The sequence below is a fragment of the Rhodoferax sp. GW821-FHT02C08 genome (assembly GCF_059421805.1).
Map to the genome: position 1 here is coordinate 56,698 of NZ_JBWKVR010000006.1, position 56,892 is coordinate 113,589.

Annotated in this window: 52 protein-coding genes and 1 riboswitch (2 of these 53 cut by a window edge); of the genes, 31 read left to right on the forward strand and 21 right to left on the reverse strand. The window is 62.3% G+C overall.

Annotated elements, in window-relative coordinates:
* From AC07VY_RS09240 to AC07VY_RS09250, 3 genes are all read right to left on the reverse strand, one after another.
* A protein-coding gene (locus AC07VY_RS09240) for an alpha-E domain-containing protein (RefSeq protein WP_495076570.1) crosses the window boundary here: on the reverse strand, window positions 1-337 show its 5' end (the start). 623 nt of this gene lie to the left of the window's left edge; only the first 337 of its 960 coding nucleotides appear in the window; its start codon is at window positions 335-337; the stop codon falls past the left edge of the window.
* A gap of 32 nt (window positions 338-369) precedes the next feature.
* Window positions 370-1,875, reverse strand: a complete 1,506-nt coding sequence (locus AC07VY_RS09245) for a circularly permuted type 2 ATP-grasp protein (protein WP_495076571.1) — start codon at window positions 1,873-1,875, stop codon at window positions 370-372.
* 127 nt (window positions 1,876-2,002) lie between these two features.
* Window positions 2,003-4,477 carry a DNA internalization-related competence protein ComEC/Rec2 gene (locus AC07VY_RS09250; protein WP_495097183.1) on the reverse strand — a complete coding sequence of 825 codons (2,475 nt, stop codon included), beginning with the start codon at window positions 4,475-4,477 and terminating at the stop codon, window positions 2,003-2,005.
* A gap of 117 nt (window positions 4,478-4,594) precedes the next feature.
* On the opposite strand from AC07VY_RS09250, the gene AC07VY_RS09255 reads away from it, so the two are divergent.
* From AC07VY_RS09255 to AC07VY_RS09270, 4 genes are all read left to right on the forward strand, one after another.
* Window positions 4,595-8,170, forward strand: coding sequence for a transglutaminase family protein (locus AC07VY_RS09255; RefSeq protein ID WP_495097184.1), 3,576 nt, complete (start codon window positions 4,595-4,597; stop codon window positions 8,168-8,170).
* Between the two features lie 132 nt (window positions 8,171-8,302).
* Complete coding sequence (locus AC07VY_RS09260) at window positions 8,303-10,888, forward strand: circularly permuted type 2 ATP-grasp protein (RefSeq protein WP_495076574.1); 2,586 nt, start codon at window positions 8,303-8,305, stop codon at window positions 10,886-10,888.
* Window positions 10,889-10,947: 59 nt separating this feature from the next.
* Window positions 10,948-11,961, forward strand: a complete 1,014-nt coding sequence (locus AC07VY_RS09265; RefSeq protein ID WP_495097185.1) for a transglutaminase family protein — start codon at window positions 10,948-10,950, stop codon at window positions 11,959-11,961.
* A gap of 90 nt (window positions 11,962-12,051) precedes the next feature.
* A complete protein-coding gene (locus AC07VY_RS09270; RefSeq protein ID WP_495076575.1) occupies window positions 12,052-12,510 on the forward strand; it encodes a RidA family protein in 459 nt (152 codons plus the stop codon).
* Between the two features lie 20 nt (window positions 12,511-12,530).
* Here the strand turns inward: AC07VY_RS09270 and AC07VY_RS09275 are convergent, their stop codons facing one another.
* The 4 genes from AC07VY_RS09275 to AC07VY_RS09290 form a co-directional block, all read right to left on the reverse strand.
* Window positions 12,531-14,309 (reverse strand): methyl-accepting chemotaxis protein, encoded by a 1,779-nt coding sequence (locus AC07VY_RS09275; protein WP_495097186.1) that lies wholly within the window; start codon window positions 14,307-14,309, stop codon window positions 12,531-12,533.
* Between the two features lie 94 nt (window positions 14,310-14,403).
* Entirely contained in the window at window positions 14,404-16,737 is a 2,334-nt protein-coding gene (parC, locus tag AC07VY_RS09280) for a DNA topoisomerase IV subunit A (protein ID WP_495097374.1), read from the reverse strand.
* A 173-nt stretch (window positions 16,738-16,910) separates the two neighbouring features.
* Window positions 16,911-17,675 (reverse strand): lytic transglycosylase domain-containing protein, encoded by a 765-nt coding sequence (locus AC07VY_RS09285; RefSeq protein ID WP_495076577.1) that lies wholly within the window; start codon window positions 17,673-17,675, stop codon window positions 16,911-16,913.
* Window positions 17,676-17,724: 49 nt separating this feature from the next.
* Window positions 17,725-19,701, reverse strand: a complete 1,977-nt coding sequence (locus tag AC07VY_RS09290; RefSeq protein WP_495097187.1) for a DNA topoisomerase IV subunit B — start codon at window positions 19,699-19,701, stop codon at window positions 17,725-17,727.
* Between the two features lie 89 nt (window positions 19,702-19,790).
* Here AC07VY_RS09290 and AC07VY_RS09295 point away from each other — a divergent pair, with 89 nt between their 5' ends.
* The 8 genes from AC07VY_RS09295 (at window position 19,791) to AC07VY_RS09330 (ending at window position 26,268) form a co-directional block, all read left to right on the forward strand.
* The gene (locus AC07VY_RS09295; RefSeq protein WP_495097188.1) at window positions 19,791-21,014 is read left to right on the forward strand and encodes an MFS transporter; all 1,224 of its coding nucleotides are present in this window, start codon (window positions 19,791-19,793) and stop codon (window positions 21,012-21,014) included.
* 3 nt (window positions 21,015-21,017) lie between these two features.
* Complete coding sequence (locus AC07VY_RS09300; RefSeq protein WP_495076580.1) at window positions 21,018-21,143, forward strand: hypothetical protein; 126 nt, start codon at window positions 21,018-21,020, stop codon at window positions 21,141-21,143.
* 145 nt (window positions 21,144-21,288) lie between these two features.
* Window positions 21,289-22,170, forward strand: a complete 882-nt coding sequence (gene dapA, locus AC07VY_RS09305) for a 4-hydroxy-tetrahydrodipicolinate synthase (protein ID WP_495097189.1) — start codon at window positions 21,289-21,291, stop codon at window positions 22,168-22,170.
* A gap of 91 nt (window positions 22,171-22,261) precedes the next feature.
* Entirely contained in the window at window positions 22,262-23,341 is a 1,080-nt protein-coding gene (bamC, locus tag AC07VY_RS09310; protein WP_495076582.1) for an NlpB/DapX family lipoprotein, read from the forward strand.
* Between the two features lie 20 nt (window positions 23,342-23,361).
* Window positions 23,362-24,138, forward strand: a complete 777-nt coding sequence (locus AC07VY_RS09315) for an MBL fold metallo-hydrolase (protein WP_495076583.1) — start codon at window positions 23,362-23,364, stop codon at window positions 24,136-24,138.
* Between the two features lie 29 nt (window positions 24,139-24,167).
* Window positions 24,168-24,342: riboswitch (yybP-ykoY riboswitch) on the forward strand.
* 5 nt (window positions 24,343-24,347) lie between these two features.
* Entirely contained in the window at window positions 24,348-24,923 is a 576-nt protein-coding gene (locus AC07VY_RS09320; RefSeq protein ID WP_495076584.1) for a TMEM165/GDT1 family protein, read from the forward strand.
* Between the two features lie 24 nt (window positions 24,924-24,947).
* Window positions 24,948-25,895, forward strand: coding sequence for a cation diffusion facilitator family transporter (locus AC07VY_RS09325; protein WP_495097190.1), 948 nt, complete (start codon window positions 24,948-24,950; stop codon window positions 25,893-25,895).
* Window positions 25,896-26,028: 133 nt separating this feature from the next.
* Window positions 26,029-26,268 (forward strand): hypothetical protein, encoded by a 240-nt coding sequence (locus tag AC07VY_RS09330; RefSeq protein ID WP_495097191.1) that lies wholly within the window; start codon window positions 26,029-26,031, stop codon window positions 26,266-26,268.
* A gap of 92 nt (window positions 26,269-26,360) precedes the next feature.
* Here the strand turns inward: AC07VY_RS09330 and AC07VY_RS09335 are convergent, their stop codons facing one another.
* Together AC07VY_RS09335 and AC07VY_RS09340 are read right to left on the reverse strand one after the other, a co-directional pair.
* Window positions 26,361-26,870 carry a hypothetical protein gene (locus AC07VY_RS09335; protein WP_495097192.1) on the reverse strand — a complete coding sequence of 170 codons (510 nt, stop codon included), beginning with the start codon at window positions 26,868-26,870 and terminating at the stop codon, window positions 26,361-26,363.
* A gap of 6 nt (window positions 26,871-26,876) precedes the next feature.
* The gene (locus tag AC07VY_RS09340; protein ID WP_495097193.1) at window positions 26,877-27,995 is read right to left on the reverse strand and encodes a JmjC domain-containing protein; all 1,119 of its coding nucleotides are present in this window, start codon (window positions 27,993-27,995) and stop codon (window positions 26,877-26,879) included.
* 54 nt (window positions 27,996-28,049) lie between these two features.
* Here AC07VY_RS09340 and AC07VY_RS09345 point away from each other — a divergent pair, with 54 nt between their 5' ends.
* From AC07VY_RS09345 to AC07VY_RS09355, 3 genes are all read left to right on the forward strand, one after another.
* A complete protein-coding gene (locus AC07VY_RS09345) occupies window positions 28,050-28,574 on the forward strand; it encodes an FKBP-type peptidyl-prolyl cis-trans isomerase (protein ID WP_495076589.1) in 525 nt (174 codons plus the stop codon).
* Window positions 28,575-28,667: 93 nt separating this feature from the next.
* Window positions 28,668-29,867, forward strand: coding sequence for an MFS transporter (locus AC07VY_RS09350; protein WP_495097194.1), 1,200 nt, complete (start codon window positions 28,668-28,670; stop codon window positions 29,865-29,867).
* A gap of 308 nt (window positions 29,868-30,175) precedes the next feature.
* The gene (locus AC07VY_RS09355; RefSeq protein WP_495097195.1) at window positions 30,176-30,718 is read left to right on the forward strand and encodes a PEP-CTERM sorting domain-containing protein; all 543 of its coding nucleotides are present in this window, start codon (window positions 30,176-30,178) and stop codon (window positions 30,716-30,718) included.
* On the opposite strand, the gene AC07VY_RS09360 is transcribed toward AC07VY_RS09355, so the two are convergent.
* On the reverse strand, window positions 30,671-31,153 hold the full coding sequence (locus tag AC07VY_RS09360) for a hypothetical protein (protein ID WP_495111352.1): 483 nt from the start codon (window positions 31,151-31,153) through the stop codon (window positions 30,671-30,673). The genes AC07VY_RS09355 and AC07VY_RS09360 overlap by 48 nt on opposite strands.
* On the opposite strand from AC07VY_RS09360, the gene AC07VY_RS09365 reads away from it, so the two are divergent.
* Together AC07VY_RS09365 and AC07VY_RS09370 are read left to right on the forward strand one after the other, a co-directional pair.
* Window positions 31,125-32,228 (forward strand): NAD(P)/FAD-dependent oxidoreductase, encoded by a 1,104-nt coding sequence (locus AC07VY_RS09365; protein ID WP_495097196.1) that lies wholly within the window; start codon window positions 31,125-31,127, stop codon window positions 32,226-32,228. The genes AC07VY_RS09360 and AC07VY_RS09365 overlap by 29 nt on opposite strands.
* Window positions 32,229-32,243: 15 nt before the next feature.
* Window positions 32,244-32,627: a RidA family protein gene (locus AC07VY_RS09370; RefSeq protein WP_495097197.1), complete on the forward strand. Its 384-nt coding sequence runs from the start codon at window positions 32,244-32,246 to the stop codon at window positions 32,625-32,627.
* 41 nt (window positions 32,628-32,668) lie between these two features.
* Here the strand turns inward: AC07VY_RS09370 and AC07VY_RS09375 are convergent, their stop codons facing one another.
* The 5 genes from AC07VY_RS09375 to AC07VY_RS09395 all read right to left on the reverse strand — a co-directional run bounded on the left by AC07VY_RS09375 (window position 32,669) and on the right by AC07VY_RS09395 (window position 37,780).
* Entirely contained in the window at window positions 32,669-33,589 is a 921-nt protein-coding gene (locus AC07VY_RS09375) for a sugar kinase (protein ID WP_495097198.1), read from the reverse strand.
* Between the two features lie 40 nt (window positions 33,590-33,629).
* Window positions 33,630-35,069 carry an aldehyde dehydrogenase family protein gene (locus AC07VY_RS09380; RefSeq protein ID WP_495097199.1) on the reverse strand — a complete coding sequence of 480 codons (1,440 nt, stop codon included), beginning with the start codon at window positions 35,067-35,069 and terminating at the stop codon, window positions 33,630-33,632.
* Window positions 35,070-35,075: 6 nt separating this feature from the next.
* Window positions 35,076-35,987 (reverse strand): 5-dehydro-4-deoxyglucarate dehydratase, encoded by a 912-nt coding sequence (kdgD, locus tag AC07VY_RS09385; protein ID WP_495076596.1) that lies wholly within the window; start codon window positions 35,985-35,987, stop codon window positions 35,076-35,078.
* A 108-nt stretch (window positions 35,988-36,095) separates the two neighbouring features.
* On the reverse strand, window positions 36,096-36,974 hold the full coding sequence (locus AC07VY_RS09390) for an SMP-30/gluconolactonase/LRE family protein (RefSeq protein ID WP_495076597.1): 879 nt from the start codon (window positions 36,972-36,974) through the stop codon (window positions 36,096-36,098).
* Window positions 36,971-37,780 carry an NAD-dependent epimerase/dehydratase family protein gene (locus tag AC07VY_RS09395; RefSeq protein ID WP_495097200.1) on the reverse strand — a complete coding sequence of 270 codons (810 nt, stop codon included), beginning with the start codon at window positions 37,778-37,780 and terminating at the stop codon, window positions 36,971-36,973. Before AC07VY_RS09395 ends, AC07VY_RS09390 begins: the two co-directional genes overlap by 4 nt.
* Window positions 37,781-37,949: 169 nt before the next feature.
* On the opposite strand from AC07VY_RS09395, the gene AC07VY_RS09400 reads away from it, so the two are divergent.
* From AC07VY_RS09400 to AC07VY_RS09420, 5 genes are all read left to right on the forward strand, one after another.
* Window positions 37,950-38,732, forward strand: a complete 783-nt coding sequence (locus AC07VY_RS09400; protein WP_495076599.1) for a FadR/GntR family transcriptional regulator — start codon at window positions 37,950-37,952, stop codon at window positions 38,730-38,732.
* 99 nt (window positions 38,733-38,831) lie between these two features.
* Window positions 38,832-39,818, forward strand: a complete 987-nt coding sequence (locus AC07VY_RS09405) for a TRAP transporter substrate-binding protein (protein WP_495076600.1) — start codon at window positions 38,832-38,834, stop codon at window positions 39,816-39,818.
* A 57-nt stretch (window positions 39,819-39,875) separates the two neighbouring features.
* Window positions 39,876-40,358, forward strand: coding sequence for a TRAP transporter small permease (locus AC07VY_RS09410; RefSeq protein ID WP_495076601.1), 483 nt, complete (start codon window positions 39,876-39,878; stop codon window positions 40,356-40,358).
* Between the two features lie 2 nt (window positions 40,359-40,360).
* Entirely contained in the window at window positions 40,361-41,713 is a 1,353-nt protein-coding gene (locus tag AC07VY_RS09415) for a TRAP transporter large permease (protein ID WP_495076602.1), read from the forward strand.
* Window positions 41,714-41,815: 102 nt separating this feature from the next.
* Window positions 41,816-43,453 carry a methyl-accepting chemotaxis protein gene (locus tag AC07VY_RS09420; protein ID WP_495097201.1) on the forward strand — a complete coding sequence of 546 codons (1,638 nt, stop codon included), beginning with the start codon at window positions 41,816-41,818 and terminating at the stop codon, window positions 43,451-43,453.
* Between the two features lie 133 nt (window positions 43,454-43,586).
* On the opposite strand, the gene AC07VY_RS09425 is transcribed toward AC07VY_RS09420, so the two are convergent.
* The 6 genes from AC07VY_RS09425 to AC07VY_RS09450 form a co-directional block, all read right to left on the reverse strand.
* Window positions 43,587-44,060: a DUF2269 family protein gene (locus AC07VY_RS09425; RefSeq protein ID WP_495097202.1), complete on the reverse strand. Its 474-nt coding sequence runs from the start codon at window positions 44,058-44,060 to the stop codon at window positions 43,587-43,589.
* Complete coding sequence (locus AC07VY_RS09430; RefSeq protein ID WP_495097203.1) at window positions 44,057-44,428, reverse strand: DoxX-like family protein; 372 nt, start codon at window positions 44,426-44,428, stop codon at window positions 44,057-44,059. Before AC07VY_RS09430 ends, AC07VY_RS09425 begins: the two co-directional genes overlap by 4 nt.
* On the reverse strand, window positions 44,425-44,925 hold the full coding sequence (locus AC07VY_RS09435; RefSeq protein ID WP_495111351.1) for an SRPBCC family protein: 501 nt from the start codon (window positions 44,923-44,925) through the stop codon (window positions 44,425-44,427). Before AC07VY_RS09435 ends, AC07VY_RS09430 begins: the two co-directional genes overlap by 4 nt.
* A 16-nt stretch (window positions 44,926-44,941) precedes the next feature.
* The gene (locus AC07VY_RS09440; RefSeq protein WP_495097205.1) at window positions 44,942-45,847 is read right to left on the reverse strand and encodes a saccharopine dehydrogenase family protein; all 906 of its coding nucleotides are present in this window, start codon (window positions 45,845-45,847) and stop codon (window positions 44,942-44,944) included.
* Window positions 45,844-46,062: a KR domain-containing protein gene (locus AC07VY_RS09445; RefSeq protein WP_495097206.1), complete on the reverse strand. Its 219-nt coding sequence runs from the start codon at window positions 46,060-46,062 to the stop codon at window positions 45,844-45,846. The genes AC07VY_RS09440 and AC07VY_RS09445 overlap by 4 nt, the downstream gene beginning before the upstream one ends.
* A 123-nt stretch (window positions 46,063-46,185) precedes the next feature.
* Entirely contained in the window at window positions 46,186-46,509 is a 324-nt protein-coding gene (locus tag AC07VY_RS09450) for a nucleotide pyrophosphohydrolase (protein ID WP_495097207.1), read from the reverse strand.
* Window positions 46,510-46,764: 255 nt separating this feature from the next.
* Between AC07VY_RS09450 and AC07VY_RS09455 the strand changes: the two genes are divergently transcribed.
* The 9 genes from AC07VY_RS09455 to AC07VY_RS09495 form a co-directional block, all read left to right on the forward strand.
* The gene (locus AC07VY_RS09455; RefSeq protein ID WP_495097375.1) at window positions 46,765-47,856 is read left to right on the forward strand and encodes an ABC transporter substrate-binding protein; all 1,092 of its coding nucleotides are present in this window, start codon (window positions 46,765-46,767) and stop codon (window positions 47,854-47,856) included.
* 39 nt (window positions 47,857-47,895) lie between these two features.
* Entirely contained in the window at window positions 47,896-48,936 is a 1,041-nt protein-coding gene (locus AC07VY_RS09460) for a branched-chain amino acid ABC transporter permease (RefSeq protein WP_495097208.1), read from the forward strand.
* Window positions 48,937-48,953: 17 nt separating this feature from the next.
* Window positions 48,954-50,771, forward strand: coding sequence for a branched-chain amino acid ABC transporter ATP-binding protein/permease (locus tag AC07VY_RS09465; RefSeq protein ID WP_495097209.1), 1,818 nt, complete (start codon window positions 48,954-48,956; stop codon window positions 50,769-50,771).
* Entirely contained in the window at window positions 50,768-51,505 is a 738-nt protein-coding gene (locus AC07VY_RS09470; RefSeq protein ID WP_495097210.1) for an ABC transporter ATP-binding protein, read from the forward strand. The genes AC07VY_RS09465 and AC07VY_RS09470 overlap by 4 nt, the downstream gene beginning before the upstream one ends.
* A gap of 97 nt (window positions 51,506-51,602) precedes the next feature.
* Window positions 51,603-52,718, forward strand: a complete 1,116-nt coding sequence (locus tag AC07VY_RS09475; RefSeq protein WP_495097211.1) for a porin — start codon at window positions 51,603-51,605, stop codon at window positions 52,716-52,718.
* 203 nt (window positions 52,719-52,921) lie between these two features.
* Window positions 52,922-54,625, forward strand: coding sequence for a tannase/feruloyl esterase family alpha/beta hydrolase (locus tag AC07VY_RS09480; RefSeq protein ID WP_495097212.1), 1,704 nt, complete (start codon window positions 52,922-52,924; stop codon window positions 54,623-54,625).
* 49 nt (window positions 54,626-54,674) lie between these two features.
* Complete coding sequence (locus tag AC07VY_RS09485; protein WP_495097213.1) at window positions 54,675-55,142, forward strand: MarR family winged helix-turn-helix transcriptional regulator; 468 nt, start codon at window positions 54,675-54,677, stop codon at window positions 55,140-55,142.
* Window positions 55,143-55,306: 164 nt separating this feature from the next.
* Window positions 55,307-55,618, forward strand: a complete 312-nt coding sequence (locus AC07VY_RS09490; protein WP_490590074.1) for a winged helix-turn-helix transcriptional regulator — start codon at window positions 55,307-55,309, stop codon at window positions 55,616-55,618.
* Between the two features lie 252 nt (window positions 55,619-55,870).
* Window positions 55,871-56,892: part of a beta strand repeat-containing protein coding region (locus AC07VY_RS09495; RefSeq protein WP_495097214.1), annotated on the forward strand (this coding region is incomplete at its 3' end). The annotated region continues 2,579 nt past the right edge of the window; the window shows 1,022 of its 3,601 annotated nt.

Genomic DNA, 56,892 nt, shown 5'->3' on the forward strand with positions numbered 1-56,892 from the left:
TGTTCAGCGTCTCCCAGACCTCGGTGGTCAGGGTGCCGCGCACCGCACGGGCATTCTCACGCGCCGCGCGCAGGCAGGAAATGATGGAGGATGGGTTTTCTTCGTCCTTCACCATGAACTCCATCACCGACTGGGAGGTGATGGCGCCATGCTTTTCGGTGTAGGGGTGCAGCAGTTCGCTGATGGACAACAGGCCTTGCAGCCCCACCTGGGCCACTGCGTTGGACTGGGGCAGCAGCGCTGTTTGGTAGTTGATATCCAACATGCGCGCTGTGTTCTCCGCGCGCTCGGTGTAACGGGACATCCAGAATAAATGGTCAGCGGTGCGTGACAGCATGAGGTTGTTCCTTGTTCTGTGTGTCTACGTGTCTAGGATTGGGATTGGCTGTGCACGGCAGGCACGGTCGCGGGTACGGAGTCGTCCTCCAGAATCCAGGTGTCTTTGGTACCACCGCCCTGGGACGAGTTCACCACCAGCGAGCCATCTTTCAGGGCCACGCGGGTCAAACCGCCGGGCACCATCTGCACTTCCTTGGCAGACAGCACAAACGGCCGCAAATCGATGTGTCGCGGCGCAATGCCAGACTCCACAAAGGTCGGGCAGCTCGACAGGCTGAGCGTGGGCTGGGCGATATAGCCGCTAGGGTTGGCCAACAGCGCGGCGCGGAACTCCTCGATCTCGGCCTTGGTCGATGCCGGCCCGACCAGCATGCCGTAGCCGCCGGCGCCATGCACCTCCTTGACCACCAGGTCTTTCAGGTTGGCCAGGGTGTAGGCCAGGTCGTCCTTGTTGCGGCACATGAAGGTGGGCACGTTGTTCAGGATGGGCTTTTCACCCAGGTAGAACTCGATCATCTTGGGCACATAGGGGTAGATGGACTTGTCGTCCGCCACGCCGGTACCCACGCCGTTGCAGATGGTCACGTTGCCGGCACGGTAGGCGGCCATCAGGCCGTCACAACCCAGGGTGGAGGTGGGGCGGAAGACCTGCGGGTCCAGGAAGTCGTCGTCCACGCGGCGGTAGATCACGTCCACCCGCTTCGGGCCACGCGTGGTGCGCATGTAGCAGAAGTTGTCCTTGACGAACAGGTCCTGGCCTTCGACCAGCTCGATACCCATTTGTTGCGCCAGGAAAGCATGCTCGAAGTAGGCGCTGTTGTACATGCCGGGGGTCAACACCACCACCGTCGGGTCGGCCGTGGCAGCGGGTGCAGAAGCACGCAAGGTCTCTAGCAGCAGGTCGGGGTAGTGGGCCACCGGTGCCACGCGGTGGCTGCTGAAGAGGTCGGGGAAGAGGCGCATCATCATCTTGCGGTCTTCCAGCATGTAGCTCACACCGCTGGGCACGCGCAGATTGTCTTCCAGCACGTAGTACTCACCGTTGCCCTGGGCATCGGGGGCGCGCACGATATCCACGCCGGAGATGTGCGAGTAGATGTTGTTCGGCACGTCCACGCCCATCATCTCGGGGCGGAACTGGGCGTTGTTCACCACCTGCTCGCGCGGGATGATGCCGGCCTTCAGAATTTCCTGGTCGTGGTAGACGTCGTGGATGAAGCGGTTCAGCGCAGTGACGCGTTGCACCAGGCCTTTTTCCATGCTGCCCCACTCGTGGGCAGGGATGATGCGGGGGATGAGGTCAAACGGGATCAGGCGCTCGGTGCCCGAGCCGTCCTCGTCCTTGGCACCGTACACGGCAAAGGTGATGCCGACGCGGCGGAAGATCATCTCGGCCTCTTCGCGCCGCTTGGCCATCATGTCGCCCGGCTGCTTGGCCAGCCATGCGTCATAGATCTTGTAGTGATCCCGGATCTGCTTTCCCTTAGAGAAAAACTCATACGGTAGCGCTGTATACATTTCGTCAAATTTCTGCATAAGTTTTCATCTCCTGAAACCAAAGAATAGCAAGTAACGAGCCATGTTGATGTGTAAATGCGCAACTCGCACAAATTAAGCGCACAACGCTGGGACCTATGTTCGCCGCATCCATCGTAACGACATTTCAGAGCGCTCCATCCGCCAACTGGTGCTGCCAATAGTGCGGCGCTTGCTGCCGATCGCAGACCACGCGCTGCGGCGCCACCGACTGCCAGGTGGCCGCCCCACAGTGGCTGCTGTCCACCACCTGGATGCCGCGCTCCTGATAGCGCGCCAGTACTGGCGGTGCGGGGTGGCCAAAGCGGTTGCGGTAACCCGCTTGCACCAGCGCAAAACGGGGTCGCACCGCGTCCAGAAACGCCGGGCTGCTGGAAGTCTTGCTGCCGTGGTGGGGCACCAGCAGCACATCGGCCCGCAGGGTGTCCGCCCCACCCACCAAACGCGCCTCCTGGGGTTGCTCGATATCGGCCACCAGCAGGGCGGTATGTGCGCCGTTCGATACGCGTAGCACGCAGCTCAGCGCATTCGGTTTTGCGGGGCCGGCGTAGTCGCCCGCCAGGGGATGCAGTACGTCAAACCGCACGCCATCCCAGTCCCAACCCTGCCCGGCGGCACAGCGCGTGACCGAGCGCAGCGTTTGCAAAGGGTGGCCGGATTCAATGGAGCTCAGCAACTCCGCCTGCGGCTGCAGCCCCAGCACCGAGGCCGCGCCGCCACTGTGGTCGCTGTCGCGATGGCTGACCACCACCGTGTCCAGCGTCTCGGCCATGGCGCGCAGCAAAGGCAGCAGCACCCGCTGACCGGCATCGCTGTCCTGGCCCCAGCGCGGGCCCGTGTCGTATAGCAGGCTGTGGTGGGCCGTGCGCACCAGCACGGCATTGCCCTGGCCGATATCGGCCGCCAGCAATTCAAATTGACCTTCAGGCGGACGCGGCGACTGCCACAACAGCACCGGCAACAACATGGGCAAACCCAGCGCACGCACACTCCAGGGTACCGGCAACACCAGCACCACACCACCCAAAACGCCTGCAGCGCCCATCCACAGTGCGGGAGAAGCTACCGAAACCGTAGCAAATGGTAGCTGCACCAGATACTGCAAAACCCAGCCCAGGCCATCGATGCTGCCGGCTGCCAGCTGCCACACCGGCGGCAGCAGCACCCCCAGCATGCACAAGGGCGTGACCACCAGCGTCACCCAGGGAATGGCCAGCAGATTGGCCAGCAAGCCCACCACCGAGACCTGCTGGAACAGCAGCAGCGTCAAGGGTGTGAGCGCCAGCGTAATCGTCCACTGCTCACGCAACATGGAGCGGAATCGGCCTCCAGCGCTGGTATCACCTGCGCCAGCAGCTCCCAAATCTGTAGCAAACAGCACGGCCACCGCGACGAAACTCAGCCAGAACCCCGCCTGCAGCAAGGCCCAGGGATCAATCGCCACCACCACCGCACAAGCCAGCAGCCACACGGAGGGCCAGGGCCAGCTGCGGCCGCTCAAGCGCAATACGCCCACCGTCGCCAGCATCCATACCGTGCGCTGCGAGGGCACGCCCCAGCCACTGAATACCGCGTAAACCAGCGCCAACATCAACCCACCCACCAAAGCCACCTGCGGCACCGGCAGCCACAGGCCGGCGCGCCAGCCCAGCACATCGCTACGCCGCCACAGCCAACCCACCAAGCCCGCAGCCAGCCAGGCAAACATGGTCACGTGAAGCCCGGAGATGGACATCAAATGGGCTACGCCAGCGGCTCTGAACATATCCCAATCGGTTCGTTCGATGGCACCCTGGTCGCCCACCACCAGGGCCGCAATCACGCCGGCCAAATGGCGGTCTGCCACATGCAAATAAATGGCGTCACGCACTGCCTGGCGCGCCCGCTCCACCGGGTGCCACCAGGTGCTGTCCAGCAGTTGGGGTGCTACATCATTGGGGCCGGCACGCACATAGCCGGTGGCCTGCACGCCCTGCTCCCACAGCCACAGCTCGAAGTCGAATCCATGGGGGTTGCGCCCGCCGTGCGGCGCCTTCAAGCGCAGTGTCATCTGCCAGCGTTGGGCGGCGCGCAGGTCTGGCAGCTGGCGCTGCAGCTCCCATTGCGTAGAACTGCCACCCGCGCCAAAAGCCAGCACGCCGTCATACCAAGACAGATCGATACGCGGCGGCACGGCAACCGGCGCATTGCCCATGCGGGCGGACTCCACTTCCAGCCGAAAACGCAGGCCCGACTCGGTACGCTGTGGCATCTGCGCCACCATCCCGACCACCGTGATGTCTCGCCCCTCCAGCGCGGGGTCCAGTGCGGTTTGGACAAAGGCCGAGCAGCGCAGGCCACACGACCCAAAGGCCAGCAGCAAGGCACCCAGAAAAGCCAAGGCCCATCGGGCCATCCCATGCATCCAAGGCGCTGCAAAAGCTATTCTTTTGATAGCTACACACGCAATCAAAACAAGCGCTAGCAGCACGATCAACACATAAACCTGCCAAGACCACAGCTGCGCCTGCCCGAGCTGCAACGCCGTACCCGCCACCCAGCCTGCCAAGCCAGGAGCCACCAGCACCACGCGTTTAATCTCAGACGGCCATGGGTTTTGCATAGAGTTATGTTGAACTGCCACAGTATCTACACATTCTCGTGGCTCAGGACTTGCTAGTATGCGGGCAGGCCAAGACGTTGTCTGGCCAGAACTTTCCAGCTACCAAGAGACACATACATGTCGATCCACGCCGCACTGAACCACGTTACGCACTATAAGTACGACCGCCCGGTCAACCTCGGCCCCCAAGTCATCCGTCTGCGCCCTGCCCCCCATTGCCGCAGCAATGTCATCTCTTACTCGCTGAAAATCGAACCCGCCAACCATTTCGTGAACTGGCAGCAGGACCCGTTCGCCAACTACCAGGCCCGCCTGGTGTTCCCCGAGAAAACCACCGAATTCAAGGTCACCGTGGACCTGGTGGTCGAAATGGCGGTGTACAACCCCTTCGACTACTTCCTGGAGCCCGAGGCCCAGCACTTCCCCTTCAAGTACAAGGACGGCCTGAAGGAAGAACTCTCTCCCTATCTGGCAACCGAGCCTGTCACGCCGCTGGTGCAGGCCTATCTGGACAAGCTGAATCTGGAGAAGCAGCCGACCAATGACTTTCTGGTCTCCATCAACCAACAGGTCCAGCACGACATCAAATACCTGATCCGCATGGAGCCCGGTGTGCAAACGCCAGAAGAAACCCTGGAGAAAGCCAGCGGCTCCTGCCGCGACTCCGGCTGGCTGCTGGTGCAGTTGCTGCGCCATTGCGGTCTGGCGGCACGCTTCGTATCCGGCTACCTGATCCAGCTGACCCCCGACGTGAAAGCCCTGGACGGCCCCAGCGGCACGACCGTGGATTTCACCGACCTGCACGCCTGGTGCGAAGTCTTCCTGCCCGGTGCCGGCTGGGTCGGCCTGGACGCCACCTCAGGCCTGTTTGCAGGCGAAGGCCACATCCCCCTGGCCTGCACGCCCCAGCCCTCCAGCGCCGCGCCGATTGAAGGCGGCGTGGACAAGGCCGAGGTCGAGTTCGAACACCACATGCAGGTCACCCGCCTGTACGAATCGCCACGCGTCACCAAGCCCTATACCGACGAGCAATGGGCCGAGGTGCTGGCCCTGGGTGAAAAAGTGGACCAGGACCTGGTCGCCGGCGATGTGCGCCTGACCATGGGCGGCGAGCCCACCTTTGTCGCCGTGAACGACCGCGATGCCGCTGAATGGAATACCGATGCCCTGGGCCCCACGAAGCGCGGCTTCGCCACCGAGCTGGTGCAAAAGCTGCGCGACGAATACGGCCAGGGCGGCTTTCTGCACTTTGGCCAGGGCAAGTGGTACCCCGGCGAGCAACTGCCACGCTGGGCGTTGAATATCTTCTGGCGCGCCGACGGCCAGCCCGTGTGGCGCAACCCCGCCCTGTTTGCCGATGAGCGCCAAGCCTCCAACTACACCAGCGAAGACGCACAGCGGTTCACCCAACGCCTGGCCGAAAACCTGGGCATCACCACCAAATTCATCCTGCCCGCCTACGAAGACGTGTGGTACTACCTGTGGCGCGAGCGCCGCCTGCCTGTCAACGTAGACCCGTTCAACTCCAAGCTCAGCGACGAGATGGAACGCGCCCGCCTGCGCCGTGTTTTCGAGCAAAAGCTGGACTCGGTGATCGGCTATGTGCTGCCCGTGCGCCCCGCCGACGGCCCACGCCTGGCCGGCCCGGTGTGGACCACCGGCCCCTGGTTCCTGCGCGACGAGCGCATGTACCTGATGCCCGGCGATTCGCCCATGGGCTTCCGCCTGCCGCTGGACTCCTTGCCATGGGTCAGCGAGGCCGAGTTCCCCTACATGATCGAGCAGGACCCGTCGATTCCACGCCCCGGTCTGCCTGAATCCAGCAGCATTTACGCCCGCTACGCCAACCGGGCTGCGGCGCGCGCAGCAGGCTTCACCAGCAGCGCCACCGCTGTAGGCGGCCCGCTGCGTCCGACCCAGGTGCCCACCCTGACCGAACGTGCCAGCATGCCCTACCAGGCCGGTGGTACGCCGCAGCCCGAAGCCGCGCGGCAACGCCAGGACGGCTCGGCCAGCGCACTCGGCGCAGTGCCCCCGTTGGCGAACGCGTCCCGCCCCGGGCAAACCGAGCCCGCCGACTTCAACCGCGTGCCGGCACGCAACGAGTCTGCATACTGGGTAGGACGTACCGCGCTGTGCGTGGAAGTACGCGACCCGCGCCGCGCCAGCGGCCCCAAGGCCGAAGCCGTGGGTACCAAGTCCGGCGTGATCTACGTCTTCATGCCGCCACTGGAGCTACTGGAGGACTACATCGAACTGCTGTCCGCCGTGGAAAACACGGCCGAGCAACTCGGCGTCAAGCTGGTACTCGAAGGCTACCCACCACCACGCGACCCGCGCCTGAAGCTACTGGCCGTGACACCCGACCCCGGCGTCATCGAGGTCAACGTACACCCTGTCACCTCCTGGGGCGAGTTGGTCTACAACACCGAGTTTTTGTACAACGCCGCGTTCGAATCGCGTCTGAGCGCCGAGAAGTTCATGACCGATGGCCGCCACGTGGGCACCGGCGGCGGCAACCACTTCGTCATGGGTGGCGCCACCCCGGCGGAAAGCCCGTTCCTGCGCCGGCCCGAGCTGCTCACCAGCCTGCTGGTCTACTGGCACAACCATCCGTCCCTGAGCTATCTGTTCAGCGGCATGTTCGTCGGCCCGACCAGCCAGTCACCGCGTGTGGACGAAGCCCGCAACGACCAGCTCTACGAGCTGGAAATCGCGGTCGAGCAAGTCGCCAAGAACCGTGAAAAATACGGCCAGGACATGCCGCCATGGATCGTGGACCGCACGCTGCGCAACATCCTGATCGACGCCACCGGCAACACCCACCGCAGCGAGTTCTCCATCGACAAGATGTACTCGCCCGACAGCGCTACGGGCCGCCTAGGCCTGCTGGAGTTCCGCGCGTTCGAGATGCCGCCGCATGCCCGCATGAGCATTGCCCAGCAGCTGCTGCTGCGCGCTCTGGTGGCCCGGTTCTGGAACGAACCGTACAAGGCGCCCGCCACGCGCTGGGGTACCGAGTTGCACGACCGTTTCATGCTACCGGCCTTCATCGAAATGGATTTCAACGACGTGATCGACGAAATGGTGGCCGCAGGCTATGCCTTCGACCGCAGCTGGTTTGCACCGCACCTGGAATTCCGCTTCCCTCTGGTAGGCGACATCCAGACCCATGGCATGACGCTGACCCTGCGCAATGCGCTGGAGCCCTGGCATGTACTGGGCGAAGAAAGCACGTCCAGCGGCACCGCCCGCTATGTGGATTCGTCCCTGGAGCGCATGGAAGTGCGCGTGACCGGCTTCAACCCAAGCCGCTACGTGGTCACCTGCAATGGCCATGCCGTGCCGCTGCAACCCACCGGCACAGTGGGCGAATATGTATCGGGCGTGCGCTACCGAGCCTGGAACCCGCCATCGGCCCTGCATCCGACCATCGGCATCCACGCGCCGCTGACCTTCGACATCGTGGACACCTGGATGAAGCACTCGGTAGGTGGCTGCCAGTACTTCGTGACCCATCCAGGCGGTGTGAACTACGAGAACTTCCCGGTCAATGCGAATACCGCAGAGAGCCGCCGTTTATCGCGCTTCACACGCATGGGTCATACCCCTGGCGAAATGCGCGTCCCCCCGGCCACAATCAACGTGCCCGGCAGCCGCGAGTTCCCATTCACCCTGGATCTGCGTCGCTGATCCACCCGCCGCCCGTAACGGGTGGCATATGTTTATGCACGGGGGCATCCGCCTGCGGCGTTTGCCCCCTCATCTGGTGTGACAATTGGGTGAATTGTGGAAAATCAGAACACCCCCCTATTTCAAATGCCCATGTCGCAGGACCCACGAGCCCTGGCGTCTGTGCTTGCGCGCAGCGCAGCCCTAGGGCATTTTGATGAGTTACGCGGCCAAGCCAGGGCATCCGACGCCAGTCCGCACAAGTCCGCCGCCGAGCGCGCGCCCCTGGTACCCGAGTGGAACCATTTCTTTGAACACCTGGGCTCCAGCGGCTTTGCCGACCTGAACCGGCGCACCGAGCAATTGCGGCGCCAGATCCACGACAACGGCGTCACCTACAACGTTTATGCCGACCCGGAAAACCCACAGCGGCCCTGGTCGCTGGACCTGTTCCCGCTGATCGTCACCCCGGAAAGCTGGCAGCAAATCGAAACCGGCGTGCTGCAACGCGTGCGCGTACTGGACCGTGTGTTGGCCGATATCTACGGCCCCCAGCAACTGCTGGCGCAAGGCTTGTTACCGCCCGACTTGGTGCAAGGCCACCCTGGCTATCTGCGCTCCATGCATGGGGTGCAGCCCCTGGGCAGCACCCATCTGCACGTGGCAGCCTTTGACCTGGCGCGCGGCCCCGACGGCAACTGGTGGGTGGTATCGCAGCGCACGCAAGCCCCTTCGGGACTGGGCTATCTACTGGAAAACCGGCTGTCCATCTCGCGCCTGTTCCCGCAAGCCTTCGAGTCCATGCACATCCAGCGGCTGGCCGCGACCTACCAGGCCTTGGTGGATGGTCTCAAGCGCATGAGCCCGGCAGGCAAGGACGCCCATATCGCCCTGCTCACCCCCGGCCCCTACAACGAAACCTATTTCGAGCACGCCTACCTGGCACGCTACCTGGGTTTGACGTTGGTAGAAGGCAGCGACCTCACGGTGCGCGACCAGCGCCTGTACCTCAAGACCCTCAAGGGCCTGGAGCCAGTGCACGGACTGCTGAAACGCCTGGACGACCAGTTTCTGGACCCGCTGGAGCTGCGGCCTGACTCCCGCCTGGGCGTCCCCGGGCTGCTGCAAGTCATACGCGCGGGCAATGTGCTGATGGCCAACCCGCCCGGTTCGGCCTTCCTTGAATCCCCCGCTTTGCTGGGTTTTCTGCCGGCCCTGTCGCGCCACTTGCTGGGCGAAGACCTGCAACTGCCGGCCCTGCCGACCTGGTGGTGTGGCGAGCGCGCCGCCATGGAAGCCGCCCTGCCCGAACTCGGCAACTGCGTGATCAAGCCAACCTACCAGGGTGCTGCCAGCCGCCGCTCGTTTGACGCCGTGCTGGGCAAATCTCTGTCGCGCCGCGAACTGGACGAATGGGCCGGCCGCATCCTGCGCCAGGGTGACGAATACACAGTGCAAGGCTATATGCCGCTGTCGCAAATGCCCACCTGGAGTACCCAGCCCGGCCAACCGGCACGCATTGCGCCGCGCTCCACGATGCTGCGCGTATTTGCTGTGTCGGATGGTCCGCAGTCCTGGCGCGTACTGCCTGGCGGCCTGGCGCGCATGGTGAATGCTGGCGACAGTGTGGCCTCCATGCAGCGCGGTGGCAGCAGCGCCGACGTATGGGTCAAGGCCCAGGGCGAAGTGGACCGTACCACGCTGCTGCATACCAGCCTGTCACCCGAGGCCGTGACCCGGCGCAGCCACCGCGTCACCAGCCGAGCCGCTGAAAACCTGTTCTGGCTGGGACGCTATGCCGAGCGTACCGAAAACACCTTACGCCTGGCACGCGTCACGTTGGAAGGCCTGGGGGGCGAGGACCAAACGGCCACACCCTTCCTGTCCTGGCTGCATGAGATGTCGGTACAGCATGGCCTGGTGCTGGCCGCTGTACCCTCTCCGCTGCAGGCTCGGCGGGTGTTTGAACGCTCACTGATCGCCGCACTGGCCGACCCCAATGCCGCGCACAGCGTGGGCTACAACCTGCGGGCCATCAAGAACACGGCCGCCACGCTGCGTGAACGACTGTCACAAGAGCACTGGAACGTCATCCTGCGCGCCGAGGAGAAGTTCTTCAGCCGCTGCGCCCGCAATGGCCGTGGCGGCGACTTTTCTCCAATCGAAGCCTTGCAGGTACTTGAAGCCACCAGCACCCATCTGGCCGCCATGACCGGCGCCCAGACCGATCGCATGACGCGCGATGATGGCTGGCGCCTGCTCAGCATTGGCCGCCATATCGAACGTCTGGGCTTTTTGTCCAGCGCTTTGGCACGTGGCTTCAAAACCGGATCCGTGGCCAACACCGGCGGCTTTGAAGCCATGGTGTCGCTGTTTGACAGCAGCATCACCTTCCATTCGCAGTACCAGCAAAGCCGCGAAGTCGTGGCCCTGCTGGACCTGCTGGTGCTGGACCGCGATAACCCCCGCTCGCTGGCCTGGGTCGCCCAGACCCTGCGTGGTCGCCTGGCCAAGCTGGCTGGCAGCGCGCCGAATGAGCTCAGCCCCATGGCCCAAAAGGTGGTGGCACCGGCCGACTGGGATCTGGCCAAGCTGTGCAGCGTGGACGCCCAGGGGCACTACAGCCACCTGATACGGCTGCTGACGCAATGTGCACAATGTGCCTATGACACCTCGGATGAAATCAGCGCCACCTACTTCACCCACTCGCGGGACGCCAAGCGAAGCCTGGGAGCCTGAGTTGCACCCGCATGCCCGCCAGGCCGCGCACAGCGCAACCCATTGAAAAGGCCACCAAGATGCGCTTGGAAATCACCCACGAAACCAGCTACACCTACCATCCGGCAGTTGAAACGGCCCAGCATGTAGCGCATTTGCGCCCGCCCAGCAGTGCCCACCAGCAGCTACTGAGCCATACGCTGGAAATCAGCCCCACGCCCAGCCAGCTGACCCAGTCTTTGGATGTGTACGGCAATCTGTGCTCGTTCTTCTCGCTGCAGGCCGCCCATGAAAAACTGTGCGTGATCGCCCGCAGCGTGGTCAACACCCGCGAACCCGCCTGGGCTCAGAGCGGCGTGCCCTGGGAACAGGTGCGCGAGCGCTTTCGCTACCAAGCCGGCAGCCGCTTCAATCCGGCAGCAGAATTCGTGTTTGCGTCCCCCTATGTGCCGCGCCATGACGATTTCGCGGCCTATGCACGCCCCAGCTTCGCTCCTGGAGTACCCCTGCTGGTAGCGGCACAGGACCTGATGGAGCGCATCTATACCGACTTCACGTATTCATCCGAAAGCACCGAGGTCAATACACCCGCAGTAGAGGCACTAGCGCTACGCCAAGGCGTATGCCAGGACTTTGCCCACATCATGGTGGCCTGCTGCCGTGCCATGGGCTTACCGGCTCGCTATGTGAGCGGCTACCTACTGACGCACCCGGCACCAGGCCAACCCCGGCTGATTGGCAGTGACGCCTCCCACGCCTGGGCATCCGTCTATGTGCCCGACATTGTGGGTGACCAGGGCTGGTGTGACTTCGACCCCACCAACAACCGCATGCCGGGTGAAGACTATGTGACCCTGGCCACAGGCCGTGACTATTCCGACGTGTCACCGATGCGCGGCGTCATCCATGGCGGCGCCAGCCACACCTTGCGCGTCGCCGTCACCGTGATGCCACTGGAAGCCGCGCCGGTATCCTATGCCCACCTGACCCAACGCCAGGGGCAGACCGGGTCAGGCCAAGCAGACGGCGGCGCATCGCAAAGCCAATCCCAAAGCAGCAGCTGGTTGCCCTCGCCCACGCAATGGCAATCCTGAACCGAATCTGCGCCCACTTACTATCAAATAGATAGCTGCCTGCGCAGATAAAACCTGCGCTACAACCATTTTTCATCATAAGGAAGCACCATGGACATTTACGCCAAGCTCAAAGAACTCAACATCACCCTGCCCCCCGTTTCTACACCGGCAGCAGCCTATGTACCCTTTGTACAAACCGGCAATCTGGTGTTCCTGAGCGGCCATCTGGCCAAACAGGATGGCAAGGTCTGGGTGGGACAGCTCGGCAAGAACATCAGCACTGCCGAAGGCCAAGCGGCCGCCCGTGCTGCGGCGGTTGACCTGCTGGGCACGCTGCACGCTGCAGTCGGCGATCTGAACAAGATCACCCGCATCGTCAAAGTCATGTCCCTGGTGAACTCCACCGCTGACTTCACGGAGCAGCATCTGGTGACCAACGGCGCCAGTGAATTGCTGGGCACAGTGTTCGGCCCGGTGAAAGGCGCGCATGCACGCAGCGCTTTTGGCGTGGCGCAAATCCCCTTGGGTGCTTGCGTAGAGATCGAGCTGGTCGCGGAAGTCGCCTAGGTCGCGAACCCAGCCTCGGCTTAAAAAGTCTCCCAGTCGCCTTCGCCACCCGCTGAGGCGCTGGGCCGGCTTGCGGCAGCTGCCTTGGGCGCAGCCAAGGTCCGTGCTGGAGGGCTGACCACCTTCTTCGCTGCCGCAGTTGCAACAGGTTTTTGGGTAGCCAATTTGGCTGCGGGCTTGGTACTGTGGCCGGTGGCAACAGCGGCTTTGGCCGGTGCAGCATGCCGGGGCAGCGTGGACTGCCCCTGGATAGATGGGGGCACTTTGAACACCGCCACGGCGGATGCCAACTGCGCCGCCTGTTCCCGCATACTGCTGGCCGCAGCCGCGCTTTCTTCCACCAAGGCTGAATTTTGCTGGGTCATTTGATCCAACGTCACCACGGCTTGGTTGATTTCACCGATGCCCGAACTTTGCTCGTTGGCCGCAGAGGTGATCTCGCCCACGATATCGGTCACACGCTTGACCGACTGCACGATGTCAGTCATGGTACTGCCAGCCTGCGCCACCAGTCGTGCGCCCGACTCCACCTTCTCCACAGAACTATCAATCAAGTTCTTGATCTCTTTGGCGGCTTGGGCGCTGCGTTGCGCTAGGCCGCGCACTTCACTGGCCACGACCGCAAAACCACGGCCCTGCTCGCCCGCACGGGCCGCTTCCACAGCCGCATTCAACGCCAGAATATTGGTTTGAAAGGCAATGCCATCGATGACGCCGATGATGTCCGCAATCTTCTTGCTACTGGCATTGATGTCCTCCATCGTCACCACCACCTGCTTGACAACTTCACCCCCCTTTTGCGCCACGCTGGAAGCATTCGCCGCCAAGGTACTGGCCTGGTGTGCGCTGTCGGCACTCTGACGCACAGTATTGGTCAAGTGGTCCATGGACGCAGCTGTCTGCTGCAGATTACTGGCTGTCTGCTCGGTGCGGGCAGCCAGATCATTGTTGCCACTGGCGATTTCAGCACTGACGGTCGCAATGTTGTCCGTGCTCTGACGAACCTGGTGCACCATTAGTCCCAGTGACTGGCTCATTGCGCGCAGAGACCGCAGCAGATCGCCAAACTCATCCTGGCGGGTCGAATCAATCTCTGTACTGAGATCACCTTCGGCAATACGAGCCGCCACAAAATTAGCCTGCTCCAGCAACTGCCGGATGCTATTGATCAACCAGTATGCGCCGCCCAACAATCCCAGCACCAACAGCGCCAGCCCCACACAGACAACCTGGAACAGCATCGCCCGCTGCGCATTGGTTTCCACCTCCAATCGGGCCTGGGCTTGCTCCTGCATTTCCACGAATTTGCGCTGTTCGCTCAAATAATTGACAACTGCGGTCTTCACCTCGCCTTTCAGCAAAGCTTGGGCCTCGTCGGTTTTGCCATCTTTTTTGAGCTGCAATGCCCGCGCCCGCGAATCCAGCACAAGTTTGCGGTTGGCCGCAATTTTGTCCAGCTGAGCCTTGTCCTCAGGCGACAACTCCATGGCCGTGATCTCTTTTTGGATCTCGGTAATTTGGCTACTGGTCGCCGCAGTCGGCTCCTTAAACGCCTCGCTGACCGAAGCATCTGCACTCATCAAGCCGGCCTCGGCCCGCACCGCATTCAGCGCCGTCAAACCGGCCCACTGGGTAGAACGCACCACACGCAGCTCCATACCCCGCTGCGCCGTTGCTCCTTCAATCGCCAATTTCGCGGAACGAAACCCAAGCAGCCCAACCAACATCAGCACGAGAACTACGACAACCCCCACCGCCAGCCATAGTTTGGCGGCCACCCGCAAATTGCTGAATTTCATGCTGTGCTCCTTGTAATGAGTGCATTCCATCTTTCGCGAATTGTGACAGACATCCCCCGAAATCATGAAGCCGGTATTACCCCGGTTACATACTCTATTCCAACCTTAATACAGCACTCGGCTTGAACCCCAGATCCGCTAATTTGCCCTTGCGCCCACGCACCGCACGGGCATTGTTCAGGCTACGGATTTCCAGGGTTTCAGAACGCGGTTTGGCCCCACGCCCCACACCATCGATGCGGATGCTGCGCGTGTAAGCCACGGCGCCGGCCAGGCTGTCCTTGTCTTCCAGATCGATCATCATCAGGCCACGTCCGCCCTTGGGTTGATTCTTCAGCTCTGTGATCTCGAAGGTCAGAATACGCCCACCCGCCGATGCGCAGGCCACATGGGTTGCCGGCAGCACTGGCTGGCCACCGCCACCACCGCTGGCGTGCGACGGTGCACACACCGTCTCGCCCTCACCCACAGTGATGAAGGCCTTGCCACCTTTTTGGCGCGACAGCATGTCGTCCACCGTAGCCAGAAAGCCGTAGCCGCCAGAGCTGGACAGCAGCAGGCAAGCCGCAGCCGGGCCGGCAAAATAATGCGCCACCTGGGTACCAGGCTCCAGCTCAATCAGCGTGGTCACGGGCTGGCCATCACCCCGTGCACCCGGCAGCGAGGCGACCGGCACGGTGTAGACCCGACCGACCTTGTCCTTGGCCGTGCCGAACACCAGCAAAGTATCGACACTACGGCACTCGAAAGTGCCGTACAGCGCATCGCCCGACTTGAAGCTGTACTCGGCCGCCGCTCCAGCGGCCCGATCCTTGGCCCAGCCCTTTTGGGCACGGACCCAACCTTTTTGCGAGACCACCACGGTGACGGGTTCGTCCACCACCTTGACCTCGACCACGGCACGCTTTTCGGTTTGGATCAGGGTACGGCGTGCATCGGCGAACAGTTTGGCATCGGCCTCTATCTCCTTGACCATCAGGCGGCGCAGCACGGTGGGGTTGGCCAGCAACTCCTCCAGCTTGGCCTGCTCTTCGCGCAGGTTCTTCAGCTCCTGCTCGATCTTGATGGCTTCCAGCCGGGCCAGTTGGCGCAGGCGGATTTCCAGAATGTCTTCGGCTTGGATGTCGCTGAGATTGAAACGCGCGATCAAGGCTGCCTTGGGCTCGTCTGCCGTGCGGATGATGGCAATCACTTCGTCGATGTTCAGCAGCACCATGTGCCGGCCTTCGAGGATGTGGATGCGGGCCAGCACCTTGTCCAAACGGAAGCGCGAACGGCGCTGCAGCGTGGTCTGGCGGAATGTGATCCACTCCTGCAGCATCTGGCGCAACGACTTCTGCATGGGCCGTCCATCCAGGCCAATCATGGTCAGGTTAACCGGCGCAGAGGTTTCCAGGCTGGTATGCGCCAGCAGCGCAGTGATCAGCTCCTGCTGCTCGATACGGCTGGTCTTGGGCTCAAACACCAGGCGTACGGCAGCTTCCTTGTTCGACTCGTCACGCACCACGTCCAGCACCGACAGCACCGAGGCCTTCAGCTGGGTCTGCTCCAGGCTCAGGGCCTTTTTGCCAGCCTTGATACGCGGGTTGGTGAGTTCTTCAATTTCTTCCAGCACGCGCTGGGTGCTGACGCCGGGTGGCAGCTCATGCACCACCAGCTGCCACTGGCCGCGCGCCAGCTCTTCGATCTTCCACCGGGCGCGCACCTTGAGCGAGCCACGGCCGGTACGGTAGGCGTCGGCGATGTCGGCGGCGCTGCTGATGATCTGGCCACCACCGGGATAGTCGGGGCCAGGCACGAGGGCAAACAACTCCTCTTCGCTGAGCTGCGGCGTCTTGATCAGGGCCACGCAGGCATCGGCTACTTCGCGCAGGTTGTGGCTGGGAATTTCGGTCGCCAGGCCCACGGCAATGCCGCTGGCACCATTCAGCAGGTTGAACGGCAGACGGGCTGGCAATTGCTTGGGCTCTTCAAAGGAGCCGTCGTAATTGGGCACGAAGTCAACCGTGCCTTCATCAAGTTCGTCCAGCAACAGCGTCGTGATGCGGGACAAACGGGCCTCGGTGTAGCGCATGGCCGCTGCACCATCGCCATCGCGCGAACCGAAGTTACCCTGGCCGTCGATCAGCGGATAGCGCTGGCTGAAGTCTTGCGCCATGCGCACCATGGCGTCATAGGCAGCCTGGTCTCCGTGCGGGTGGTACTTACCCAGCACATCGCCCACGACTCGCGCGCTCTTGACGGGCTTGGCACCGTTCGGCCCGCCAAAGCCCAGGCCCATGCGCGACATCGCGTACAAAATACGACGCTGCACCGGCTTCTGACCGTCGGTCACATCGGGAATGGCCCGGCCCTTGACCACGCTGAGCGCGTATTCCAGGTAGGCACGCTGGGCGTAGCCAGCCAGGCTTTGGCCGCCATCGTCCATCGCGATCAGCGCGGGCTCTTCTGGCGGTTGCTGGGGTGGCTGTTGGGGCGGGTCTTGCGGCAGGTCCAATTCAGGTTGGTCGGTCATGGTCAAAGCACAAACTTCAAAGCAGAAAAGAAATAAAAAGACAGGGCCGCCCGCCACCGGGCGGCACAAGCAGGCCTAGCGGGAATTCAGGGAGCCACGCGCAGCAATGGGGCGTCTGCACTGGGCGGCATATTGCCGCGGCCAGACGCCCCGCCGGCCAGCTCCATGCGCACGCGCGTCGGTTGGCGGCGCTGGGCCGTCGCGGCCGCAGGCTTCAGGCTGGTGTAGAGCTGCAGCACGTTTTTGACGTAGGCCTGGGTTTCCTTGAAATTGGGAATCCGGTTGCCAGCCTTCTGTACCGCGCCCTCACCGGCGTTGTACGAGGCCACGGCCAAATCCAGCTGGCCGGGAAACATACGGATCAGATCGCTCAAGTAGCGGGCACCGATACGGATATTCGTCTTCGGGTCGGTCAGCTTTTGCTCAATGCTGTTTTTGGGGTCACCCACCAGGCCATAGCGCTCGGCCGTGGCCGGCATGATCTGCATCAGGCCCACGGCGCCCTTGGGCGACACGGCCGTGCTGCTGAAACCGGATTCGGTGACGATCAACGCCTGCAGCAACTCGTAGTCGATGCTGAGCTTGTTGGCGGCCTCTTGCAAATGGTGTTTCACCAGCTTGTAGCTGGGAGAAATATCAAAAAACGCCAACAACTTGGATGGAACGCCGGGTGCCGGCTGGGCCGCGCTGGTGAGCGGCTGCAAACCCTGGGTGGTGTCAAAACTTTCGTCGCCCTGGAAGAACAGCTCGTAACGCTCATCCTCCCGCTGGGTCGAGAAATGCGCCACACCCTGGGGGTCGATATAGCCCCACACATCCGCATGCGCCATCTGCTGCAAAAAGAGTAGCATTAGACCTAAGCAGAATCTGCGGTAGATGCCAAAAGTATTCATGGTTTCATCAAACGTCGATTTCAACCGCATCACCGTGCAGTTCCATGAGTTCACGCCGTGAACCGGCCTCGCCTTTACCCATGAGCTTGGTGATCAGGTTTTCAGTCTGCTCGAAGTTAACACTCCCCAGCTGCACCGGCAACAGGCGCCGGGTATCCGGGTTCAGCGTGGTGTCCCACAGCTGCTCGGCATTCATCTCGCCCAGGCCTTTGAAGCGGCTGATGCTCCAGGCACCTTCACGTACGCCTTCCTTGCGCAGCTTGTCCAGAATCGCAGTCAGCTCGCCCTCGTCCAGCGCATAGGCCTTGGACGCCGGCTTTTTGCCGCGCGCCGGCGCATCCACACGGAACAGCGGCGGACGGGCCACGTACACGTTGCCGGACTCGATCAGCTTGGGGAAATGGCGGAAGAACAGGGTCAACAGCAGCACCTGGATGTGGGAGCCGTCCACGTCCGCATCGCTCAGGATGCAGATCTTGCCGTAGCGCAGGCCACTCAAGTCGGGGGTATCGTTCGGGCCATGCGGATCGACGCCGATAGCAACCGAGATGTCGTGGATTTCAGTGTTGGCAAACAACCGGTCGCGCTCCACCTCCCAGGTGTTCAGCACCTTGCCACGCAGCGGCAGAATCGCCTGGCTTTCCTTGTTGCGGCCCATCTTGGCGCTGCCGCCAGCGGAGTCGCCCTCGACCAGGAAGACCTCGTTCTGCGCCAGGTCGCGGCTTTCACAGTCGGTCAGCTTGCCGGGCAGCACGGCCACGCCGGAGCCCTTGCGCTTCTCAACCTTCTGGCTGGCTTTTTGCCGGTACTGGGCGGCCTTGATGGCCAGCTCGGCCAGTTTTTTGCCGTATTCCACATGCTGGTTCAGCCACAGCTCCAGCGCCGGGCGCACAAAGCTGGACACCAGGCGCACGGCGTCACGCGAATTCAGGCGCTCCTTGATCTGGCCCTGAAACTGCGGGTCCAGCACCTTGGCGCTGAGCACAAAGCTGGCGCGGGCGAACACGTCTTCGGGCAGCAGCTTCACACCCTTGGGTAGCAGGGAATGCAGCTCGATGAAGCTCTTCACCGCATTGAACAGGCCATCACGCAAGCCCAGCTCATGCGTGCCACCCACGGTGGTGGGGATCAGGTTGACGTAGCTTTCGCGCACCGGCGCGCCATCTTCGGTAAAGGCCACGCACCACTGGGCGCCCTCGCCTTCGGCAAAGATTTCATGGCCGCCGTCGGCAAAGCCCTCGCCCTCGAACATGGGGATGACCAGCTCGCCGTTCAGCGTCTGGGTCAGGTAGTCGCGCAGGCCGCCCTTGTAAGACCAGGTTTGCACGTCCTTGGTTTTCTCGACCGTCAGGGTTACGGTGACGCCGGGCATCAACACCGCCTTGCTGCGCAACAAGTGGATCAATTCGGCCATGGGCAGAGCCACGGACTCGAAGTATTTGGCATCCGGCCAGACGCGTACGCTGGTGCCGGACTTGCGGTCACCGGACTCGGCCTTGCGCACCTGTAGCGGCTCGACCACGTCGCCATCTGCGAAGACAAGCTTGGCTACCGAGCCGTCGCGGTGGGAGGTAGCCTCCAGCCGCAGCGCCAGGGCGTTGGTCACGCTCACGCCGACGCCGTGCAGGCCACCGGAGAAGCTGTAAGCGCCTCCTTTGCCCTTGTCGAACTTGCCGCCCGCATGCAGGCGGGTGAACACCAGCTCGATGACCGGCGCTTTTTCTTCCGGGTGCATGCCGAACGGAATACCACGTCCATCATCTTCGATGCCCACAGAGCCATCAATAAAAAGAGTGACGCGGATACGCTTGCCGTGGCCTGCCAACGCCTCATCGGCCGCGTTGTCCAGTACTTCCTGGATTACGTGCAAGGGGTTGTCGGTACGGGTATACATGCCCGGCCGCTGCTTGACGGGCTCCAGGCCCTTGAGTACGCGGATCGAGCTTTCAGAATATGCGGGGGTTGCAGAAGTTTGGGTTGCCATGCGGCGGATTGTAGTGGTTCATCGCCACAAATACTGGATGTAACAACAGCCCAGGCTTCACACTCCGGCAAATTGGCTACAGTACTGGAATGAACCGCACGCCCCCTTCTTTATCCATCACCCAATTGCTGCTGTATGGCGGCACCATCGTCACCCTGTCCATGGGCATACGCCACGGTTTTGGCCTGTGGCTGCAGCCCATTACCCAGGCCCAGGGCTGGACCCGCGAAACGTTTGCCTTCGCCATCGCCATCCAGAATCTGGCCTGGGGCATCAGCGGCGTCTTCGCCGGCATGCTGGCGGACAAGTTTGGTGCCTTCCGGGTGATGTTGGTCGGCGCGCTGCTGTACGCGCTGGGTCTGCTCGGCATGGCCTATGCAGCAACGCCGCTGCAGTTCATGCTCAGCACCGGCGTGCTGATCGGCATGGCGCAGGCGGGCACAACCTATGCCGTGGTCTACGGCGTCATTGGCCGCAATGTTCCGGCCGACAAGCGCTCCTGGGCCATGGGCATCGCCGCCGCCGCCGGCTCGTTCGGTCAGTTCCTGATGGTGCCCACCGAAGGGCTGCTGATCAGCCAGTTCGGTTGGCAGCAGGCCTTGGTGATACTGGGCTGCGCGGCGCTGCTGATCATGCCGCTGGCCTGGGGCCTGCGGGAACCCGGCTTTGGTACAGGCCAGCCGGCGCACCGGGAGCAGACCATTGCCCAGGCCCTGAAAGAAGCCTTCAAGTACCCCAGCTTCCAGCTGCTGATGGCCGGCTATTTTGTCTGCGGCTTCCAGGTGGTGTTCATTGGTGTGCACATGCCCAGCTATCTGCGCGACAAAGGTTTGTCACCCCAGGTGGCTAGTTATGCACTGGCCTTGATCGGCCTGTTCAATGTGTTTGGCACCTACTTGGCGGGAACGCTGGGCCAACGCATGCAGAAAAAGAACATCCTGGCCTTTATCTACTTTGCACGTGCAGTGGTCATTAGCCTGTTCCTGCTGGCGCCGCTGACGCCCATGAGCGTGTACCTGTTTGCAGCCACCATGGGCGTTCTGTGGCTGTCCACCGTGCCACCCACGAATGCAGCGCTGGCGCAGATTTTCGGCATCCAGCACATGTCCATGCTTAGCGGTTTTGTGTTTCTAAGCCACCAGATCGGCTCCTTCATGGGCGTCTGGCTGGGCGGCTATATCTACGACCGCAATGGCAACTATGACCTGGTCTGGTACATCGCGATTGCGCTGGGCGTGTTCGCCGGGCTGGTGAATCTGCCTGTAAAGGAGGCGCCCATACGCCGTGCCGCAGGCGCAGTACAAGGGGCCTGACGGATGCGCCGCAGCACCAAACCACTGGCCTGGTGCGCTGCGCTGGCCGTGCTGGCCGGCGTGTTCATGCTGTACACCCGGCCTGAGTTCCTGGTAGACATGGCCAATCAGCTGTGGGCCTGCTTTTGAATGAAATTGACCTCCAGCGCAGGAAATACTTGCGCAAGTAGCTATATATTTAATAGCAAAACTGCATTTTCCACGCCGGCCACCCAGCACAAACCCGTTACACGCTCTAGTTAGAATGGCCATTTTCCCGTTTGAGACTGCGGACATGACACCCATTACTGGCAGCATCGTGGCACTCGTGACCCCGATGCATGAAGACGGCAGCGTGGACTACCCCACCCTGCGCAAGCTGATCGACTGGCACATCGCCGAAGGCACCGACTGCATAGGCGTGGTTGGTACCACGGGCGAATCGCCTACAGTCAACGTCGAAGAGCACTGCGAGATCATCCGCGTCTCGGTGGAGCAGTCCAAGGGCCGCGTCCCCATCATGGCCGGCTGCGGTGCCAACTCCACCGCCGAAGCCATTGAACTGGCCCGCTTCGCCAAGGGCGTGGGCGCTGACTGCCAGTTGCAGGTCGTGCCCTACTACAACAAGCCTACGCAAGAAGGCCAGTACCAGCACTTCAAGGCCATCGCCGAAGCAGTGGACCTGCCCATGGTGCTGTACAACGTGCCCGGCCGCAGTGTTGCCGACATGCTGCACGATACCGTGCTGCGTCTAGCACAGGTGCCCGGCATCGTCGGCATCAAGGAGGCCACCGGTAACATCGAACGCGCCCAATGGCTGATCCGCGACGTGCCAGCCGGCTTTGCCGTCTACTCGGGAGACGACCCTACCGCTGTGGCCCTGATGCTGTGTGGCGGCCAGGGCAACGTCAGCGTTACAGCCAATGTGGCACCACGCCTGATGCACCAGCTGTGCGTAGCTGCCATGGCGGGCGATGCACGCGGCGCCATGGAAATCCAGCGCAAACTCATGCCTGTGCATAAAAACCTGTTTGTGGAAGCCAACCCAATCCCCGTGAAATGGGCCATGGCCCATATGGGCTTGTGCGGCGCCACTATGCGCCTGCCCATGACTCCGCTATCGCCCCATCTGCACGCCACAGTGCAAGACGCACTGCGCAACGGCGGCCTGATCTAAACCATTCCGCGACACCTGCCGCAACAAAGCCCTGGGCATCCCGCCCGGCCACCCATTGCGGCATAAGCCCTCACCCTTTTAGGAACGACACGTGAACCATATTGCAAAAGTTGGATTGCTGGGACTGACACTGGCCCTGGGCGCCTGCAGCGTACTGGAAAGCGACAAGATCGACTACAAGAGCGCCTCCAAGGCAGGCCCTTCGCTCGAAGTCCCACCCGACCTGTCGCAACTTACCCGCGACTCCAAATATGTGGTACCGGGCAGCGCCGTGACCGCCAGCAACTACAAGGTCGGCCAGGTCGCTTCTGCCGCACCTACTGCCGCCTCTTCGCTGGGCGACATTCGCATCGAGCGCTCGGGCACACAGCGTTGGCTGGTGATCAACCGCCCGGCCGACCAGCTGTGGGGCCCCGTGCGTGACTTCTGGCAGCAAAACGGCTTTGTATTGACCGAAGACCAGGCCAGCCTGGGCATCATGGAAACCGACTGGGCCGAAAACCGCGCCAAGCTGCCGCAGGACATCATCCGCAGCACCATTGGCAAGGTATTTGACTCGCTGTACTCCACCGGCGAACGCGACAAGTTCCGCACCCGCCTGGAACGCACAGCCACCGGCGGTACCGAGATCTACATCAGCCACCGCGGCATGGTGGAGGTCTATACCAGCCAGTCCAAAGACCAGACCATCTGGGAACCCCGCCCCACCGATCCCGAGCTGGAAGTCGAGTTTCTGCGCCGCCTGATGCTGCGCCTGGGCGCTCCGTCTGAGCAGGTCAAGGCCGTGATGCAGGCCGAAGCCAGCAAAGCCGGCGCCCGCGTGTCCACACAGGGCAGCCAGCCCGTAGTGCAACTGGACGATGGTTTTGACCGCGCCTGGCGCCGTGTCGGCCTGACACTGGACCGCACCGGCTTCACCGTAGAAGACCGCGACCGCAGCCAGGGCGTGTATTTCGTTCGCTATGTCGAGCCGAACGCAAGCAAGAAGGAGCCCGGCTTCTTCAGCAAGCTGTTCAGCAAGGACACCACGGCACAGCCGCTGAAATACCGCATCTCGGTGCGCAGCGCGGGCGAGTCCACTACCGTGGCGGTACTCAACGCCGAAGGCGCACCGGAAACCTCGGCCAATGCCCAGCGCATCATCAAGATCATTGCGGACGATCTGAAATAAGCCCAACCGGCTAGCTCCGCTTGCTGCGCTTCAAAAGCCTGGGCAGTGGCAGCACAGGCAATGGAACCCTGGTAGAAGCCAAGACCGGCACGCACACCACGCGCGTGCTGGTCGATTGCGGTTTTGGCACCCGCCAGCTCGACCAGCGGCTGGCCCTGGCTGGTGTACAGCCCGGGCACATCGATGCCATCTTCATCACCCACGAGCACGGTGATCACGTCGGCTGTGCACGGCAATGGGCCGTGCAGCACCGCATTCCCATCTGGATGAGCCAAGGCACTCTGGCCGCCATAGGCACGCCCGACTTTGATGGCCTGCTGCATATCGCACGCGACCTGAGTCCGATCGATCTGGGCAGCTTGCAACTACACCCCTTCACGGTCCCGCACGATGCGCGCGAACCGCTGCAGCTGCGCTGCGTGCATGGCGACAAACAGCTGGGCATCTTGACCGACCTGGGCCACGCCACACCCCATGTGCTGGAGCAACTGATGGGCTGCCAGGCCATGCTGCTGGAATGCAACCACGACCCGGATCTGCTGGAAGCATCGCGCTACCCCACCTTCCTCAAACGGCGCGTGGGAGGTCTGTATGGCCACCTGGCCAACCATGCAGCAGCGGCGATTGCACAATGCCTCATCTCGGGCGGCCTGCGCCAGGTGGTGGCCGCCCACCTGAGCGAGAAGAACAACCATCCCAGCCTAGCCCTGGCCGCGCTGACGCAAGCCTGCGGCTGCGACACCCTGCAGATCGGTGTGGCCGATGCAACACAGGGCGCGGATTGGGTAGCGGTGTAGGCAGAACTGCCACATTCATCGGCTATCATCACAGCTTCATTGGGGAGTAGCCTCTCATCAGCGCATGGGGCTTACGTCAACATACTTGGTTGCCCATCAACCATGGCGTAAGCGGTTCAATCTTGGCAAGACCTTTGACCATACCGTCCCGGTTCGGCCAGGGGGTGGAGTGGTCATTCGTCTCGCATCTGGCCAAGGAAAACCCACCCATGGAAGCATTTCTCGTATCCACAGGCATCGTCGCACTGTCCGAAATCGGCGACAAAACCCAGCTCCTGGCCTTTCTACTGGCCGCAAAGTTTCGCAAGCCCTGGCCCATCATTGGCGGCATTTTGGCCGCCACCATCGCCAACCACGCATTTGCGGGAGCAGTGGGCTCATGGCTTACCTCCATCGTCAGCCCGGAAATCCTGCGCTGGATACTGGGCGTAAGCTTTATCGGCATGGCAGCCTGGACGCTGATACCCGACAAACTCGATGATGACGACGCCAAGCTGCTGCGTTTCGGTATTTTTGGCACCACCCTGGTAACTTTTTTTCTGGCAGAAATGGGTGACAAAACCCAGTTCGCCACAATTGCCTTGGCGGCCAAGTACCATAGCTTTTTCAGCGTGGTCGCAGGAACAACACTGGGCATGATGCTCGCAGACGTGCCCGCAGTCTTGCTGGGCGACAAATTGGCGCAGCGCATTCCAAGCAAGCTGGTACACCGCATTGCTGCAGTCCTTTTCGCCCTCATCGGCATCGCCACATTGATGGGCGCCGGCGCTGGACTCGGCTTCTAGTAAAGCCATAAAAATGGAGCCTTGATGGATACATCCCTGCTGACCGACAACACCGAAGAAACACCGGCCGACCTGGCAATCAAGGCTGCGGCGGCTTCCAGAAGCACCTGGGTCAGCGTCGTCGTCAACCTGGTTTTGAGCGGCACACAAATTGTCATCGGCGTGTTCTCGAAGTCTCAGGGTTTGATTGCCGATGGTGTGCATTCGCTGTCCGATCTGGTCGCGGACTTTGCTGTGCTGCTGGCCAACCGACATAGCCACAAAGGCCCGGACAAGGAGCACCCATATGGCCACCAGCGTTTTGAAACCGGCGCCTCCTTGGCGTTGGGCCTGTTGCTGCTGGCCGTGGGTGTAGGCATGGTGTGGAATGCTGCAGTGAAGCTGGAGCAACCCAGCAGCATCGCCAGCGTACACATGGTGGCCCTGTGGGTCGCTTTGGGCGCACTGGTGGCCAAAGAACTTCTGTTTCGCTACATGCTGCGGATTGCTAAGTCGGTCAAATCCAGCATGCTGGTAGCCAATGCCTGGCATGCGCGGTCGGACGCGGCGTCCTCCCTGGTAGTGGGCCTGGGCATTGTGGGCAATCTATTGGGCTACCCTTTGCTGGACCCAATTGCAGCCCTGATTGTGGGCTTCATGGTGGGCCGTATGGGCTGGACCTTTGGCTGGGCCGCACTGCACGACCTGATGGACCGGGCCGCAGATGAGCAGGAGGTGGTCGCCATCCGCGAAACCATTGAGCAAACCCCGGGCGTGGTGGGCGTGCATGACATCAAGACTCGGCGTATGGGCGACATGATCGTGGCCGACGCCCATATCGTGGTACATGCCGACATCACGGTCGAACAGGGGCATGACATTGCGGTAGAGGCCCGGCGCCGCGTGATGCTACGCCACCGGGTGCTGAACCTGATGACCCATGTGGACCCGGCAGACAAACCCGACCTGGACCACCTGGCTGCCAAGACCTAAGCCCACCGGGCATCAAACAGGCAAAAAAAAGCCACCTTGCGGTGGCTTTTAATGTTTCGAGTAATGAATTACTTCGAAGCAGCGCTGGCAGCAGCAGCAGCGGCTGCAGCAGCAGCGTCAGCAGCAGGTGCAGATGCGTCAGCAGCAGGTGCTGGAGCAGATGCGTCAGCAGCAGGTGCTGGAGCAGGAGCAGGTGCTTCAACAGCAGGTGCGGGAGCAGGAGCTGGCTCTTCTTTTTTACCGCAAGCGGCCAGAGCAGCAGCAGCCATCAGAGCTGCGAGTACATAAGACTTGTTCATTAGAAAATTCCTTAGATGGGAAAACAATTTCCGGAAATCGTCAGCACATACAGTATGTCGGTGCGACCGAGTGAAAGCACTCGAGCTCTTTCAACTCAGCCTTAAATTATAAGCTTTTTCTTTCGCAATGCCTAAATACCCTTAGCGGAAAAACCAACAGTCCAGATCACAAACCCAGCACCGACGACGCAAACGCCGGGCTGCCTTTATGCCAACTCGCATCCAGGGTCTGATGCAACTGGATGCGGCTCGCGGCATCCTCCGTGCTCAAACCACTGCAATGCAGCGGGTCCAGGCGGCGCATCATCCATTCCGGGCTGTACAGCGCGCTGGGCAACTCCAACGGATCGGCACTGCGCCAGGCCCTGCACTCCACCAAGTGCGACCAGGTCACGCGCCACTCCACAAAGCGCGCATGGCGGCGCACCACTTCGTCAAAATTCTGGGCCAGCATAGTGAAACGCCGCCCCGAGCGGGCCCAGGACTGCAATGCCGTGCAGACAGCGCGCTCGCCCAGAGGCCAGTCCTCAAAGTTGCTGTCGGAGATGAAAATCTCGCGCCAGCCCTCGTGCGCAGCACAGGCAAAGGCGTCACGCACCAGTTGCTGGAAGGCCACGCGCCCCAGAAAACGCCCCTGGGGGCGCTGCGGTAAAACAGGTTCAGGCAGCGTGTCCATACGACCTCAGCCCGTGTGCACCCAGCCCGATTCGCACCACGACACCAGCAGCGAGTAAGCGTCGGTGCTGGCTTTGGCCAGGGTTTTGGCATCTAGCCGACGCTGGTCGGACAGGCGGCGCATCAGGGTCGCATCCTTGCCCGAGGCGCGGTAGCTCTCACCGTTGATGAAGATATGGTGGGCGTCGTAGACCATGCGGGTGCGCGGGTCCAACACAACGTTTTCCAGCGGCCCGGAAAGCTCTTGCGGATCGAACCAGACCTTGGCTTTGGGCTCGGTCAAAACCTCGCCCAAAGCGCATTGCAAGGCCTGCGGGTCGTCCAGCAAAGCCGTTAATGCAGACTGTGCAAAGTCTTGTAAAGATGCCGGAATGGCACCCGGATTTTCGGTCGCGGGCAGACCGGCATCGCCATACAAGGCCTCGCCCACCACGTCATCGGCCTCCTCGGCCATGCGCTGCAGCAGCTCGCGCGCCAGCTCACCGCGGCTGGGAGCCCGGAAACCGATGGAATAGGTCATGCACTCGCCCACGGCAACGCCGTCATGCGCATAACGCGGCGGCAGGTAGAGCATGTCGCCCGGCTCCAGCACAAACTCCTGCTCGTGCGTGAATTCGGCCAATATCTTCAGCGGTGCGCCCTCCACCAGCGTCAAATCCTTTTGCCGGCCAATGCGCCAGCGGCGCTGGCCGTGGGCCTGCAGCAGAAACACGTCGTAGCTGTCAAAGTGCGGGCCGACACCGCCGCCGTCGGTGGCGTAGCTGATCATCAGGTCATCCAGGCGCACATCGGGCACAAAGCGGAACTGCTGGAGCAGCGCGTGCACGGTGGCGGCATGGGTGTCCACGCCCTGCACCAGCAGGCTCCAGCCCGGGGTCTTCAGGGCTGGCAAGGCGCGGCGCTGGAACGGACCGGTTTTCATCTTCCATTGGCCCTTGTCCCGGGTTACCAGGCGCGACTCAACCTCTTCCTGCTCGGCCAGCGCAAACAGCGCACTGCGGTCCAGCAAAGCCTGAAAGCCGGGGATGGCCTGGCGGATCAACAAAGGTTTTTTCTGCCAGTAGCGCTGCATAAACTGCTGCGGGCTGATGCCACCGAGCAGGGGCAGAATCTGGGTAACGTCCATGGTTTTCCTTGTGTGCGTGGTCAGGACGGGTGCCTAAACTGCGACAATTCTCCTATGGAAATCACACAACAATGCGTCGCAGCCCTGACCTGGACGCTGAAAGACACCCTGGGCGAAGAGCTGGACGTCCTGGACGAACCCGTCGAATTTTTGGTCGGTGGCTCCGACCTGCTGAAGAAGATCGAGGAAGCGCTGATCGGCCTGGCGCCGGGCTCCGTGGTCGAGCTACAGCTGGAGCCTGAAGACGCTTTTGGTGACTTCAACGACCAGTTGCTCTTCCTGGAAGCGCGCAATCTGTTCCCCAGCGAACTGGAAGAAGGCATGGTCTTCGAAGGCACGGCACTGCCCAAAGGCACCAGCCCCGACATCCCGCAGGACGTGCTGTACACCGTGTCCGAAATCTACCCCGAGCATGTGGTGCTGGACGGCAACCATCCGCTGTCCGGCATTGCCCTGCGCCTGAAACTGCGGGTGGAAGACGTGCGCGAAGCGACCGAGGAAGAAATCGGCCGTGGCAGCACAGGCGCCAGCTTTTTCAATATCACGCCCGGCGCACCCGACGGCGAGACCCTGCACTAGGGTTTAAAGAAAATCGACTGCCAGCGCAGGTAATAGCTGCGCTGGCAGCTCTCAATTCAATAGCACCTATTCTTGCCCGCACGAAGGCCCCCATTGCCCGACTTGTTCCAACACCGCGCCTTCGTCCGACTCTGGATTGCCCGCATCTTCGGCACCTTGGGCAGCCAGATCCTGATGTTGGCCGTGGGCTGGCAGATGTACGACCTGACCGGCAGCGCCTGGGACCTGGGCCTGGTGGGGCTGCTGCAGTTTCTGCCCGCCCTGTTGCTGTCACTGCTGGCCGGCCATGTGGCCGACCGGGTGCACCGGGGTCGCATCGTGGCCTGCTGCGTAGCTGTGCAGGCCCTGGTGGCCTTGTCACTGCTGTTGGTCACGCATGAAGAATGGGTCAGCCGCAGCTGGCTGTTGTTCGTGTCACTACTGCTGGGTGCGGCGCGGGCCTTCCAGATGCCGGCACAGCAGGCCTTGACACCCTTGTTGGTGCCGCCAGCCCTGCTGCCGCGTGCCATGGCACTCAGCTCAGCTGGTAACCAGGCGGCCACCATAGGCGGCCCAGCACTGGGTGGGGCCATCTTTCTGGCCGGGGCCAGTGCGGTCTATGCAGCGGGTGTGCTGCTGTTCGGTATCAGCGTGCTGCTGCTCAACGGCCTGCGCTACGACCATGTACCGCCGCCGCGCGAGCCCATGACGCTGAAAAGTGTGCTGGCCGGTGTGCACTTCATCTGGGAACACAAGCCGATTCTGGGCGCCGTGTCACTGGACCTGTTTGCCGTGCTGCTGGGCGGTGCCACCGCGCTGCTGCCCATGTTTGCCAAGGATATTCTGCACACCGGGCCCTGGGGCCTGGGCCTGCTGCGCGCCGCTCCGGCCGTGGGTGCCTTGACCATGTCCATCGCCCTCACCCGCTGGCCGCTGCAGCGCCGTGTGGGCCACACCCTGCTGCTGGCCGTGGGCGTGTACGGGCTGTGCATGGTGGTGTTCGGTGCGTCTACCAGCCTGCTGCTGTCGCTGGTGGTGCTGGGCATTTCCGGCAGTGCCGACATGGTCAGCGTGGTGGTGCGCCAAACCCTGGTGCAGCTGGAAACGCCCAACGAAATGCGGGGCCGGGTTAGCGCCGTGAATTCGGTGTTCATCGGTGCGTCCAACCAATTGGGCGAATTCGAGTCCGGCGCCACGGCCGCGCTGCTGGGCCCGGTGGGCTCGGTGGTACTGGGCGGCATAGGCACGTTGGTGGTCGCGGCCCTGTGGCTGCGCCTGTTCCCGGGTCTGGCCCGGCGCGACACGCTTCAATAACACCAAGAAGCTTGCATACTGTGCGTGGCCTCCCCACGCAGAGTCGAACAAGAAGAATCGGTAGATCCGACAAGGCCGGATACCGCTTCTCCCTCTTTGCCCGCACACCTTTCATGCTGCTCTCTAAACACCTGTTCGCATCTGCAATGTCATCGTCGAACATTTTTTAGTCAGATAGCGGACACCAAAACCCCTTTCCAATTTGTCGAAATTCTTTACAAGAAGGATTTGCTTTTGATGTAAGTCCTTGAATTCATACACTGGCCTGTAGTTTGCTTTACATGCCGTTTAATTTTTGAAACTGTTAAATGGTCAATTTGAAGCGCGCACTCATCTCAGTTGTTGCAACGGCGGCCACAGCTTTGGCAACCCCAGCATGGTCAATCCCCGTCAATACCGGCACACCGGTAGTGTTCAACTTTTCGGAACCATCCAACGCGGTGTCCTTGAGCATTCAAACAGGCATCGAAATATGTTCGGTGGTTGAAGAGATTAGCTTTTGCAATTCGCAATTTTCGGCGGATGATGGAACTATCACTCTGTTTGACAAGCTAGGCGGAATGGGAGCGAGTTACCTCTTCGGCTCCTGGAGTGACAATGGCTTTCTTGTTAGCGTGAGTGGCCCAATAAGCAGTTTCTTCTACGCGGAGGATGGTCAGTTTTCACTGCTCTTCGCAGCCACAGAGGGAGGAATTAAAGCCGCTCCATACGCGACTTTTACCGATGCCCAGGGTGTCCAAACCCAAATTAATGGCGTTGTTGCAAATACCGTCCCTGAGCCAAATTCGCTGGCTCTATTCGGACTAGGCCTCGTTGGCCTTATCGCCGCCAGCAAACGCAAACAAAACTGATCCCACTGAAGAAATAGAGCCCGCCCTGGCGGGTTCTATTTTCTTGAGTACATGCCTTTCCATAATTTTTTGCACAGAAAATCCATCTGTAGGATTATCAGGTTCGTCAACTGGCCGTGAAGAAAAATACGCGCAACGCCACACAACGCACGGCGCTGAGTACAACACGCTACTAACGGCACGAAAGTCGTTGTCGGCATCACTGGACACAGGAATGCAATGACAAACTGCGCCCAGCAGCAAATGCAAACCGAGTCTTCTCGGAAATAAAATCCAGTTCTGATTGAGCTTCAAACGCCTATTTGACCAAGCCATACGCCAAAGTTCGGCTATGGTGACGAGATCTCTTTCGCTGTTTGCATTCAGCTGAACAGCCATCAAAGCGTATGCCTGATAGAGTTTCAGGATGCTAGAACAAGTCGATGTGGTCGTCATCGGAGCCGGCGTGGTCGGCCTGGCGGTAGCGCGGGCCCTGGCCTTACAGGGGCGTGAGGTCTTGGTACTGGAGGCAGAATCCGCCATTGGCACCGGCACCAGTTCACGCAACAGCGAAGTCATCCACGCCGGCATTTGCTACGCTACCGGTTCACTCAAAGCGCAGCTTTGCGTGCAGGGCAAACAACTGCTGTACACCTACTGCGCCGAGCGTGGCATTGGCCACCGGCGCTGCGGCAAACTCATCGTCGCCACAGACACCACGCAAATGGCACTGCTGCACAGCATTCGTACCCAAGGCCTGGCCAATGGCGTGGACGACCTGGTGCAGCTGGACCGCGCCGCCGCCCTGGTGCTGGAGCCGCAGCTGGAATGCGCGGGCGCCCTGCTCTCGCCCAGCACCGGCATTGTGGACAGCCATGGGCTGATGCTGGCGCTGCAGGCCGACCTGGAGCACGCGGGCGGGCTTGTGGCATTGAATACGCCGCTGGCGCAGATGGAATCTACGCAAGGCGCTCTTATTTTGGAAGCAAAAGACGGCACGCGCATACAGGCCCGCAGCGTGGTCAACGCCGCCGGCCTGCAAGCCCAGTCGCTGGCCCGGCACTGCACAGGACTGGATGCGCGGCACGTGCCGCCCAGCTATTACGCCAAGGGCAACTACTTCACGCTGAATGCGCGCGCGCCGTTCCGGCACCTGGTCTACCCCGCCCCGCAGGCTGCAGGTCTGGGCGTGCACCTGACGCTGGACCTGGGCGGCCAGGCCAGGTTCGGCCCCGATGTGCAGTGGGTGGACGACCCAAACGACCTGCGGGTAGACCCGGCGCGCGGCGCGGCCTTTTACGCCGAGGTGCGCAAGTACTGGCCCGGCCTGGCCGATGGCGCGCTGCAGCCCGGCTACGCAGGCATACGCCCGAAGATCCACGCGCCGTTTGAAGCGGCCCGGGACTTTTTGATCCAAGGACCGGCGACACACGGCGTGCCGGGCCTGGTCAACCTGTTCGGTATAGAGTCTCCAGGCTTGACCAGCTGCCTGGCGATTGGTCTGACCGTGTCCAACATTCTGATCCACTAAACCAACTCTCTCACCATGCAACGCAAACTCATCAGCTCCGGCTCACCTTTTGAAGAACAGATCGGTTATTCACGCGCCGTGGTGCATGGCGACTGGGTGTTTGTCTCCGGTACCACCGGCTTTGACTACGCCAGCATGACCATCTCGGACGACGTGGTGGCGCAGGCCGAGCAGAGCCTAAAAAACATCCAGGCGGCGCTGGAACAGGCCGGAGCCAGCCTGGACGATGTCGTACGGGTGAACTACGTACTGCCCAACGGGGCCAACTTCGAGCCCTGCTGGCCGGTGCTGCGGCGCTACCTGGGCCGGGCCAAGCCGGCGGCCATGGTGATTACGGCGGGCCTGCTGGACCCACGCATGAAGATAGAAATCGAAGTCACCGCTTTAAAAGCGAAATAGGCCGCGAGCGCAGGTAATACCTGCGCAAGCAGCTACTATTTCTATAGCACCAGGTCGGTCATCACGTCCTGCGGAATCAGCGCGCCGCGGTGCTGTATGACCCGGCCCGCGAGGCGGTTACCGTGGCGTGCCGCGTCAGCCATACTACCGCCCTGCAGGCGCACGGCCAAGTAGCCGGCAGCAAATGAATCCCCTGCAGCCGTGGTGTCCACCACCTTATCGACCCGCTCGGTTGGCACCTCCAGCACGCCTGATGCGCTGCGTACCAGGGTTGCATCGCGACCTCGCTTGACCACCACCTCGGCACAAGGCAGTGCCTGGGCAGTGTCTACCGCCGCCTGCAGCGTGGGCAGATTACGCAAGGCCTGCTCATCGTCGGCAGTGATCAGGGCGATGCTGGCCAGAGCATAGGCCCGGTCAAAGTTTGCCAAGGCTTCTTCACGGCTGGCCCATAGGCGCGGCCGGTAGTTGTTGTCGAATACCACCGTGGCGCCGCGTGCGCGCAGGCGGCCCATCAGCGCAAACAGGCGCTCCCGCCCAGCAGGCGGCAGGATGGCCAGGCTGATGCCGCTGATGTAGAAGGCATCCAGGCTGTCCGCCTCGGCCTCCAGCGGCGTGATGGCGGCGTCGAAATAGGCCTTGGCCGCACTGTTATCGCGCCAGTAGCTGAAGCTGCGCTCGCCCTGGGCATCCACCTGGATCAGGTAGAGCCCGGGCATTCGGCCCGGTAGGCGCTGCACCAGCGACACATCCAGCCGCTCGGCCTGCCAGCGCTGCAGCATGCCGGCGCTCAGGCCGTCATCCCCCAGCGCGGTGGCGTAGCAGACCTGCAATCCCGTCGCACAACGCGCAAGGTAGACGGCGGTATTCAGCGTGTCGCCGCCAAAACCCTGGTGCATGCTGCCAAAGGCCTCGCCTTGCAGTTCCAGCATGCATTCACCAAACAGTACTACCTTGTGCATTGTGTCGCCCTTGTTGTCGCCCTTTTTCTCAGGCGAAATCTTAGGCGAAAGTGTAGGCGGTCTTTACCGTGGTGAAGAATTCCTGCGCATAACGGCCCTGCTCGCGTGAGCCAAAGCTGGAGCCCTTGCGGCCACCAAACGGCACGTGGTAGTCCACACCCGCGGTTGGCAGATTCACCATCACCATGCCAGCCTGGCTGTGGCGCTTGAAGTGCGTGGCGTATTTCAGGCTGGTGGTGGCGATGCCAGCGGCCAGGCCGAATGGCGTGTTGTTCGCCTCGGCCAATGCCTCTTCATAGCCCTTGACGCGGATGATGCTGGCCACCGGGCCGAACACTTCTTCGCGGTTGATGCGCATCGCCGCCGTGGTGTCGGTCAGCAGCGCCGGGGCCATGAAAAAGCCTTCGGTATCGCGCTGCAGACGTTCACCACCGGCCAGCAGCCGCGCACCTTCTGCCTGGCCGATGGACACATAGTCCAGGTCTTGCTGCAGCTGCGACAGCGAAGACACCGGGCCAATGTCGATACCGGCAGCCAGGGCATCGCCGATCTTCAGCTTGGCCATACGGGCCTGCATGGCGGCCACAAACTGCGGATAAATGCCTTCGGTCACGATCAGACGGCTGGAGGCCGTGCAGCGCTGGCCAGTGCTGAAGAACGCGCTTTGCACGCTCAGTTCCACGGCCTGGGCCAGGTCGGCGTCGTCCAGAATGACCTGCGGGTTCTTGCCACCCATCTCCAGCTGCACCTTCTTCAGGTTCAGCGCGCACTGCTGGGCGATGCGGGCGCCCACGCCTTGCGAGCCGGTGAAGCTGATGGCCGACACACCGGGGTGGTTCACCAGCGGGTCGCCAATGACGGAGCCACGGCCCATCACCAGGTTGAACACGCCGGCAGGAATGCCGCTGCGGCTGATGATCTCGGCCAGCGCCCAGGCGCAACCCGGCACCAGGTCGGCAGGCTTGAGCACCACGCAGTTGCCGTAGGCCAGGGCCGGGGCGATCTTCCAGGCGGGAATGGCGATGGGGAAGTTCCAGGGGGTGATCAGGCCGATCACGCCCAGCGGTTCGCGGGTGATTTCCACGCCCACGCCGCTGCGCACCGAAGGCACAGTTTCACCAGTCAAACGCAGGCATTCTCCGGCGAAGAACTTGAAGATATTGCCGGCGCGGGTGGCTTCGCCAATGCCTTCTCCCTTGGTCTTGCCTTCTTCACGGGCCAGCAGCGTGCCCAGCTCTTCGCGGCGGGCCAGGATTTCGGTGCCGATCTTGTCCAGCGCATCGGCACGGGCCTGGATGTTGCCGGTGGACCAGGCGGGGAAAGCGGCCTGGGCCGCCTGCACGGCTGCGTCCAGCTGGGCCGCGTCGGCCTGGGTGTATTCGCCAATCACATCGCCCAGGTTGGACGGGTTGACGTTGGCGGCATAGGTCGCACCTGCGACCCAGGCGCCATTGATGTAGTTGTCGTGTTTTTGGGTCATGGCGGTTTACTGTGGGCCCAGCTTCTTGATCAACGCGGCCAGCTCTTCCACCTCGGAAGGCTTCAAGTCACTCAACGGAGCGCGCACGGGGCCGCCGTCGTGGCCGACGATCTTGGCGCCGGCCTTGATGATGCTTACGCCGTAACCTTCGACACGGTTGCGAATGCCCAGGTAAGGCATGAAGAACTCCTTCAACAGGCGGTGCTGCGTGGCCATGTCGTCAGCGGCCACCGCGTGGTAGAACTCCATCGCGGTCTTGGGGATGAAGTTGAACACGGCCGACGAGTACACCGGCGTGCCCAGCGCCTTGTAGGCCGCTGCATAAACCTCAGCGGTCGGCAAGCCACCCAGGTAGGCAAAGCGGTCGCCCATGGCCATGAAGATGGAGGACATGGTTTCGATGTTGCCCACACCATCCTTGAAGCCAATCAGGTTCGGGCAACGGTCAGCCAGGATGCGCAGCGATGCGGGGGTCAGCTTGGTACGGTCGCGGTTGTAGACGATGACGCCGAACTTCACGCTGTTGCAGACCTGCGCCACATGCTCGATCAGGCCTTCCTGGCCGGCTTCGGTCAGGTAGTGCGGCAGCAGCAGAATGCCGTGGGCGCCCAGGCGCTCGGCTTCTTGTGCATGGGCGATAGCCATGCGGGTTGGGCCACCGGCGCCGGCAATGATCGGCACCTTGCCACGGCAGGTGTCCACCGCAGTCTTGATGACCTGGCTGTACTCGGCACCGGCCAGCGAGAAGTATTCACCCGTGCCACCCGCTGCGAACAGCGCGCTGGCGCCGTAGGGTGCCAACCATTCCAGACGCTCGATATAGGTCTTGGGGCGGAATTCGCCCTGCTCGTCGAAGTCGGTGATGGGGAAGGACAGCAGGCCGGAGCCCATGATGGTTTTGAGGTCTTGGGGTGTCATGGTTATGTCTCAGTGGAAAAAGGGTTTACAAAAAAATTGCTATTTTTTAGATAGCACCTGGCGCTGGATTCATCTGCGGCGGAGGCATGTTTTATCCAGCAGTTTTTGCTATACAAAAAGCGGCTCTGGCAGGCCGCGCACACCGGGTTTGAGCGCGAACACGGCGCCGTTCAAACCTGGATTCGCGGGGTCTACATTGCCGGGCTGGATGGAGGCCACATACAGCACATCCAGGTCTGGCCCGCCAAAGGCGCACATCGAGGGCTTGGCCACCGGCACCTCCAGCGATGCCACCAAGCGGCCTTGCGGGTCGAAACGGTGCACCAGGCCGGCGTCGTTGGCGCAGATCCAGTAGTGGCCTTCCACGTCCAGCGCAGCGCCGTCGGGGCGACCCGGCAGGGGCTGCATGTCGACAAACAACTCGCGCGGGCCGGGCATGCCGTCGGCGTCCAGCGCAAAGCGCCAGATCTTCTGCACGCTGGGGTGCGAATCGGACACATAGCCGGTGCGGCCATCCGCACTGAAAGCCATGCCGTTCGGAGTGATGAAGCCGTCCATCCGCGCAGTGCTCAGGCCCTTGCCGTCCAGGCAGTAGATGGCACCCCGCGGCGAAGCCAGGCCCATGTCCATCACCATGGTGCTGACCCAGAAGCGGCCCTGGGTATCGCAGCGCCCGTCGTTGAAGCGCATGCCGGGTGCGGGGTGGCTGATGCTGGCCAGGCAGCGCAAGCTGGGCTCTGCCTTATCCAGCTGCACGACGTAAATGCCGGTTTCCATCGCGGCCACCACGCCACCGGCGGCGGCCAGGGCGATGCAGCCCACGCGCTCTGGCAGGGTCCAGCTCTGAACCTGCTCGGTAGCGGCAGTCCAGCGGCGGATCTGGCGGCCTTCGATGTCCACCCAGTACAGGGCCTGCTCGGCCACCGACCACACCGGGCATTCGCCCACGCGGTCGCGGGTGCTGGCGATGGCGTGTGCCGTACTCATTTTTCGTACGGGCCCATGCGCACAAAGGCGCCGCCCTGGTGCAAGGCTGCAGGGTCGTTGAAATCCGGCGGCGGGGTCCGCGCATATACGGCCTCGCGGAACACCTCCGAGCTGTCCTGCGGCACATAGCCGACATGGCGGGCGCGGGAGTTGTCCCACCAGGTGACCGGGTTGTTGGACATACCGAAAATGATGGTGAAGCCCAGCGCTGGCGTGGTAAGGCAGGCGGTGACCAGGCGGTGCAGGTCGTTGAAGCTCAGCCAGGTCGCCAGCATGCGGCGGTCCTTGGGTTCGGCAAACGACGAGCCTATGCGCACGCAAGCGGTCTCGATGCCGTAGCGGTCAAAGTAGTAGCGCGCCAGGTCTTCACCAAAGGCTTTGCTCAGGCCGTAGTTGCCGTCCGGCCGGGCGGGTACATCGGCGGTAATGGTTTCGTCCTGGCGGTAAAAGCCGGTGACGTGGTTGGAGCTGGCAAACACCACCCGCTTCACGCCGAATTTGCGGGCCGCCTCGTACAGGTTGTAGGCGCCCAGGATGTTGGCCTGCATGATGGGGCCGAACGGGCCGTCCAGCGACTTGCCTCCCATGTGCACAATCGCTTCCACGCCCTGCACCATAGCGTCTACCGCGGCGGCGTCGGCCAGGTCGGCGAGCATGATTTCCTCGCCCGCGGCCGCGGGGCCGAAGTCCACCACGTCAGATAGACGCAGAGTGGTGCAGTTTTGTTTCAGGCTTTCGCGCAGTACCTTGCCCAATCCGCCAGCGGCGCCTGTGAGCAGGATTTTTTCGTGCACTTTGATGACCATGTTTGTCCCGATCTCCGTGTAAACACCAGTTTGGTGTTCTTTGGCGTCTATTGCTGGACTTTGCCAAAGGCTTTGCTATACAGTGGGCCAGCAGCTCCACACATCAGTCGTACGTTGTCTGACAACATAGATTCTCATAACCTACTCTCTCCGTGTCAAGGATTTTTTTATGGCCTCCGCCACCCACACCGGCACTTACAACAACAGCGAAACACCGGCAGCCTCCATTCCCCGCGCCCGACGTCCACGGGGCCTGGTCACTGAAATCGTAGACACGCTGGCCGCCACCATCCGCCAAGGCCAGCTGCCTCCAGGCGAAAAGCTGCCCACCGAGGTCGAGCTGATGGCCCGCTTTGACGTCAGCCGCACCGTGGTGCGCGAGGCCCTGTCCAAGCTGCAAGCCTCGGGCCTGGTGGAAACACGGCACGGTATAGGCACCTTCGTGATCGAGCCGCCCGACACCCGCAACTTCAAGATTGCGCCCGAAGACTTTGCCACCGTGGCCGACGTGATCGCCCTGCTGGAGCTGCGCATCAGCCTGGAAACCGAGGCCGCCGGCCTGGCAGCCCAGCGCCGCACGCAAACCAATCTGACCCAGCTGGAAACCGCGCTGCAGAACTTCAAGAACGCCATTCCACAGGACTCGGACGCCGTGCCGGCCGACTTCCAGTTCCATATGGAGGTGGCCCGTGCCACGGGCAACCAGCACTTTGCCGATCTGATGACCTACCTGGGCACCATGATCATCCCGCGCACCCGTATCAATACACTGCAAAACGTGCCCGAGGGCCGCCTGGCCTACCTGCAAAAGGTCCATGGCGAGCACGAGAGCATCTACCACGCCATACGCGATCAGGACAGCGACTCCGCCCGCGCGGCCATGCGCACCCACTTGTCGAACAGCCGTGAAAGGTTGCGCAAAAGCCAGCCACAGGACGCCCCCAAGGACTAAGGTAGGGCACAATTCGGGTTTACCCTTTGTTACTTTTACGGTTTGAGTTGTAGGATGACTGATCAATAAGCCATCCCAAAGCCTCAACCAGGAAAATCCATGAAGACAAACCATCGCAAAATTCTCAGCCTGATCGCCGCAGCCGCTTTCTGCGTCGTCAGCGGCCAGGCTTCGGCCCGCAACTTCCGCTCGGCCGATGTGCACGCCAAGGAATTCCCCACCAATATGGCGGTGAAGTTCATGGGCGAAGAGCTGAGCAAGGACACCGGCGGCAAGGACAACATCAAGGTATTCAGCGACAGCGCGCTGGGCTCTGAGAAAGACACCGTGGAACAGGTCAAGATCGGCGCCATCGACATGGTGCGCGTTAGCCTGACCACCTTCAACGGCATCGTGCCCGAATCCATGGTGCCATCCCTGCCCTTCCTGTTCCGTGACGTGGAGCATTTCCGCAAGGCCATCTACGGCGCCCAGGGCGACAAAATCCTGGCCTCGTTTGAAAAAGCCGGCTTTATCGGCCTGGCCATGTATGAAAGCGGCCAGCGCTCCATCTACGCCAAGAAGCCCATCAAGAGCGTGGCCGACATGAAGGGTATCAAGATCCGCGTGCAGCCCTCGGACCTGATGGTGGCCATGGTGAACGCCATGGGTGCCTCCCCCACCCCCATGCCTTTTGCCGAGGTCTACACCGGCCTGAAAACCGGCCTGGTGGACGCAGCAGAAAACAACCTGCCTTCGTACGAAGAGACCAAGCACTTCGAATCGGCGCCGATTTTCTCTGAAACCATGCACGTCATGACACCCGAAATCGTGGTGTTCTCCAAGAAGATCTGGGACACCTTGACTCCCGCCGAACAAGCCGCGCTGCGCAAAGCCGCCAAGGCCTCCGTTCCTTACTATGTAGGCCTGTGGGATGCCAAGGAAAAAGAAGCCCGTGCAGCCGTGCTGAAGAGCGGCGCCAAGATCGTGCCCGCCACCGAGATCGACAAGAAGAGCTTTGTGGACGTGGAAAAGCCCATCTGGGACAAGTTCGCCGGCACGCCTGAGCTGAAGGCTCTGGTGCAAGAGATCGTCAACGTCAAGTAAATCGCTTCTGCCGCCGTGCTCCTGGGCGCGGCGGCAAAGCCGTGCCAAAGCCGCACCATGGAATTATTCAACTCAATCAACGCGCACCTGTCCAACTGGGTGCTGCGCCTGGCCAGTGTCTGCCTGGCCGCACTGGGCCTGGTGGTCATCTACGGCGTCGTGATGCGCTACGCATTCAACGACGCGCCTCCGTATGTGGAACAGGTCGCCCTGCTGCTGGTCATCTCCGTCGCCATGTTCGGCGCCGCTGCGGGCGTGCATGATGTCGGCCATATCGGCCTGGACTCTGCCGTCAAGTTGCTGCCCGCCAAGGGGCAGTTCGTATGCCACGTGCTGGTCGAACTGCTGACCATCACATTTGCCTTAGTACTGCTGTGGGGCTGCGAACACATGGCTACATCCACCCGGCACGACACCATTCCCACACTGGGCATTTCCGAAGCCTTCCGCTATTTGCCCCCGGTGATTGCGGGTGTCCTCATCGTCCTGTTTTCAGTCAAGCACCTGCTGGCGCTGTTCCTGAAGAAAACCACCGTCTGAATATGGAACTCGCTGTACTCTCCCTGAGCTTCGTGCTCTTCCTCGTGCTGGGCGTGCCTGTCGCTTTTGCGATCGGTCTGAGCTGCCTGGCCACCTTTGCGGTAGAGGGCCTGCCCCTGGCCACCGCCATGCAGATGATGGTCTCTGGCATGAACGTGTTCTCGTTCCTGGCGATTCCGTTCTTCATCTTCTCTGGCGAGCTGATGCTGCACGGCGGCATTGCCGACAAGATCCTGAACTTCGCGCGCAGTCTGGTCGGCCACATGAAGGGCGGACTGGGCCTGGCCAACGTGATGGCCAGCACGCTGTTTGGCGGTGTCTCGGGCTCTCCCATCGCCGACACCTCGGCCATGGGCGGCGTGATGATCCCCATCATGAAGCGTGAAGGCTATAGCGCCGACTACGCGGTGAACGTGACCACCCACGCATCGCTGACCGGTGCGCTGATGCCCACCTCGCACAACATGATCATCTATGCGTTTGCGGCCCAGGCTGCCAGCGGCATGATCGACGGCCACCCCATCCGCGGCGTGTCCATTGGCGACCTGATGTTTGCCGGGCTGATTCCGGTGTTCTGGATCATGGTCTGCATGCTGATCGCAGCCTACTGGCAGGCCAACAAGAACGGCTTCCCCAAGCGGGCTGACGGCTCGTCCATGCTGGAGAAATTCCCCGGCTGGTATGCGGTGCTGACCACCTTCATCGCGGCCATCCCCGGCCTGATGGTGATCGTGGTGATTCTGGGCTGCGTGATGGGCGGCGTCACCACCGCCACCGAGGCAGCGGCGATTGCCGTGGCCTATTCGCTGCTGCTGACATCGGCGATCTACCGCACCATGAGCAAAGAAAAGCTGATCAAGTCGCTGAAGAAAGCGTCCAAGACCACGGGTGTGATCCTGCTGCTGATCGGTGTGTCCAACATGTTGCGCTGGCAAATGGCCTACCTGGAAATTCCAGATGCGATCGAGGCGGCCCTGCTGCACGCCACCACCACGCCCTGGCTGATGCTGCTGTACATCAACATCATCCAGATCTTTCTGGGCATCTTCCTGGACATGGCGGCGCACATCCTGATCACCACGCCGCTGTTCCTGCCGCTGGCGATCCAGATGGGTGTGGGCCCGGTGCAGTTCGGCATGATGCTGCTGCTGAATTGCGCGCTCGGCCTGGTGCATCCGCCGGTGGGTACGGTTCAATTCGTGGGGTGTGCCATAGGCAATATATCGATTGGTGAGGCAACCAAAACCGCCTGGCCCTACTACCTGGCGATATGGATAGCCATCAACCTGGTGACCTATGTGCCATCGTTCTCCACCTGGCTACCGTCGATCATTACCGGCCACCCGGTGTTCTAGATTCTTGGGGCTGCAGCGCAGCCCCTTTTTTTTGTGCCGGGCAGCGCCGCCTCGCCTTGCAAGCCGGGCGAACACCGGCTTACATCTCCTTTTGAAACGACTATGCAACTCTCCTTCATCGGCAACGCCACCATTTCCCGCAGACTGTCCATCGGCTTTGGCGTCATGGTGGGCTTGCTGGCCATCATTACCGCTGTCTCGCTGGTCAGCATGCAGAACACGCGACACCGCGTAGCCACCATCAGCGAAGTGCTCAGCCCCAAGGTGGCGCTGGTGGACCAGATGCGTCAGCAGGTCAACCAGACCGCCATGTCCATGCGCAACATGGCTATCCTGACCACACCAGAAGACCTGGAAAAAGAATACAAGCGCCTGGCTGGCGCCTACGATAGCTACGACAAACAGTCCAAGCAACTAGCCCTGCGGGCCGATAGCGACGAAGAAAAAAAGCAACTCGCCAGCCTGGATGCAGCGCGCAAAGATGCATCCACCATCTTCCTGTCGGCAATTGAGAAAGCCGGCTCGACCAGCGCCGTGCAAGACATTGCGGTACTCATCCGCCTGGAGCTGCGTACCAATCTGGAGGCCTGGAGCGCATCGCAGGACACCTGGCTGCACTCCATAGACGCACTCCAGCAGAATGCCGCGCAGCAAATCTCAGACAACCAGGCGGACGTGGTGCAGCAAGCCACAAGCGGCATCCAGGCGCTGCTGATAGTGGCCTGCCTGGCCATCAGCTTTGGCATCGGTGCCGCCTGGTTCATCACCCGCTCCGTCAAGCTGCCACTGCGCCACGCCGTGGAAGAGGCCGACCGCATGGCCGAGGGCGACCTGTCGCACGCTATCGAATCCAGCAGCCAGGACGAAACCGGCCAGCTGCTACGCCGCCTGGAGAGCATGCGCAGCCGCTGGGCCAGCACCGTGGCCCATCTGCGCGACACCACTCAGAACATCAGTACCGCGGCGGTGGAAATCGCCCACGGCAACCAGGACCTGAGCCAGCGCACCGAGCACACTGCCAGCAATCTGCAGCAGACCGCCGCCTCCATGGAGGAGCTGACCGGCATCGTGCGGCAGTCCGCCGACTCCGCCCGCCAGGCCAACCAGTTGGCGACATCGGCAGCCGAAGTCGCGGCACGCGGTGGGCAGGTCGTGGCCCAGGTCGTCAGCACCATGGACGAGATCAACAGCAGCTCCAAAAAGATTGCCGACATCATCGGCGTGATTGACGGCATCGCCTTCCAGACCAACATCCTGGCCCTGAACGCCGCCGTGGAAGCCGCCCGCGCAGGTGAGCAAGGCCGCGGCTTTGCCGTGGTGGCCAGCGAGGTGCGCAACCTGGCCGGGCGCAGCGCTGACGCCGCCAAGGAGATCAAGGGCCTGATCGCGGCCAGCGTGGACCGCGTGGACGCAGGCTCGCGCCTGGTCGACAACGCCGGTAAAACCATGACCGAAATCGTCGGTTCGGTACAGCGGGTGTCGCACATCATCGGGGAGATCACGTCCACCTCGTCCGAGCAGTCCGAGCGCATCGACCTGGTCAGCGCGGCGGTAGTCGAGCTCGACCAGATGACCCAGCAAAATGCTGCGCTGGTAGAACAGTCCGCTGCAGCCGCCCAGAGCCTGACAACCCAGGCCACCCAGCTGACCCAGGTAGTGGATACCTTCAAGCTGGCAACGTCGGCAGCCCACACCGCCCCGCAAGCCCTGGCAGGCAAGGCCCCACTGCGCCTGTCCTGAGCGGCCCTACGGTGCAGCCTGGCCCCGCTGCAGATTTCTATAGAAAATAGGCTCTAGCGCAATTAACACCTGCGCTAGCAGCTATTTTTTTAATAGCAAGTCTCGACGTGCTGCTGGCACCGCGTTGGTCCTACTACTCCCATGCGGGCTTGGCCACCATCAAATAAAAAACACCCAGCATCGCCAGAAATGCCGGGTAGCCCAAGGCCTCCCACCAGCGGGCGTAACGCCAGTAGATCACCGGCAGGCTGCTCCCTACACGTACGGCTTGGTCCGCAAGGCTAGCCATCCGAATCTGCAGCCACACAACGGGCAGCCAGCACAGGCCCGCCAACACAAACAAAGCCAAGGACAAGGCAAGCCAGGGCGTGGTCAATGGCCACCCAGCCAAGTGGGCCATCCACAAACCGGTGGCAGGCTGGACCACGACCGTGGGCGTTGTGAACCACCAGTCGGCCCGCACGACCAGCTTCGCCACCTCGGCCTGCGCCGCCAGGTTGCGCGTACGGTTGACGCAAAAGAAATAGAAAGCCGAGCCAAAGCCGGTACCCACCAGCACCACGCTGGACAGGATGTGCAGCCACTTGATCGTCAAATACCAACTCATATCCGCGCCTTCGCCAATACCCACAACACAGCCGCAATCGGTACGTTCTTCGTCAGAGGCCCTAGCGGATGTAGCCACAGCGATGCATCCAGCACCGTGGCCACCAGGGTCATGACGGCCATAAGTAGGAGTGCCGCCCCGTACGTGACACGACCAGGCTTACAGCACATGGCCACCGCCAGTACCAGGTCCGCACCCGCCCCGGCCCAGACCAGCCCCTGGGCCACAAGCGGGTTGTGTATGCCCGCCACGGCCAGCAAACCCAGACTTTGCCCCCGCAGCTCCCACACACTCACCAACGCCGTGGCGAGCCAGACAAACACCAGGCTGTAACGCAGCAAGACAAGATCACTCCGGGAAAGTGTCATCTGGCCTGGCCCTTCATAGATAGGCTGCTCGCCCTGCCCGCCTCCTCCTGCCAGCGCAGCACCTCATCAGCGTGCCGCACCAGAAATGCGTGCAACCTGGCGAAGCGTCGCCGCGTTTGCCGAGCGAATACCCATGCAACGACAGGGCTCAAAAATGGCCGCAAAACCGCTGGGCCCACCTCAAATGTGTAGGTATAGACCAGCACGGACGTATTCAGCCCAGTGGAGCGGTGCCGCATGGACGCCGCCCACTGCGTGAACGGAAATGCGAGCCCCAGCATCTTCGCAGCGGCGAGCCGCGGCCGGTCATAGGAAACAAACTGGGTGCGCATAGACAGACTGCGCAACATGCCCGCACCGGTGTTCTCCGTCACCGCGCCCTGGCTAGGGCATGGTGCTCCACCGACGACCCGGGTGTCACTGACCAGGGAGTCCCAGCGGGCACGCCATTGGTAATAGTGGAACGCATCAAACACCACCTCTGCGCAGGCAGGCATAGGAAACTCCAACTTTTCATGCGCCATGTGCGCTGCCCTCATCCAGCACATCGGTCACCATGCCCCAGCGCGCGAACTCGAGCGAAAACTCCGCCAGATCCAGCAAGCCCATGCAAGGCAATGCACCCGCAGCCGGCAGCCCGCCTCGGGCCCATCGGCGGGCCAGCAAGATGGCGGCCATGCAGGGAATTTCCGGTCCATGGTCATGGTCGGCCGCAATATGCCAGGCCCGATGGGCGGGCTGACCGGCAGCATCCAGCCCCTGCACCCGCACCACCATACCGCCCAGAGCGCTGCCCAAAAAATCAAACCATCTGGCAGTCCGGTTCAGCACACCCGCCAGGCGATCCGGCGCCGGTACCAGACCGCATGCCCGCAGCGCCGCCAACAGCGCGAAAACCCGCTGGGTCCAACGCAGCTCCAGCGCTGCCCGGAACATGACGCGCTGCGTCACCCGGTAGCGGGCGGGAAACAGCTCCAGATCGGGAATGTCACACAAGGCACCCAGACGGGGACGCAAGCGGGCAAACTGCACCCGTGCGGGTTGTGCCCAGCCGAGCAAAGACGTCCACCGCCCCTCCATCCAGACAGAAATGGGCGCCCCGCAGTAACTCAACACCCCGGCCAAGGTGGCCTTGCCCCGGGGGGCCGTTTGCGCCGGGGCAATACATATATCCACTGTATCTATGCGCTGCCAACCCTGGCACAGGTGCTCCACGACGGCAGACGACAAAGCCGGCACCGTGCTGGCGCCCGACACCGCCACGCGCTCGGCAGCCACAAAACGGGCCTGCAACGCAGCCGGAAAATCACACACGAAACGACGGCCATCGGCCAGGTCCAGGTAATGCGCTCCCGCCTCAGCGGCAGCCTGGGCTACGGCGTAATCCTGTTGTTGAAACGGCCCAGCGGTATGGATCACAACTCCACCCCCATACGACGCAGGGTCTGAGCAAAATCCGGTGCCGAATGGTCCACGGCAACCACCTGCACGCCATGGCCCAACGTCTGCGCCAAAGCCTGGGCCTGCCGCAGGTCACGGCCGCCTATGCACAGCTGTATCGCAGCGTCACCCGCCAAAGCCCGGCAGATACGCGCGCCAAAATTCCCATAACCACCCAGCACCAGTGTTTTCAACGCCGCAATCCTTGTAGAAAAGTACCCACCCGGCGACCATTATCAGAGCCCCGAGACAAGCATTGAATCAGGCCGTAGCGCAAATTGAGTAAGCGCGAGCAGCTATGCATTCAATAGCAGACTTCAGTTTGAAGCCGGCACGGGGTATTTCACCGCGTTGACCAGCATCTTGCGCCGAGCGGCGTCCAGCAGGTCGATGTCCAGCTTGTCGCACAGCTGCAGCAGATACAGCAGCACATCGGCCGCTTCGGCCGCCACCTCGGCTTTCTTGTCGCCTGCCAACTCGCGGCTTTGCGCCTCGGTCAGCCACTGGAAATGCTCCAGCAGCTCGGCAGCCTCCACGCTGAGGGCAGCAGCCAGGTTTTTGGGTGAATGGAATGGCTCCCAATTGCGCGCGGCAGCAAAGTCGCGCAGAGCCTGTGTGAGGGATGAAATGTCATTGGGCATGCCCGATTGTGGCGTGTAGCGGGAATGCAGCTGGAGCGCATACGCTGCGCCACGCCCATACCAACAATCAGGGAAAGCCCCTAACACAAACCCATTTTTCTCCTTGTTATGGTTATTTTTTATAACTATAGTAAAGAACCATAAAGATGTGCCCAGCCTTGCACCGTGGCTGGGACGCCCCCCCCACACACCTGGAGACAAACCTTGCACCACGCACCCAAATCCATCCTCACAGCCATTGCATTGGCGGCATCCATGGCCTCGGGCCTGGCGCTGGCCGACGTCACCATTGGCGTGGTGTTGCCTCTGACTGGCCCCGCCTCGGGCCTGGGCATTCCCATGGCCAACGAAATGAAGCTATGGCCACAAACCATCGCCGGCGAGAAGCTGAACGTCATCGTGCTCGACGACGCGACCGACCCCACCAACGGTGTGAAGAACGCGCGCCGCCTGGTGTCGGACGACAAGGTAGACCTGCTGATCGGCTCGGCCGCCACCCCGGTGGGCATCGCGGTCGCGGGCGTGGCATTTGAGACAGAAACGCCGCAGCTGGTGGCCTCGCCCACCCCGCTGCAGCCCGGCAAAGATTTCTGGAGCTTCCGCCTGCCGCAGTCCACGGCCGTGATGTCCTATGCCGTGGTCGAGCACATGAAGAAGCAGGGCGTGAAAACCGTGGGCTTCCTGGGCTACACCGACTCCTACGGCGAGAGCTGGCTCAAGGAATTCACGGCCGTGGCCGAAAAAGCCGGCATCAAGGTGATTGCCTCCGAGCGCTTTGCGCGCACCGACACAGGCGCCACCGCACAGGCCCTGAAGCTGGTGTCCACCCAGCCCGATGCGATCCTGATCGCCGCTTCCGGCAGCGGCGCCGCCATGCCGCAAAAGGCGGTAGTCGAGCGCGGCTACAAGGGCAAGATCTACCAAACCCACGCAGCCGCCACCCGCGACCTGATGCGCGTGGGCGGCAAGGACATCGACGGCGCCTACGTGGTCTCCGGCCCGGTGATCGCACCCGAACAACTGCCCGACAGCAACCCCTCGAAAAAGCTGGCCCTGGACTACGTGCAGAAGTACGAGAAGAGCTATGGCCCGGGCAGCCGCAACCAGTTTGCCGCGCACTCCTTTGATGCCGAGATCATCCTGGAAAAAATCATCCCCATGGCGCTGAAGAAGGCCAAGCCCGGCACCAAGGAGTTCCGCTCCGCGCTGCGCGACGCGCTGGAGACCATGGGCCGCACGCCGCTGTCGCAAGGCGTAATGAACTGGACCAAGGACGACCACTGGGGCTACACCAATGAAACCGGTGTGATCGTGAAAGTGGTCAACGGCGACTGGAAGGTCGAGTAAGGCTGACGCCTGTCGCACTCTATTTCTCTAGGACTTTCCATGGATTTTTCGATTGCCAGCGTCCTGCTGTTGGACGGCATCACCAACGGTGCGATCTACGCCCTGCTCGGCCTGGCCATCGTGCTGGTGTTTGCGGTCACGCGCGTCATCTTCATCCCGCAGGGTGAATTCGTCGCCTATGGCGCACTCACCCTGGCCATATTGCAGACCGGTGCCATTCCCGGCACCGTCTGGCTGCTGGTGATTCTGGCCAGCGTGGCCGCGCTGATGAACGCCTGGGGCGCCTGGCAGCGCCTGCGCCAACCCGGCGCCGCGGTCCTGGCCCTGCTGCGCACCCTGGCCATTCCGGTAGCGATTGCCGCCATCACCGCCTGGGCCGCGCCACGCCAGTTTCCGCTGCTGGTACAGGCCGCACTGAGCGTCTGCATCGTGACAGCCTTTGGCCCGCTGATGTACCGCGTGGTCTACCAGTCGCTGGCCGATGCCAGTACCCTGGTGCTGCTGATCGTCTCGGTGGGTGTGCACTTCGCCATGACCGGCCTGGGCCTGCTGTTCTTCGGTGCCGAGGGCTTTCGCAACCCCACGTTCTGGGACCAGCGCTTCCAGCTGGGTGCCATGAACCTGAATGGCCAGGCCATCATCATCTGCACCGCGTCCTTGGCGCTGATCGTGCTGCTGTGGCTGTTTTTTGAACGCACGCTGTATGGCAAAGCCTTGCGCGCCACCGCCATCAACCGGCTGGGCGCACGCCTGGTGGGCATTTCCACCCACACCGCCGGCAGCCTGACGCTGGCCATGGCCGCGCTGATAGGAGCGCTGTCCGGCTTGCTGATTGGCCCCACCACCACCATCTTTTATGACTCCGGTTTTCTGATCGGCCTCAAGGGCTTTGTGGCCGCGGTGATCGGCGGGCTGGCCAGCTACCCGGCAGCGGCCATCGGCGCGCTGTTTGTCGGCATCGTCGAGGCCTTCTCCTCGTTCTGGGCCAGCGCCTTCAAGGAAGTAATCGTGTTCACCCTCATCTTGCCGGTGCTGCTGTGGCGCTCGCTCGCCAACGGCCACGCCGACCACGACCACTGATACGCAGGCTGCATACGATGAAAACCCCTTTGAACAACACCGTGCTGCGCCTGCTTCTGCTGGCCGCCGTGGGCCTGCTCGCCTGCCTGCCCCTGCCCGACTTCTGGGTCACCCAACTGAACTACATCGGGCTGTACAGCCTGGTGGTGCTGGGCCTGGTGCTGCTGACCGGCATTGGCGGCTTGACCTCCTTTGGCCAGGCGGCATTTGTGGGCGTGGGCGCCTACACCAGCGCCTACCTGTGCACCCAATACGGCCTGTCGCCCTGGCTGACCGTCTTCATCGGCCTGGCCATCACCGGCACCAGCGCCATGCTGTTGGGTGTGCTGACGCTGCGCATGTCGGGCCACTACCTGCCGCTGGCCACCATTGCCTGGGGCCTGTCGCTCTACTACCTGATGGGCAATCTGGACGCGCTGGGCAAGTACGACGGCCTGCTGGGCGTGCCCGGCATCACCCTGTTCGGCTGGGACCTGGGCGGTGGCAAACCCTTCTTTGTGCTGACCTGGGTGCTGGTCTTGCTGGGCGCTTTTGCACTCATCAATCTGCTGGACTCGCGCACCGGCCGGGCCATCCGCTCGCTGCGCACTGGCGCGCTGATGGCCGAGGCCATGGGCATCAATACCCTGCGCTTCAAGATCGGCATCTTCACCATTGCCGCGCTGTTTGCCAGCGTATCGGGCTGGCTGTTCGCGCACTTCCAGCGCACGGTGAACCCCTCGCCCTTCGGCCTGAAGATGGGCATTGAATACCTGTTCATGGCCGTGCTGGGCGGCGTAGGCCAGATCTGGGGCGCACTCACCGGGGCCCTGCTGACCAAGCTGCTGGAAGACCAACTGCAAGTGCTGCTGCCCAAGCTGATCGGCGCCAGCGGCAACTTTGAAACCATCGTGTTCGGCATCGTGCTAGTGCTGGTGCTGAAGTACCTGCCCGACGGCCTGTGGTCGCTGGTGGCGCGCTGGCTGCCCAACCCACCCCGGGCCGAGGACTGGACCCAGGCCACCCCGCTTCCCGCACGCAGCAAGCCCGAAGCGAATAGTCTGGTGCTGGACGTACGCGCCATCCGCAAACAGTTCGGCGGCCTGACGGCGGTGAACGACATCAGTTTCAGCATCCGGGCCGGGCAGATCAGCGGGCTGATCGGCCCCAACGGCGCGGGCAAGTCCACCACATTCAACCTGATCACCGGCGTGCTGGGCCTGACATCCGGCGAGGTGCGCTTCCGCGGCCAGGTGGTCAGCGGCCTGCCCTCGCGCCAGATCGCCCAGCGCGGCATCTCGCGCACCTTCCAGCACGTGAAGATGATCCCGGAAATGACTGTGCTGGAAAACGTGGCCCTGGGCGCCCATCTGCGCGGCGGCAAAGGCGCGCTGTCGTCCATGCTGCGGCTGGACCGGCAGGAAGAACAACGTCTGCTGCGCGAGGCCGCGCACCAGCTGCAGCGCGTGGGCATGGGCGCCCAGCTGCACGAACTGGCCGGCAACCTGGCCATGGGCCCGCAGCGCCTGCTGGAAATTGCCCGCGCGCTGTGCAGCGACCCGGCCCTGCTGCTGCTGGACGAGCCTGCCGCCGGCCTGCGCCACAAGGAAAAGCTGGCCCTGGGCGCAGTGCTGCGCCAGCTGCGCGCCGAGGGCATGGCCATCTTGCTGGTCGAACACGATATGGACCTGGTGATGGACGTCTGCGACCACATCGTGGTGATGGAATTCGGCACCCACCTTATGGAAGGCACACCGGCCCAGGTACAGGCCAGCCCCGCCGTACGCGCAGCCTACCTGGGCACCGACGAAGACACCGCAGCCCCCGCACCGCAACCCGAGGAGGTTTCCGCATGAGCCAACCCCTGCTCTCCATCTCCGGCCTGCGCGCCGGCTACGGCAAGGCCGAAGTGCTGCACGGCGTGTCGCTGCAAGCCGCCGCCGGCAGCGTCATCACCGTCATCGGCCCCAACGGCGCCGGCAAATCCACGCTGCTGAACGCGGTGATGGGCATTCTGCCGTCCCAGGGCGCCATGGAATTCCAGGGCCAGCCGCTGCACAAGCTGTCGCTGGAAGACCGCGTCATGCTGGGCATGGCCCTGGTGCCGGAAAAGCGCGAGCTGTTCAGCAGCATGCCCGTGGAAGACAACCTGGTGCTGGGGGCCTTCCGCCAGCTGCGCCTGCGCAACAAGGCCTGGCGCGACCAGTTGGATGTGGTCTACGCCCTGTTTCCGCGCCTGAAGGACCGGCGCCTGCAGCTGGCCGGCACCTTGTCTGGTGGTGAACGCCAGATGCTGGCCGTGGGCCGCGCCATGATGTCGTGCCCCACGCTGCTGATGCTGGACGAGCCCAGCCTGGGCCTGGCGCCGCTGGTGGTACGCGAGATCTTCAAGATCATCCACACCCTGCGCCAAACCGGCGTGACGATTCTGCTGGTCGAGCAAAACGCCCGTGCCGCCCTGGAAGCGGCCGACCACGGCTATGTGCTGGAGATGGGCGACGTCAGCCTGCAAGGCCGCGCCGCCGACCTGGCCCGCGACCCACGGGTCATCGACACCTACCTGGGCGCCGCCCGCAAACAACCACCATAAAAAAGGCTTCTATCGCAGATACATACTGCGCAAGAAGCTATTAAAAACATAGCAAGTACACCGCTTCCCCCTCACCCCCACCTCAAGGAGACAAACCATGAAAAAGACATCGCACATCATCACCCTCGCCGCGCTGGCAGCAGCCGGCTCCGTCCACGCGCAAAGCGTCAACCTTTACGGCCTGATCGATGTGGGCGTGGAACATGTCAGCAACGTCAACGCCGTGGGCGGCATCACCCGCATGCCCAGCAACACCAGTTCGCTGCCCTCCCGTTTGGGCTTTCGCGGCACCGAAGACCTGGGGGATGGTCTGAAGGCCCAGTTCACACTGGAAATGGGCTTTGCCCCCGATACCGGCGCATCCGGCCAGGGCGGTCGCTTGTTTGGCCGCCAGGCCAACGTGGGGCTGGCCGGGTCTTGGGGTAGCGTGACGTTGGGCCGCCAATACTCCACCCTGTTCTGGTCCATCCAGGACTCCGACGTGATCGGACCTGCGCTGTACGCACTGGGTTCGCTGGACAGCTACATCCCCAACTCCCGCGCCGACAACTCCATCGCCTACCGCGGCACCTTCAGCGGCCTGACCCTGGGCGCTGAGTACAGCCTGGGCCGCGACACCGTGAACGCCGGCCCCAGCCCGGCTGGTACCAACTGCGCCGGTGAAAGCGGCACCGACGCCCAGGCCTGCCGCCAATGGTCAGCCACCGCCAAGTACGACACCGCCGACTGGGGCGTCACGCTGACCTACGACACCCTGAACGGCCGCACTCCGGCCAGCAGCACGGACGTGGTGTTTGGCAGCCTAAACAGCAGCAGCACCAGCGACAGCCGCACACTGGCAGCCGCTTACGTCAAAGTCATGGGCGCCAAGATCGGCGGTGGGGTGATTCGCCGCAACAACGAAGGCAGCACAACCAAGCCCAAGAGCGACCTGTGGTACATCGGCGCGTCTTACCCTCTGACCCCTGCGCTGACGCTGGACGGCCAGTGGGCCAGCCTGCGCTACAAGAACTTTGACAACGGCAACTCCACCCTGTTGTCCGCACGGCTGGTGTACGCCTTGTCCAAGCGCACGGCGGTCTATACCCAGGTGGGGCATATCAGCAACGACACGCTGGCTGCGGTGTCGGTCAGCGGTGGTGCTACGGGCAGCGCACCCGCTGCAGGTGGCTCGCAAAACGGTGTCAGCTTCGGCGTTCGGCACGCTTTCTAACATCCCTGCCCTGCAGCGCTGAGCATCTTTCCAAGGTGCCAGCGCCTGCCGCAGAAATTTAGAAAAACAAGCATCCAGCGCACACGAAACCTGCGCTAGCAGCTATCACTTAGATAGCAAACTTACCCAAACCTGCAGCACGCAACACCATGGTTGAGGGCATGCTGCGGGCGCCTGTGTACCTCAACCCTGGAGACGAAGCCATGAGAACACGAATGCACATCCGTTTACTGGCGATGTCGGCCCTGCCCGCCGCGCTGCTAGGGGCCTGCGGCGGCTCGGACGGCGGCTTGCCGCAGCTCTCCGCCGCCACGCCGGCCTCGCTGCTGTCCTGCACCGACCTGGCCAGCAAGATCAGTTTTGCCAACACCACCATCACCGCCGCCAACGCCATCGCCGCCGGCACACTGACGGTGGCCGGCACGCCCGTGCCCGCGCACTGCCAGATCACCGGCACAATGAACCAGCGCGTCAGCGCCGTGGACGGCAACAGCTACGCCATCGGCTTCGAGATGCGCCTGCCCAGCGCCTGGAACGGCCGCTTCTTCTACCAAGCCAATGGCGGCATCGACGGCAATGTGCTGACGGCCATCGGGAATGTCGACGGCGAGAACAGTGGCGGCCCGAACAACGCCTTGAACATGGGCTTCGCGGTGATCAGCTCCGACGCCGGCCATGCCGCCGCCCTTGGAGCGAATTTCGGTATCGACCCGCAGGCCCGGCTGGACTATGGTTACCAGGCCGCCGCCACGCTCACGCCCATGGCCAAGAGCGCCATCAAGACCGCCTACGGCAAGGGGCCGGACCGCTCCTACTTCGGCGGCTGCTCCAACGGCGGGCGCCACACCATGGTGGCCGCCACGCGCGAACCCGAGGAATACGACGGCTACCTGGTTGGCGACCCCGGCTTCCGCCTGCCGCTGGCGGCCATCGCCAACATCGCCGGCGCACAAGCCTATGCCACGGTGGCGACCAGCAGCTCTGACCTGTCCACCGCCTTCACCACTGCGGAGCGGGCCGTGGTCTCCAACGCTGTGCTGGCGAAATGCGATGCCCTGGATGGTGTGACTGACGGCCTGGTCCAAAACACCACCGCCTGCCAAGCCGCCTTCAATCTGAACACCGATGTGCCCACCTGCAGCGGCAGCCGCGACGGCACCTGCCTGTCGGCCGCACAAAAGACCGTGGTGTCCAAACTGTTTTCGGGCGCCACCACCAGCAGCGGCGCACGCATCTATTCCACCTGGCCCTTCGATGCAGGCCTGGCCACTAGCAACTTTGCCTTCTGGAAGTTCACCTCGCCGCTGGTACTGGACTCTGGCGGCGCAGGCTTGATCTGGCCCACACCGCCGGAAGACGCGGCCACCTTCAATGGCCCCGTATTCGCGCTCACCGGCAATGTGGACACGATGCTGTCCCGTGTGGGCGCAACCAATACCACCTATACCGAGAGCGCACTCTCGTTTATGCAGCCAGTGAACCCCAGCAACCTGGCCAAGCTGCGTGACCGTGGCGCCAAGATGATGGTCTACCACGGCACCAGCGACCCCATCTTCTCCAGTGATGACACCACCACCTGGTACGAATCGCTGCGCGCTGCCAACGGCGGTAACGCTGCCAGCTTCGCACGCTTCTACCGCGTGCCCGGCATGAACCACTGCTCAGGTGGCCCCGCCACCGACCAGTTTGACATGCTGACCCCGCTGGTCAACTGGGTGGAAAAAGGCCAGGCGCCCGACAGCGTGGTCGCCAATGCGCGCGGCGCCGGCAATGCCGTCGCAGTCAATGCCGACGTGCCCAGCAGTTGGTCCGCCAGCCGCAGCCGGCCGCTGTGCGTCTATCCCAAAGTTGCCACCTACAACGGCACCGGAGACATAGAAAGCGCCGCCAGCTTCAGCTGCAAATAAGGACCGCACCCGCTCCGGGCATGCTCGGAGCGGGTGGCAAAATAGTGCCATGACCGCAACCAGCCCGCGCACTCCCCCACAGGCCGTCCACAGCATAGACACCAGCTCGCTGGAGGGTCTGGTGGGCTACAACGCCCGGCGGGCTTCGCTCTTCATCGTGGACATCATCCGCGAGCACATCGCCAGCCATGATCTGCGCATCGTGGACCTGTCCATACTGCTGCTGGTGGCGCACAACCCCGGCATCACCTCGCGCCAGCTCTCCAGCGTGCTGGACATCCTGCCACCCAACCTGGTGGGCATGCTCAACACCATAGAAAAGCGCGGTTTGATCGAGCGCAAACCCCACCCCATGGACGGCCGCGCTATGGGTTTGCATGTCACCGACAGCGGCGCTGAACTGGCCACACAAGTCGAATCCGAGGTGGGCCAGCTGGAAATCGAAGCCACCTCCCACCTGACAGCAACCGAGCGCAAAACGCTGATACGCCTGCTGCAGAAAATCTACCGCCGCTAATTCCCTCGCCCCATTTTGGGGAACAGTGCAGACACTTCCTGCTTACAATGCTATTAAACTAGTAGCAAAATAGGTTTTTTGCGTTATAGTCGTGGCGCCGCCTGGGCGTGCGCCCCCAGGCCCGCCAGACTTCCCACCGCACATTGTCCCGAGGAGAACACCATATGAGTTCCAAAGAAAACGTCGCCGTCCACCAACTGCTGGCCCTGCTGGAGTCCCGCTACGCCATTCGCGTGCTGTGGGCTCTGCGCGACGGCCATGCCCAGACATTCCGCCTGCTGCAGGACAGCGTCGGCGGTGTCACCCCCAACACCCTCAACACCCGCCTGAAAGAGCTGCGCGAAGCCGACCTGCTGACCCATGGCTCCGATGGCTACAGCGTCACCCCCACCGGTGCCGACCTGCTCAAACGCCTCAGCGACCTGCAAGCCTTTGCCGGCAAATGGTCTGTCGCCCAGGCGAAAAAAGTCAAATAGAACGAGCGTTTTTTAGTCACTTGTGAGTAGGCAAGTGACCCATGTCAAAAATTGATAGCCCAAATATTGGCAAGATAAACAGGGAGTAGAGGCAAGGATGACACCATCATGCAACAGCAACCGTTTTCTCAGTTTTGGGCACTCGTAGATCATTCTTTAGCCCCCGATGCTCCGAACCGCTTTCCATCAACGGAAGCCCGAGCACAGCCAGTAAAGTCGGGTAGGCTCTTTGGCAAGACGCATTGCCAAGGGTTGGCGGCTCTGCTCACAACCCTGCTCTTCCATGACCCCGGCCAGGCCGAACCGGCGGGCGGCAATATAACCTCCGGCACTGGCAGCATCAGCCAAGCTGGCCTCAACACTACGATCAGCCAAGGCAGCCAACGCCTGGCGATCGACTGGTCCAGCTTTGGCATTCGGGCCAATGAAACCGTACGTTTCATACAACCCAATGCCCAGGCCATTGCACTAAACCGCGTTACCGGCAAGGAATCAACCAGTATTCTGGGTAGCCTGATAGCCAATGGGAACGTGTTCATTCTGAACCCGAATGGCGTACTTATCGGGGCTGGTGCACAAGTCAACGTCGGGGGGCTGGTCGCCAGCACCTTGAATATCAGTAATGCCGACTTTGAAGCCGGTTTGTACAACCTGGCTGGCAACAGTACGGCAGGCGTGGTGAACCGTGGAGCCATCACCGTGCCTGCAGGTGGCAAGGTTGCGCTGATTGCTCCAAGTGTCACGAACACGGGGCAGATCAACGCACCACAAGGCGACGTGCTGCTGGCGGCCGCCAACGGCGTCAATCTGAAGCTGGTTGACGGCAGCCCTCTTGGCTATGTTCTCACCCAGGGTGCCGCTCAAGCCCTGGTAGACAACGGCGGCATGGTTTTGGCCGACGGAGGCCGGGTAGTACTGACGGCCAAGGGGCTTGAAGGATTGAACAACGCCGTCATCAACCACAGCGGAATCATCCAGGCCAGGACCGTGTCACATCGCAACGGCAGCATCGAGCTTCTGGGCGACGAGGGAACCACCACGCAAGTCAGCGGCACATTGGATGCAAGCGGCCAAAACTCCGGCGATAGTGGCGGTACGGTGAAGGTGCTGGGGCAAAAAGTTGGCCTGTTTGATGACGCGCACATTAACGCCAGCGGCCCGGCGGGCGGTGGTACGGTGCTGGTTGGTGGCAATCAGCAAGGGCTTGGCCCCGAACCCAACGCCAACGCAACCTATATGGCCCCCACAGCCAGTATTGACGCCAGCGCGACACT

What these genes read in the sequence shown, in the direction of transcription:
- AC07VY_RS09245 (WP_495076571.1), bottom strand. Translation starts at nt 1,875, where the DNA reads ATGCAGAAATTTGACGAAATGTATACAGCGCTACCGTATGAGTTTTTC.
- AC07VY_RS09250 (WP_495097183.1), bottom strand. Translation starts at nt 4,477, where the DNA reads ATGCAAAACCCATGGCCGTCTGAGATTAAACGCGTGGTGCTGGTGGCT.
- AC07VY_RS09255 (WP_495097184.1), top strand. Translation starts at nt 4,595, where the DNA reads ATGTCGATCCACGCCGCACTGAACCACGTTACGCACTATAAGTACGAC.
- AC07VY_RS09260 (WP_495076574.1), top strand. Translation starts at nt 8,303, where the DNA reads ATGTCGCAGGACCCACGAGCCCTGGCGTCTGTGCTTGCGCGCAGCGCA.
- AC07VY_RS09265 (WP_495097185.1), top strand. Translation starts at nt 10,948, where the DNA reads ATGCGCTTGGAAATCACCCACGAAACCAGCTACACCTACCATCCGGCA.
- AC07VY_RS09270 (WP_495076575.1), top strand. Translation starts at nt 12,052, where the DNA reads ATGGACATTTACGCCAAGCTCAAAGAACTCAACATCACCCTGCCCCCC.
- AC07VY_RS09275 (WP_495097186.1), bottom strand. Translation starts at nt 14,309, where the DNA reads ATGAAATTCAGCAATTTGCGGGTGGCCGCCAAACTATGGCTGGCGGTG.
- parC (WP_495097374.1), bottom strand. Translation starts at nt 16,737, where the DNA reads ATGGACGATGGCGGCCAAAGCCTGGCTGGCTACGCCCAGCGTGCCTAC.
- AC07VY_RS09285 (WP_495076577.1), bottom strand. Translation starts at nt 17,675, where the DNA reads ATGCTACTCTTTTTGCAGCAGATGGCGCATGCGGATGTGTGGGGCTAT.
- AC07VY_RS09290 (WP_495097187.1), bottom strand. Translation starts at nt 19,701, where the DNA reads ATGGCAACCCAAACTTCTGCAACCCCCGCATATTCTGAAAGCTCGATC.
- AC07VY_RS09295 (WP_495097188.1), top strand. Translation starts at nt 19,791, where the DNA reads ATGAACCGCACGCCCCCTTCTTTATCCATCACCCAATTGCTGCTGTAT.
- AC07VY_RS09300 (WP_495076580.1), top strand. Translation starts at nt 21,018, where the DNA reads ATGCGCCGCAGCACCAAACCACTGGCCTGGTGCGCTGCGCTGGCCGTG.
- dapA (WP_495097189.1), top strand. Translation starts at nt 21,289, where the DNA reads ATGACACCCATTACTGGCAGCATCGTGGCACTCGTGACCCCGATGCAT.
- AC07VY_RS09320 (WP_495076584.1), top strand. Translation starts at nt 24,348, where the DNA reads ATGGAAGCATTTCTCGTATCCACAGGCATCGTCGCACTGTCCGAAATC.
- AC07VY_RS09325 (WP_495097190.1), top strand. Translation starts at nt 24,948, where the DNA reads ATGGATACATCCCTGCTGACCGACAACACCGAAGAAACACCGGCCGAC.
- AC07VY_RS09330 (WP_495097191.1), top strand. Translation starts at nt 26,029, where the DNA reads ATGCGTCAGCAGCAGGTGCTGGAGCAGATGCGTCAGCAGCAGGTGCTG.
- AC07VY_RS09335 (WP_495097192.1), bottom strand. Translation starts at nt 26,870, where the DNA reads ATGGACACGCTGCCTGAACCTGTTTTACCGCAGCGCCCCCAGGGGCGT.
- AC07VY_RS09340 (WP_495097193.1), bottom strand. Translation starts at nt 27,995, where the DNA reads ATGGACGTTACCCAGATTCTGCCCCTGCTCGGTGGCATCAGCCCGCAG.
- AC07VY_RS09345 (WP_495076589.1), top strand. Translation starts at nt 28,050, where the DNA reads ATGGAAATCACACAACAATGCGTCGCAGCCCTGACCTGGACGCTGAAA.
- AC07VY_RS09355 (WP_495097195.1), top strand. Translation starts at nt 30,176, where the DNA reads ATGGTCAATTTGAAGCGCGCACTCATCTCAGTTGTTGCAACGGCGGCC.
- AC07VY_RS09365 (WP_495097196.1), top strand. Translation starts at nt 31,125, where the DNA reads ATGCTAGAACAAGTCGATGTGGTCGTCATCGGAGCCGGCGTGGTCGGC.
- AC07VY_RS09360 (WP_495111352.1), bottom strand. Translation starts at nt 31,153, where the DNA reads ATGACGACCACATCGACTTGTTCTAGCATCCTGAAACTCTATCAGGCA.
- AC07VY_RS09370 (WP_495097197.1), top strand. Translation starts at nt 32,244, where the DNA reads ATGCAACGCAAACTCATCAGCTCCGGCTCACCTTTTGAAGAACAGATC.
- AC07VY_RS09375 (WP_495097198.1), bottom strand. Translation starts at nt 33,589, where the DNA reads ATGCACAAGGTAGTACTGTTTGGTGAATGCATGCTGGAACTGCAAGGC.
- AC07VY_RS09380 (WP_495097199.1), bottom strand. Translation starts at nt 35,069, where the DNA reads ATGACCCAAAAACACGACAACTACATCAATGGCGCCTGGGTCGCAGGT.
- kdgD (WP_495076596.1), bottom strand. Translation starts at nt 35,987, where the DNA reads ATGACACCCCAAGACCTCAAAACCATCATGGGCTCCGGCCTGCTGTCC.
- AC07VY_RS09390 (WP_495076597.1), bottom strand. Translation starts at nt 36,974, where the DNA reads ATGAGTACGGCACACGCCATCGCCAGCACCCGCGACCGCGTGGGCGAA.
- AC07VY_RS09395 (WP_495097200.1), bottom strand. Translation starts at nt 37,780, where the DNA reads ATGGTCATCAAAGTGCACGAAAAAATCCTGCTCACAGGCGCCGCTGGC.
- AC07VY_RS09400 (WP_495076599.1), top strand. Translation starts at nt 37,950, where the DNA reads ATGGCCTCCGCCACCCACACCGGCACTTACAACAACAGCGAAACACCG.
- AC07VY_RS09405 (WP_495076600.1), top strand. Translation starts at nt 38,832, where the DNA reads ATGAAGACAAACCATCGCAAAATTCTCAGCCTGATCGCCGCAGCCGCT.
- AC07VY_RS09410 (WP_495076601.1), top strand. Translation starts at nt 39,876, where the DNA reads ATGGAATTATTCAACTCAATCAACGCGCACCTGTCCAACTGGGTGCTG.
- AC07VY_RS09415 (WP_495076602.1), top strand. Translation starts at nt 40,361, where the DNA reads ATGGAACTCGCTGTACTCTCCCTGAGCTTCGTGCTCTTCCTCGTGCTG.
- AC07VY_RS09420 (WP_495097201.1), top strand. Translation starts at nt 41,816, where the DNA reads ATGCAACTCTCCTTCATCGGCAACGCCACCATTTCCCGCAGACTGTCC.
- AC07VY_RS09425 (WP_495097202.1), bottom strand. Translation starts at nt 44,060, where the DNA reads ATGAGTTGGTATTTGACGATCAAGTGGCTGCACATCCTGTCCAGCGTG.
- AC07VY_RS09430 (WP_495097203.1), bottom strand. Translation starts at nt 44,428, where the DNA reads ATGACACTTTCCCGGAGTGATCTTGTCTTGCTGCGTTACAGCCTGGTG.
- AC07VY_RS09435 (WP_495111351.1), bottom strand. Translation starts at nt 44,925, where the DNA reads ATGCCTGCCTGCGCAGAGGTGGTGTTTGATGCGTTCCACTATTACCAA.
- AC07VY_RS09450 (WP_495097207.1), bottom strand. Translation starts at nt 46,509, where the DNA reads ATGCCCAATGACATTTCATCCCTCACACAGGCTCTGCGCGACTTTGCT.
- AC07VY_RS09455 (WP_495097375.1), top strand. Translation starts at nt 46,765, where the DNA reads ATGGCCTCGGGCCTGGCGCTGGCCGACGTCACCATTGGCGTGGTGTTG.
- AC07VY_RS09460 (WP_495097208.1), top strand. Translation starts at nt 47,896, where the DNA reads ATGGATTTTTCGATTGCCAGCGTCCTGCTGTTGGACGGCATCACCAAC.
- AC07VY_RS09465 (WP_495097209.1), top strand. Translation starts at nt 48,954, where the DNA reads ATGAAAACCCCTTTGAACAACACCGTGCTGCGCCTGCTTCTGCTGGCC.
- AC07VY_RS09470 (WP_495097210.1), top strand. Translation starts at nt 50,768, where the DNA reads ATGAGCCAACCCCTGCTCTCCATCTCCGGCCTGCGCGCCGGCTACGGC.
- AC07VY_RS09475 (WP_495097211.1), top strand. Translation starts at nt 51,603, where the DNA reads ATGAAAAAGACATCGCACATCATCACCCTCGCCGCGCTGGCAGCAGCC.
- AC07VY_RS09480 (WP_495097212.1), top strand. Translation starts at nt 52,922, where the DNA reads ATGAGAACACGAATGCACATCCGTTTACTGGCGATGTCGGCCCTGCCC.
- AC07VY_RS09485 (WP_495097213.1), top strand. Translation starts at nt 54,675, where the DNA reads ATGACCGCAACCAGCCCGCGCACTCCCCCACAGGCCGTCCACAGCATA.
- AC07VY_RS09490 (WP_490590074.1), top strand. Translation starts at nt 55,307, where the DNA reads ATGAGTTCCAAAGAAAACGTCGCCGTCCACCAACTGCTGGCCCTGCTG.